Origin of the sequence: Microbispora sp. CSR-4, from assembly GCF_008033685.1 — a bacterium.
Classification (GTDB): domain Bacteria; phylum Actinomycetota; class Actinomycetes; order Streptosporangiales; family Streptosporangiaceae; genus Microbispora.
The window spans coordinates 1-56,989 of record NZ_VJVX01000049.1; the positions used below are offsets into that span (position 1 = coordinate 1).

The following is a 56,989-nucleotide window of genomic DNA, read 5'->3' on the forward strand; positions in this document are numbered from 1 at the left end:
TTGGGGATACTTCCTCGGGGCTGGCATCGTGACGTGATTCTCCCTTCCGCCAGCAGATGATGCTGGCTTCAGGGCCTCCACGAAAGTCGGAGTGGTTCAGGGGCATCCGGACCGCCGACAAGGCACGGTTGGCGCGGGGGGCCAAGGCCTGGCGCGCGGGCGACGCGACGGCCTTCGACGACATCGTTCCCGCCCTTCGCTACCGGCCTTGAGCATCACGATGAACGAGAGCCCGTGCGCCTGATCCCGCCGGATGGGTGACGACGAACGCCGATCTCCGGGACGGTGTCATCGGTTCCAGGCGGTCTCCCGCTGACCCGGTCGATCCCCGGAAACGCAAGGGCGGCCCAGCCATCCGGCTGGGCCGCCCTTCGCGTAGGCCGCGGGCCGCGTACGGGCTGATCACACTCGGCTTCCCGGGCGCAGCAGGCCGAGCGTGCGGATCCTCGGCGCGCGAAGGACGGGCCGGCTGGACGGGGTTCGGGACCGGGGTCCCGGCAAGACGGGAAGGAAGTCCCTTTGGGGGTGCTCGCCCGGTCGTGGACCTTTGAGACATGGTTCGAACCGCCGGCGAAGCGTGCGACGTCCTCCTGCGTGACGGCGGGGTGGCGCGCATCCGCCCGTTGCGGCCGGCCGACCGGGAGGCCCTGCACGAACTGATCGCCAGGTCTTCCCCGCGTTCGGCGTATATGAGGTTCTTCACCGGAGGCGCCGCCTCGGCCCATGCGTACATGGACCGGATCACCGGGCCCGGCTACCACGGGCACGCCCTGGTCGCTCTGGTCGGCGGCCGCGTGGTCGGCGTGGCGGAATACATCGCCGATCCGGACGGGTCGGAGGCCGAGGTGGGGATCCTGCTGGACGACGCGGTGCACGGCTGCGGGCTCGGCACGCTGCTGCTCGAACATCTCGCGCTGGACGCGGCGGACGAGGGAATCGAGGAACTCGTCGCCACCGTCCTGCCGCAGAACCGGGCGATGCTGCGGGTGCTGAACGATCTCGGCCTGCCGGTGGAGACGCGATACGACGACGGGCAGGTCGAGATCCGCATCGCCACCCGCCCCACCGAGCGGCTCGTGGCCGAGATCGAGGCGCGGGCGCACGAGGCGGAGCACAACTCCATCGCGCACATGTTCACCCCGGAGTCGGTGGCCGTGATCGGCGCCGGCCGTCACGAGGCCCGCGTCGGGCACCGCGTGCTGCGCAACCTGATCGACGGAGGCTTCCCCGGCCCGATCTATCCCGTCAATCCGCGGGCCACCGAAGTGTGCGGCCTGCCGGCCTACCCGGACGTGGCCTCGCTGCCCGGGCCGGCGGAGCTCGCGGTGATCGCCACCCCGGCCCCCACCGTGCTCGGCATCGCCCGCGAGTGTGCCCGCCATGAGGTACGTGCCCTGGTCGTGCTGACGTCCGGATTCGCCGAAGTGGGAAACCGCGAGGCCGAACGGGAGCTGCTGGAGATCTGCCGGCAGGCGGGCATGCGGCTGGTCGGGCCCAACTGCCTCGGTGTGGTGAACACGGCGGCGCGCCTGAACGCCGGATTCCTGCCCACACCTCCTTCCCCGGGTCCGCTGGGGGTGATGTCGCAGTCGGGCGCGGTGGCCGCGGCCATGATCGAACGCGCCGGGCAGCTCGGCCTCGGCATCTCCTCCTTCGCCTCCGTGGGGAACAAGGCGGACGTCAGCGGCAACGACCTGCTCGAATACTGGGAGGACGACCCGGCCACCCGCGTCATTGGCCTTTATCTGGAGTCGTTCGGCAATCCGCGAAGGTTCGCCCGGATCGCCCGCAGGATCAGCGCCCGCAAACCGATCATCGCGGTGAAGAGCGGGCGCAGCGCCGCGGGCAGCCGGGCGGTCCGCTCGCACACGGCCGCCGCGGCGACGCCCGATGTGGCCGTGGACGCGCTGTTGCGCGCCTGCGGCGTCATCAGGGAGGACAGCGTCCAGGATCTGCTCGACACCGCCCGGCTGCTGGCCTTCCAGCCGCTGCCGGACGGCCCTCGGGTGGCGATCGTGGGCAACTCCGGAGGCCCGCAGGCGATGACGGCGGACGCCTGTGAACGGCTCGGCCTGGTCGTGCCGGAGTTGTCCCCCGCCACCGCGGAGGCGCTTCGCCCCCGGCTCCGGCCGGCGGCGGCCGTCGGCAACCCCGTCGACCTCACGGCCGAAGCCGACGCCGGGGACATCGCCTTCGCGATCGCGACGGTCCTGGCCGACCCGGGCGTCGACGCCGTGCTGACCGTCTACACCCCGCCGTTCGGCTCGGGCCTCGACGCGACGCGCGAAGCGATCGCGGCCGTCACGAGGAACGCGGCGAAGCCCGTGCTCGCCTGCCTCGCCGGGCACGACGAACTCGTCGACGGCCGGGTGCCCGCGTACGCCTTCCCCGAACAGGCCGTGCACGCCCTCGCCCGGGCGGCCGCGCACGCCGCCTGGCGCGCCCGGCCGCCGGCATCCCGCGAGGACCTCCCCGGGATCGACTCGGCGGCCGCGCGGCGGATCATCACCGCGGACCTCGCCGCTCATCCCCATGGACGATGGCTGGACGAGGGCACGGCGGCCCGGCTCCTGTCGGCGTACGCGATCAACACGGCCGAGTCCGTCCCGGTCGACGGGCCGGAGAGGGCGGCGGAGGCCGCGTCGGTCGTCGGTCTGCCCGCCGTGCTCAAGGCCGTCGGCCCCGGGTTGGTCCACAAGTCCGACGTGGGTGGTGTGCGGATCGGCCTGCGGGCGCCCGACGAGGTCCGGCAGGCGTACCGGGAGATGGCCGACCGCCTCGGCCCCGCGATGACAGGCGCGATCGTCCAGGCCATGGCAGGCGAAGGGACCGAAATGATCATAGGCGGCGTCGCGCACGAGACCTTCGGGCCGCTGATCATGGTTGGGCTCGGCGGTGTCGCGACCGAGCTGCTGGCCGATCGCGCCTTCCGCGTGCCGCCGATCGACAGGGCCGAGGCCGCCCGCATGATCGCGGAGCTGCGGTGCGCGCCGCTCCTGTACGGCTACCGCGGACGGCCGGCGGCCGACGTGGCGGCCCTGGAGGAGCAGATCGTCCGCGTGGGCCGGTTCATGGACGATCTGCCCGACGTCGCGGAGCTCGATCTCAACCCGGTGATCGTGACACCGGATGGGGCCGTGGCGGTGGACTGCCGGGTGCGGCTCGCCGCCGCCCCGCCGCTCCCTTCACCCTTCCGGCGCCGCCTCCGCTGATCCCTTCCGGTGCCGTCGCCTGCTTCTGAGCACGCCCTGCCCTCAGAAGCGACGACCGCCGTGGGGACCGGGGACTTTCGCCCCTCCCCGCGCAGAGCGGGTAGGCGGGACGGTTGAGTCATGACGATCGCGAGAACAGAACTCCGTCCGATCCCCCGGCGACAGGACGGTGGAAGGGACCGTGACGAGGCCACGGGTCCGCTCGCACGGCGTGCCGTACGGGAAACCCTGCGCGAGGTGTTCACCGACGTGGTGGACGACGTGCGCCTGGTAGAGATCGACGGCATGGTGCACGTCTACGTGTTCATCCGCCCCATCGCCTCCGCCTGCCCGGAACACATCCGTGCGACCGCTCGTGAGGCGTACCGGGCCGTTCACTGCGAGCCGGTGGTCGCTCATGTGGCCGCGTCCTGCTCCGCCCATGGACGTTGAGCTCCCAGGTCTCGTCCGGATCGCGAGAGCCCACACCGCGGCACGGCCCGGTCGTGAGAGCCCGCTCCCGCGATGTCACCCGCGAGAGCGATGTCACCCGCGAGAGCGATGTCACCCGCGAGAGCGATGTCACCGGCGAGAGCGATGTCACCGGGAGAACGGCCTGGGCCACGCGGTCACCACCAGCAGGGCCACCACAATGGCGATGCCCCCGGTGACGACCGGGTCGTAGTGCGATCCGGGGAAGAGGGACCAGCCGACGTTGGAGGCGGCATGGCAGACGACCGCGGTGAGCACGCTCGTGCTGTGCAGATACAGCCAGACGATGACGACCCGCAACGCCACCGTGTACAGGCACTGGCCCGCTATCCACAGCGGGCCGTGGCCGGCCTGCGCGTAGGGGACGATGTGCCAGACCGCCCATGTCACCCCCAGGATGACGCCGGTGACCGGCGGGCCCCAGCGGGTGGACAGCGGATCGGTGGCATACGCCGTCCATCCCGCCTCCTCGCAGGCGGCGGCGACGAGGAACACGGCGAACAGCAGCGGGACCTCGACCAGAGAAACCCGCAGCCCGGGCAGTGACCGGCCCAGCAGGACCATCACGGCGTACGAGCCGGCCATGACGCCCAGCGGCAGCGCGATCGCGAGTGCGTGCCAGCGGCCGGGACGGGGAGCGGCACGCCAGTCCACGACGCGCTGCAGCAGCCGCTTCACGGCGCCGCGTGGCTCATGACGGCGGACCAGCAGCATCGCCGCCAGCAAGGGGCAGCACGCCATCAGCGCGCTCACGGGCAGGGTCTCCGACAGGCGGCCGGCCACGGCACCGGCCAGCCAGAAGGGCACGGACAGGGCGAAAGTCAGCGCGATCAGCCGCACGGGCGACCTGTGGTCCGGCTCCGTCCACCCGCTCACACGCCGCTCCTCGAACCATGGCCGACGCCTCCTGCCGCCGCCCCTGAGTGAGCCGCGGACGCAGCCGAAGACATGTAGATGAGCCGCGCGGACCACCCTAACCGTGATTCGCGCGGTGTTTCCGGCGGTTCTGCCACATCCGGGACCTCGCAGGCGTCTCTGCAGTTCCATGGTGGCAGGACGCATGACGGCGACGGGGCTGCGCGCGTGATGCAGGACGGGCCGGGCGCTTCACGCCGGCTTCTCACCCGCGGAGTCGACGATGCGCCGGGCGAACTCCAGACGAGGTCTGTCGATCATCTCTCCGTCGACCCGTACGGCGGCGCCCGCGGACCCGGCCGCCGCGTCGAGCACGCGCCGGGCCCAGTTCAGCTCCGCGTCCGAGGGCGAGAACGCGCCGCGGACGACGGCGACCTGGCGCGGGTGCAGACACAGCTTGCCGGTGAATCCCATGGCCGCCGCCCGGCGGGCGGCCTCCAGGGCCGCCGCATCGTCGTCGATCTCGGGCTCGACCCCGTCGACGGGCCCGGGCAGCCCGGCGGCCCTGGCCGCGAGCACGACCTTGCTGCGCGCGAACAGCAACGCCTGCTCGTCGCCGCCCCGTGAGGGGATGCCCATGTCGAGACAGAAGTCGAGGTTGCCGAACAGGAGCCGCGCCACGCCCGGCGCCTGTGCGATGAGATCCGCGTCCCGTACGCCCCGGGCGGATTCGAGCAGCGCGAAGACCGGCACCCGGGGGCCGAGCGCGGCGGCCACCGACGCGACGTGCTCGGCCGCCTCGGTCTTGGGGAGGACGACTCCGGCGAGCCCTTCGGCCCCGGCGAGCGCGGCCAGGTCGTCGGCGTGCCACGGCGTGCCGATCCCGTTGATCCTCACCAGAGCCGGGTGGACGGAGACGTGGCCGGCGGCGGCCGCCCGCGCCCGTGCCTTGTCCAGCGGGGCGACGGCGTCCTCGAGGTCGATGACGACCGCGTCCGCGCCGCTGGCGGCGGCCTTCGCGAAGCGGTCGGGCCGGGTGCCGGGCACGAAGAGCAGGGTCCGCGCCGTCGTCCCGTACGCCCCGGTCATGGTGTGCCGGGACGCGGGTCGAGCCCGGCGGCCTTCAGAGACCTCTCGTCCCACCGGGGTTCGACGGCGACGCGGCCGGGACCATGACCCCGCCGGTAGACCAGGAGGGTGCGCTCGAAGCTGATCACGATCACGCCGTCCTGGTTGAACCCGATGGTGCGCACCTCCACCACGCCCACGTCGGGACGGGACTTCGACTCGCGCACCGAGAGCACTTCCGACTGGGAGTAGATCGTGTCGCCCTCGAAGACGGGATTGGGCAGGCGCACCCGGTCCCAGCCCAGGTTCGCCATGACGTTCATGGACACGTCGTGCACGCTCTGCCCGGTGACCAGGGCCAGGGTGAAGGTCGAGTCGACCAGCGGCCTGCCCCACTGCGTCCGCTCCGCGTAGTGCCGGTCGAAGTGGATGGCCGCGGTGTTCTGGGTCAGCAGGGTGAGCCACGCGTTGTCCACTTCGGTCACCGTACGGCCGAGCGGGTGCCGGTAGACGTCGCCGACGACGAAGTCCTCCAGGTAGCGGCCCTCCCAGCTCACTGACGGCGTCCGGGGCTCCGGGGAGGCGGTTGAGGCGGTTCCGTTCTCGTCCACGTCGGGGTCTCCTTGTCGATGGTGTCGGTACGCCGGTGCCGCCCTCGCCATACCCGGAGCGGCCGAGCCGGTCTTCAGTCGCGGGCCAGGCCCATGAGCAGGCCGCCGGCCGAGACCGCCGGGCTGCTCGTCAGGAACAACGGTGTGCCCGCCTCGGGCGCCCGCACCTCGGCGAAGACCTCGCCCCAGACGTCGCTCATCGTTCCCAGCAGCCCGCCGGCCGGCACCTGCTCCCCGACCGCCGCGGCGGGCTCCCACCAGCCCTCCCGGTCGGTGCGCAGCCAGTGCCATCCCTCGTGCAGGCGGGCCTCGCGCACCGGCCACGGCTCACCGTCGAGCACGCCGACGGTTCTGGCGATGTTGGTCAGCCCGGCCAGGTGGCGGTCGATCGCCGCCCGGTCGAGCAGGCCGTTCTGGCCCGACTCCGCGACGATCGCCGGGATGCCGGCGTCCGCCGCGGCCGCGCACGTGCTGCCCGCCACGGTCCGCGCCCGCGCGGCCTGCCTGACGACGTGCCCGGCGCCGTACGCCAGGGCGAGCTCCAGCGAGGCCGCCTCGACCGGCGACTCCTCGAAGATCGTGAACGGCTCCAGCGACTCGGGCAGGTCGCCCGCGTGCATGTCGACGAGATAGTCGGAGCCGAGGACGAGCTCGGTGAAGACGTGGTGCGCGAGCACCCGCGTGAACGAGCCGCCCGGGTCGCCGGGGAAGCTCCGGTTCAGGTTCTCGCCGTCCACCGGGACGACGAACGGCGCCCTGGCCCAGAATCCCGGCACGTTCACCACGGGCACGACGACGATCCGCCCGGAGACGGCGGCGGCGTCGAGGTTCCGCACGAACTCGCGGACGGCCGCGATCGAGGCGTACTCGGCGCCGTGCACGCCGGACAGCACGGTGAGCCGCGGTCCGTCGCCGCGGCCCCGGATGTCGAAGTACGGGATGCCGAGCCCGTCCGGGCCGGGGCCGGGGACGTTGAGAGTGCGCCGCTCGATCATCGCGCCGCGGTCCCGAGGTCGGGCAGCGCCTCGGCGAGGAAGTCGCGCATCGCCTGCTGGAAGAGCTCCGCCTCCTCGATCTGCGGGGAGTGCCCGGACTTCTCGAAGACGACGAGCCTGGAGTTCGGGATGAGGGAGGCGATCGTCTCCGACGACGACACGGGAGTGACCCAGTCGTACCGGCCCACGGTGACGAGAGTGGGGCAGGTCACGGACGGCAGTTGCGGCTTGACGTCGTAGATCGGCGCGTTGTGCTGGAAGCACCAGTTGTGCGCCTCGTGGCGGTAGATGCCGGCCTCGACGCGCGCGGCCGCCTTGACCGGGTCGTACTCGTGGTCGTACAGCGGGATCAGCTCGGCCCAGCGGGCCTTCAGGTCGTCGTCGTCGCGGATGTCGCCGCTCCAGTAGCGGTCGTAGTTCTCCCAGTCGAGCTCCACCCGGGTCTGCTTGCGCGCGTTCTCGTGGGCGATCTCCAGGTTGGTCCGGTCCGGTGAGGTGTCTCGAAGGATCATCGCCCGCACCCGGTCCGGGTAGGCGATCGCGTACTCCATGGCGATGAATCCGCCGTAGGAGCCGCCCGCGATCACGACCGACTCGGCGCCGGCCCACTCGCGCAGCGCGTCGACGTCGGCGGCCCACTGGGCGTGCGAGTAGGGCGGGACGCCCTCGCTCAGGCCGCAGCCGCGGGCGTCGAACACCACGACGCGGAACAGGTCGGACAGCGGGCCGAAGGTCGCCTTCGGCTCGGCCAGCGAGCCGATGCCCCCGCCGCCGTGGTGGGCGATCAGCACGGGTGCGCCCTCCTCGCCGAGGACCTCGACGTTGAGCCGCGCGCCGTTGATGTTCACGAACATGTGCACTCCTTGCTGAGGAAACGCGGGCGCCTGGCTCAGGCCGCCGCGGAGTCGATCCAGGCGGCCACGATCTGGTCGAGCACACCGAGGGGGACGGCGCCGTTGCCGAGCACCGTCCCGTGGAAGGCGCGGATGTCGAAACGGGATCCGAGGCGGCCTTCGGCCACGGCCCGCAGGCGGCGGATCTCACGGCGGCCGATCATGTACGCCAGCGCCTGCCCTGGCCATGCGATGTAGCGGTCGATCTCGTTGCGGACGTTGGCCCGCGTCGTCGCGGTGTTGTCCCACATGAATTCCATGGCCTGCTGCCGCGACCAGCCGAGGTGGTGCATGCCCGTGTCCACGACCAGCCGGCAGGCGCGCAGCGCGTCGAACGAGAGCATCCCCAGCCGGGCGATGTCCGAGGTGTACAGGCCCATCTCGTCGGCGAGCCGTTCGCTGTACAGGCCCCAGCCCTCGACGTACCCGCACACCTCGGCGTCCAGGAACCGCCGGTAGGCCGGAAGGTCCGTCAGGGTCTGCGCGGAGGCGATCTGCAGGTGGTGCCCGGGCGTGCTCTCGTGGAAGGCCAGCGCCTCGTACTCGTACACGAACCGCTCGTGCGGGTCGGCCGTGAGGACGCAGTGGGCGCCGGGCCGGGACCCGTCGCCCGCCGGCGGCCGGTAGTGGGCGAGCGCGGCGTTGCCCGCCTCGATCGGGTTGATCTCCTCGATGACGCAGTCGGCGATGTCGTACGCCGGGAACCAGTCGTCGCGCGCCTCCTCGGCCCGGCGCAGGGCGTCGGTCACCACGTCGACGATCTCGGCGGCCGAGCCGAACCGCAACGAGGGGTCCTCCCGCAGCCGGGTCAGGACCTCGCCCACGTCGCTCGTGCCGAGCACCCGTCCGCCCAGCTCGGCCCATTCCTGCCGCAGCTCCGCGAGACAGTCGAGACCGATCTGGTGGATCTCCTCCGGGGACAGGTCCGTGGTGGTGTGACGCCGTACGGCGGCCCGGTAGCCCTCCTCGCCACCGGGGACGAAGCGGACGCCGACCCGCTCGTCGGGCCGGGCCACGGGCAGCAGCTCGTCCCGGAGGCCGGCGAGCAGGCGCCGGAGCGCGGGACGGACGGACTCCTCGACGATGCCGGCCGCGCGCGCCCTGACGCTCCCCTCGTCGACGTCGGCCGGCAGCCGATGGCCGAGCAGGGTGTCGTCGGCCAGGCTCAGCGAAAGGTGCCCGGTGAGCTGGTCGATGGCCTGGCCGACGCCGACCCGGGTGGGAATCCGCCCGTCCTGTTCGGCCGCCCGATAGCGGTCGAGGATCGCGTCGATGAACGCGGGCAGGGCGCTCAGCCGCCGCAGGTACTGGTCGACGGCCGCGGCGTCGGTGAGGGACGCGGCCGGGACCGACATGAACATCATCGCCTGCGGTGAGGAGTAGCCGTCCGCGGACGCCCCCGTCTCCCACAGGCCGTGCTCCAGGTCGGACCGTACGCCCCAGGCGAGGCGGCCGAGCACGGCGTGGTTGATCCGGTCGGCCGGGTTCAGGCCGTCCGGGTCGATCTCCGCGAGCCGCCGTTCGATGTCCGCGATCTTCGCGGCGTCGGCGGCGGCGCCGGAGCGGCTGGGGTCGGGCACCAGCCCGTCGAAGCCCGAGACGCCGAGCAGCGTGGCGCTGAAGGGGTCGGCCGTGTGCTTCACCTGGAAGAACTCGTCGCTGAGCCGGGCGAGCCGGTCGTTCGCCGGGGGCTGGACTTCAGGAGTCACTGATCCTCTTTCCATTCGGGAGGGTTAGGCCCAGATCCGCTCGAGCGCCCGGAGGATGTTGCCGCCGAGCACGGCCGTGATCTCGCTGTCGGAGAACCCTTCCTGGACGAGCAGGCCGCAGATGTTGTGGAAGTTCTCGGTCGGGTTCTCCAGCCCGTCGACGTACTCCACCTTCTCGAAGGAGGGGCCGCCGGGCGCGGCGGCGCCCACCTTGAGCAGGTGCCCGAAGACGGTGTGCAGGCCGACGTGGTCGCCATAGAGGGTGTCCGGCCCGAACGCGACGTGCTCGATGCCGACCAGGTCCAGGCAATACCGGAAGTGGTCCATCACCGACAGGATCGTGTGCCGGGGATGGGCCTCGGACAGCGTCGTGTGGGGCGCCGCCGACATGCCGATGACGCCGCCGGTCTCGGCGACCGCGCGCAGGACGTCGTCCGGCTTCATCCGCGGCGTGTCCCAGACCGCGCGCGCCCCCGCGTGGGTCATGAACACCGGGCGCTCGCTCACGGCGCAGACGTCGAGGCCGGTCCGGTCGGAGGAGTGCGAGATGTCGATGGCCAGGCCGAGCCTGTTCATCCTGGAGACCGCGCGCCTGCCGAAGTCGGTCAGCCCGCCGTCGGTGGTCTCGTTCAGGCCGCTGCCGAGGGCGTTGGCGTCGGAGTAGGCGATGCCGATCTGCCGGAGGCCGAGGCCGTACAGGACGTCGAGCCGGTCGAGCTCGTTCTCGATCGGCGTCGCCGCCTCCAGGCCGAACAGCAGCCCCACCTTGCCCGACCTGTGGGCGTGCTCGATGTCGTCCATCGTCCGGATCACGATCACGCCGGACTGGTGGGCGATGTCGGCCTGGCGCATGCCGAGGTCGGTGATGATGTCGAGCCAGCGCCACGGGGCGTTGCCGGTGACGCAGGCGGTGCCGTCCATCATGTTGTCGAACACGACGGTCATGCCCGACGCGAGGAGCCCGGCGAACGCGGTGTGCTGGCGTCCGGTCCTGTTGTATTCCGGCGTCTGCCGCATGTCGGCGGGGAACCGCACGGGATGGTCGTGCAGGCTGATCACGATGTTGTCCCGCAGCAGCCGCTCGGCCCGTTCCCGCTCCAGCTCGCTCAGGCCGCCGGCGTACGGCGGCACGCGGCCGAACTCGGGGGCCAGCTCGATGGCCGGGAAGTCGACGCCGGGCGTGAGATAGCCGTACGACTCGTAGGCGCCCGCCGTCACCGCGTGCCGTCCCTGTGCACCGGCGCCAGCCGGTGCGGCCCGTCGGCGAGCAGCCGCCACAGCCGCTCCCAGGCGCGCATCCCCTCGCGCAGCCGGGAGATCCGCATGAACTCGTTCGGCGCGTGCAGGTTCTCGTCGGCGGTGGAGAAGGAGAAGAACAGCGTCTTCGCGCCGAGGACCTCCTCGAACAGGGCCGTCGCGGGCAGGGTCCCCGCGATGACGGCCAGCAGGACGTCCTGGCCCGGGTAGACGTGCGCGAGCGCCTCGGTGGCGGCGCGGATCGCCGGGTGATCGGCGGGGATCGTGTACGCGGGCACCCCGCCCTCGTCGGGGCGGACGGCGACGCGTACGCCGGGGATCTTCTGGGCGAGCACATGGTCGGTGATCGCCTGGAGCACCCGCTCCGGGCGCTGGCCCGGCACGAGCCGGCAGGAGATGTGGGCGGTCGCGACGTGCGGGATCACCGTGTATTTGCCACCGGCCAGGACACCGTTGATCTCCAGGGTGGGCCGCTCCCACAGCCGCTCCAGCGTGCTGTAGCCGGCCTCGCCGAAGAGGGCGTCGAGACCCAGGTCGTCCCGGTAGCGGTCGTCGTCGAACGGCACCGCCGCGATGGCGGCGCGGCGCTCGTCGCTCAGCTCGGGGATGCCGTCGTAGAAGCCGTCGACCGCGACCCGGCCGTCGGCCGTGTGCAGGCCGGCCAGGATCTCGCTCAGGGCGTGCACCGGGTTGGCGACGGTGCCGCCGTAACGCCCGGAGTGCAGGTCGGTGGCGGCGCCGCCGACCTCGACGGTGAGCGTCACCAGGCCCTTGGACGCGATCGATAGCGAGGGCTCGCTCGGCCGCCACATCGCCCCGTCGGCCGAGATGACCAGGTCGGCCGCGAGCTCGTCCGCGTGCTCGCGCAGGTAGGCGGGAAGGTGGGGGCTGCCGATCTCCTCCTCTCCTTCGAAGAGGAACTTGACGTTGAGCGGCAGCGCGCCCTCCTGCTCGATGAACGCCTGTGCGACCTTGAGCACGATGAAGACCGGGCCCTTGTCGTCGGTGACCCCGCGCCCGCGGATCACGTCGCCGTCGACGCGCAGCTCGAACGGCGGGGTGCGCCACTCGGCGGGATCGCCGGTCGGCTGCACGTCGTAGTGGCCGTAGACCAGGATGGTGGGGGCGCCGGGCGCCCCGAGCCACTCGCCCCGGACGATGGGGTGACCTTCCGTGGCGACGACCCGTCCGCCGGCGAAGGACAACTGGGCCGCGAGCCATTCGGCCGCGGTCCGCATGGTCTCCGCGGAGGCGTCCCGGCTCACGCTGGGCACCGCGACGTACGCGGCGAGCTCGTCGAGGTAGGCGGCGGTCGAATCGAAGTCGGTCGAATCAAAAGAGAGCATGTCCACCATCAATCGAGAGGGTCTGACCGGTGATCCAGGATGAGGATTCGGAGACGAAGAACCGGACGCCGTGCGCGATGTCCTCCGGCCGGCCGAGCCGGCGTACGGCGATGCCTTCGACGAGCGCGGCCTGCCCCTGCTCGCCGTAGCTCTCCCACTGCTGGATCGTCGTGGGGTTGGACAGGACGAACCCCGGCGCGATGCAGTTGACCGTGATGCCGAACCGTCCTAGCTCGTGCGCCATCTGCCGGGTGAAGCCGATCTGCCCGGCCTTCGCGCTGGCGTAGGCCTGGATGCCGGTCAGGCTGACGCTGCGGCCCGCGCCCGACGAGATGTTCACGATGCGGCCGGAGCCGCGCCGCTTCATGCCCGGCACCGCCGCCCTGGTGCACAGGAACGTGCTGGTGAGGTTGGCCGCGACCACGGCGGACCAGTCCTCGTCGCCGATCTCCTCCAGCGGGTGGTGGACCTGGCCGACCACGCCGCCGGCGTTGTTGACCAGGATGTCGACGTCGCCGATCTCGGTGAAGAAGGCGTTGACCGCGGACGAGTCGGTGACGTCCACCGTGTCCTTGTCGACGCCGTGCACCCGGACCCCGTCCGCCTCGAGCGCGGCGGCGATGGCCGCCCCGATCCCGTGGGCCGTGCCGGTGACGACGGCGACCCTGTCCCTGGCTTCCGTCACTGGTCGAGCCATCCCTTCTCGAGCAGCTCGCGGACCTCGGCCACGCCGGCGTCCCACACGACCTGCATGTCCTCGTCGCTGCGCTGGTAGGCCCCGCCCAGGCTTCCGTCCGGGGAAAGCTCCCTCATCTCGCGCGCGGTCACGTTGTCGGCCAGCGACCTCGGGAGGACAGGCGCGCTGCCGCCGGGGATCTCGGCGCCGGCGACCCTGGTCCAGGCGAAGTTCTCCAGCCAGGAGCCGTGAAACTGGTCGTCGTCGAACCGGGACGCCGCCTCCGCCGTCTTCGGGGCGTTGTACCAGCTGTGGAACAGCACCTCCACGCGTTCGTCGCGCGGCGCGCACACCCATTCGCGGATGAGGCCGGCGACGGGGGCGTTGCCGCCATGGCCGTTGATCACCGCGATCCGCCGGAACCCCTGGGATGCCAGGCAGTCCAGCAGGTCGCGGATCACCTCGATGTACGTGCTCATCCGCAGGCTCATGCTGCCCGGATACTCCACGAAGTACGGCGCCATGCCGAACGGCAGGACCGGCAGGACCGGAACGCCGAGCGGCTCGGCCGCCTCCACCGACACACGCTCGGCAAGCAAGGCGTCCGTCCCGAGCGAGAGATACCCGTGCTGCTCGGTCGATCCGACCGGGAGCACGATGCGATCGTCGCGTTGGAGGTAGTCGGCTATCTGCATCCAGTTGCTGTCGAAGACCCGCACCGGTCCTCACACTCCGTTCGATGATGCGAAGTGAAACCTATGTCGACCTTGATGGTGGTCAACTGTAAGGGAAGTTTCGTCTCATACTAACCATTTGCCCGACGAATGCCAGGCTTTCACTGCAAACGCATTCGGTTCGCCTGTCCGCGGCGTCCGTCCCGCAGCGCGATGTGGCAACCGTCATACGGTGACTTCGGCGGCGGTGCGCTTTCCGTGCTCCATCCGTGTCCCCGGCCGGGTAGCCTTCCCGCCATGCCCCCTCGCCGTCGTTCCCCTGCTTCGCATTCCTCGGCCGCTCCCCTGCGTGCCGTCGCCGACGTGTCCGTCCCGGCGCCTCCGGTCCCGCTCGACGATGTAGACCGGCAGATACTCGTGCTGCTCAGCCAGGACTCCAGGCGCTCGCAGCGGGCGCTCGCCCGTGAGCTCGGCATGTCCGCCCCCGCGGTCGGAGAGCGCATCGCGCGGCTGGAGCGTCTCGGGGTGATCCAGGGGTACGGCGTGCGCGTGAACTGGAGCGCCGCGGGCTATCCGATGACCGTGTACCTGATCATCACGGCGGTCCAGGGCTACCAGCAGCAGGACCTCGTCCAGCAGCTCTCCGTGATCCCCGAGCTGGAAGCGCTCGACATCGTCACCGGCGCCATGGACATGCTCGCCCGGCTCCGCGTGCGTGACCACCTGCATCTGCGGCAGCTGCTCATGGACTGCATCTGGCAGATCGAGGGCGTGCAGCGCACCGAGACCGCGCTGAGCCTGGTGGAGATAGAGCCGAAGAACCTGGTGGCCGACCTGCTGTCGGCCCCGCCCGGTGAGCCGGCCTGAGCGGCCCGGCCGGCTCACCGGGATCGTGTGGAGGTCCGTGTGCCCGAAGGCGTTTCGGGGGCGGGTCACGGACCTCGCGGCGGCGTGGCCATCCTGGGCGGTCCTAGCCCCTGCTGCCGGCGGCGGCGCGCAGCCGCTCGATGCGTTCCGCGTCGTATCCGAGCACCTCGCCCAGGACGTACGCGGCGTCCTCGTCGCGCCGGGGAGCGCGCATGTGGGTGCGTTTCCCCGCACCCACCCGCAGCGGGCTCGCGACCTGCCGCACGGTGCCGAAATAGGGGTGCTCGGTCTCGACGACCATGCCCCTGGCGACGGTGTGCGGATCCCGCAGGGCCTGCGCCACGGTGTTCACCGGCCCGCACGGCACCCCGGCCGCCCGCAGCAGGCCCAGCCAGTGCTCGCTCGTGCCGGTGGCGAACACCGCCTCCAGCTCGGCGACCAGCGCCTCGGCGTTCTCCCGCCGGGCGGCGAAGTCCCGATATCGGGGGTCGTCCGGCCACTCCGGGTGCCCGAGGGCCTCGGCGAGCCGGCGGAAGAACTTCTCCTTCGGGCAGGCGACCACCAGCCAGCCGTCTCCCGTCGGGAAGGCCTGGAAGGGCACGAGCGACGGGTGGGCGGAGTGGTGGGTGCGCCGGGGCTCGAAGTCGCCGTTGAGCCGCCAGGCGGCCGGATAGGTCAGCATCGAGATCGCCGTGTCGAACAGGCTGACGTCGCAGTCGGCGCCGACGCCGTCGCGCCGCGCGGCGTGCAGCGCGGCCAGGATGGACGCCGCCGCGACCAGCCCGCCCGAGTAGTCCACGAGCGACAGCCCCGACTTGGTGGGCGGTCCGTCGGGCTCGCCGGTGAGGTCCATCCAGCCGGCCATGCCCTGCAGCACGTAGTCGTACCCGGGCTCGGTGCTGCGCGGCCCGGTCATGCCGAACCCGCTGAGCGAGCTGCACACGATCGCCGGGTTGAGATGCTTGAGGTCGTCGTAGCGGATCCGCAGCTTGGCCGGGACGTCCCCCCGCAGGTTCGAGTGCACCACGTCGCTGACCCTGACCAGGTCCTCGAACACGGCGCGGCCCTCCGGCGTGGAGATGTCGAGGCTGAGGCTGCGCTTGTTGCGGTTGAACGTCTCGAAGAACAGGCTGTCCTCGCCGTGCTGCTCGGGAACGACGTATCTCCCGATGTCACCGCCGGTCGACGGGTCCTCGATCTTGATGACCTCGGCTCCCAGGTCCGCCAGGTGCACGCTGCCGAACGGTCCCGCGCCGTACTGCTCGATGGCGATGATCCTGACGTCCTCCAGCGGCATCACGGCAGGACCGGCTTTCCGCGTGCCGCGGCGATCGCCGCCACCCGTGCCATCTCGTTTCCCACGATCATCAGTCCCTCGTCCACTCCCATGCCGGGCTTGGCCAGCACCTGTCCCGCGCCGCAGGCCATGGCGACGTTGGCGCTGACCTGCGCCGAGCGGTCCGTCTCGTTGCACGTGCCGCCGCAGTACGCGACGAGCCCGCGGTCGCGCACCAGCAGCAGCGCCTCGATCGTGTTGCCGATGCCGCCGAGGTCCGGTGTCTTGACGTGGATCACGTCGGCCGCGCCCCGGCCGACGAACATCTCGATGTCCTCCAGGGTGTTGCACCACTCGTCCACGGAGATCTTCACCCGTGCGTCCATCCGCCGCAGGGCGGACCGCAGCCGGACGTACGTCTCGATCTGCGCCTCCCGGTTCCCGGCGTCGATGGGGTGCTCGACCACCAGCTCGTACGGGACCGCGATCTCCCCGAGACGGGCGAGATAGGCGGCGACCGCGTCGACGTCGCCGTCGAAGGCGAGGCCCACGGTGCCGTAGGTGTCGATGTGCAGCCTGGGCGTGTACGCGCTGTCCGGGCGCAGCTCCCCGATCCTCTTCACCAGCCACCGCAGGTAGTCCTCGAGGATCTCGCCGCCCCGGCCCAGCTTGGTGTCGACGTTGTTGATCAGGCCGTGCGGAAGGACGTCCACCCGTTTGAGGATCATCTTCTCCGCGTTGGCGTACCGGTCGTCGCCGGTCTGCGCGAACATCGGCACCGGTCGCAGATCGACGCCGGTGGCGTACTCGTCCCGGACGACCTCGGCCATGGTGAGCCGCCGGCTCTGCGCGACGGCGTCGAGCACCGCCTGCGTCACGCCGTAGCGGATGGCCGTGTGCAGCGGGCCTGAGGCCGTACGGCACGCGTCCACCCGCCCGGCCAGCTCGCGGAACGAGCCGAGCTCCGCGCCGGTCAGCATCGGGACGAGGTGCTCCTCGACGTCCCGGCGGGCCGCCTCGGCGCTGAACAGCGGGTCGCGGCCACCGGCGCCGCTGTACTGCACCGCCGCGCAGTCGCCGTAGGCGACCGAGCCGTCTTCGAGGAACAGCATCACCGACAGCGCCTCGCCCGCCTGCCGTACGGCGGAGAACCCGGGCGTGACCGGGTCGCCCGCGTAGGTGAAGCCGTCGTGCTCCGCACCTGCCCTGATCGCCGCCTGGTCGTCGGCGAAGAAGCCGGCCCGCACCGGCTGCGCGAGCACCTTGACGATCTTCATTCGACCAGCCCCCGGCACAGCAGCACGACGGTGATGAACGTCTGGTAGATCCACAGCGGGTCGTCTCCGACGATGACCGCCGACAGGTCCCCGGTCCGCTCGACTCCGGCGATCCTGGCGGCCAGCTCGCAGTAGTCGCTGCTGCGGAAGGAGATGCCGAGCGTGACCGGCAGCTCGAAGGACGGCGGCGCCGCGCCCGCCAGGTGCTCGACGGCCTCGTGCGCCCGCTCGCGGATCAGGTCCCGCGCGGCCTCCGGGTGCAACGCCTCGGCGGAGAAGCGGGACACCGACCGCTTGACGACCGCGGCCTTGATCCCCGGGCAGAACCGCTCGGTCTCCTCGGCGGTCGTCGCGTCACCGGTGACCAGCACGATCGGCACCTGGTGCGCGGCCGCCACGAGCGCGTTGATGCCCGCCTCACCGGCGACGACGCCGTTGATCTTCACCTCGGCGAACGCCGACGGGAAGTAGGTGTGCGACAGGACCGAGCCCCTGCTGCCCATCGATCCGTGATAGGAGACCAGGAAGATCGCGTCGAAGGTGGAGTCGAGCCCCTGCATCATGTACATCGGCTTGTAGCGGCCGGACAGATAGCCGGCGCGTCCGGCGAGCGCGTCCGGTTTCAGGTTCGCCATCTTCGAGTGCGCGTCGTTCACCAGGAACTCCGTGGCGCCCGCCCGCATCGCGCCCTCGATGGCGGCGTTGATCTCCCCCGTCAGCAGCTCGGTGTAGTACGGATACTGCGAACCGCCGATGACGCACTGGTCCCAGTCGACCACGCCGGCGGTCCCCTCCATGTCGGAGGAGATGAAGATTTTCACGACAGCACGCTCCTCGGGCGGGACTCCGGACCGGTCGAGCTCTCGGTCATCACCACGTAGTACGAGCCGGCCTGTCCCGCCGCCGCACCGTGCCGGCCGTCCGGCGTGAGGGCGAGACAGCGCAGCTCGGCACGGAACTCGTCGGGCAGGGTGGCCGCGTCGGCGAGCATCGCCAGGCACGCCTCCGAGGGGTCGAGCCCGCGCGCGATGTCCGCGACGATGCCGCGGGCGCCGAGGACCCGCATGCTCAGCTCTCCCCGGCCGGTGCACGCGGCCCCTCCGTACCGCGCGTCGGCGTAGTTTCCCGCGCCGGGAACGGCGGAGTCCCCGATACGCCCCGGGTATTTCCAGGGGTAGCCGCTGGTGGACACGCCCACGACGAGCTCGCCCGAGGCGTCGAGGGCGATGATGTTGATGGTCCCCCAGGGCCCGTCGTGCGGGGCGAAGCGGTTGACGAGTTCGAGCGCGGTCCGGCGGTACAGCTCGTCACCGGCCTGCGCCGCGGTCCGCTCGCCTTCGACGGACTCGTCCGAGGGCTGGAGCGCCGACACGAACAGCTTCTTGGACTCCTCGGTCAGCAGCTCCGCGCGGGCGAATCCGTTCTCCTCGGCGAACAGCTCGGCGCCCTCGCCGACGAGGAGGCTGTGCTGCGGCAGCCGCTCCAGGACGGCCCGGGCGATGGAGACGGGGTTGGGAAACCCCTTCACCGCGCCGACGGCGCCGAAGGCCCTGGTCGAGCCGACCATCACCGACGCGTCGAGCTCCACCACGCCCCGGGCGTTCGGCAGCCCGCCGGTCCCGACGTAGTGGTCGTCCAGGTTGTCCTCGCACCTGCGCAGACCGGCCTCGACCGCGTCCAGCGCCGAGCCGCCGCGGGCGAGTATCTCCATGGCGGCGGGCAGACCTGCCTCGCTCCGCTCGCTGCCGATGACGATCGGACCGCTCACGCGATCACTCCTTCGGGGTGGTGGGACAGGTGCACGCAGGCGGCGTGCCTGGCCGGGTCACGGGGATCGGCGAGCAGCGGCGGCTCGTCGGCGCACGCGGCGACGACGGACGGGCACCGGTCCGCGAAGCGGCAGGGGCGGGTGCCGTCGCGCTCGGCCGACCGCGCGACCTCCTCCCGCATGGGACCGAGGTCGCCGGTCTTGTCCTCCTCCGCCTCCACCGGGCCGTGCGCGCCGACCAGGCGGGGCACCGAGCCGATGAGCAGCCGGGTGTACGGATGCGCCGGGTCGTCGAACAGGGTGTCGGTGACCCCGGTTTCGACGATGCGGCCCCGGTACATCACGGCGGTGCGTTCGCAGATCTGCCGTACGACAGCCATGTTGTGCGAGACGAAGATGACCGACAGGTGGAGCGTCTCCTTGAGGTCGGCCAGCAAATTGATGATGGTGGCCTGGACCGACACGTCGAGGGCGGAGACCGGTTCGTCCGCCACCAGCACGGACGGCTCCAGCGCCAGCGCCCGCGCGATGCCGACGCGCTGCCGCTGCCCGCCCGAGAACTGACGCGGGCGCTGGCCCAGAGCGCTTTCCGGCAGGCCGACCAGGTGCATCAGCTCGCGGTTGCGCTCGTCCACCTTGTTGCGCGGGACCAGCTTGTGATACCTGAGCAGCTCCGAGAGCATCTGCCCGACCGTCATCCGCGGGTTCAGCGAGCTGTAGGGGTCCTGGAAGACCATCTGGATCGCGCGCTGCTGCGCCCGGGTGCGTCTCTCCGGAAGGACCTCGCCCTGGTAGCTGATCGTGCCCGCCGTGGGGCGGTAGAGGCCGACGATGGTGCGCGCGAGGGTCGACTTGCCGCAGCCCGACTCGCCGACGAGGCCCAGCGTCTCCCCCTTGCGCAGCACCAGGTCCACGCCGTCGACGGCGCGGTTCACCACCGGCTTCTTCCGGAAGAGCCGGTCGGTCACCGACACGGGAGGAGTGAAGTGCCGGGCCAGGCCCTCGATCGAGAGAATCTCGTCAGCCTCCGTCACCGCGTGCTCCCCGCTTCCTGCTCGGCCATCGCATTCCACCGCTCCGCCGTGTCCACGCGCCGGCAGGCGCTCCGTCTCCCCGGTCCGGCGGGCACCGGCTCCGGCTCGCCCTCCCGGCAGGCGTCCTCGGCGAACGGGCATCGGGGGGCGAAGGAGCAGCCGGTCAGAGGCTGAGTAAGGTCCGGCGGCCGGCCGTGGATGGTCAGCAGCCGGGCCACCCGCCGGTCCGGGTCGGGCACCGACCGCAGCAGGGAGAAGGTGTACGGATGCCGGGGCTCGGTCACCAGGTCGACCAGGTCGCCCGACTCGACCACCTTGCCCGCGTACATGACGTACAGCCGCGAGCAGGTCTGGCTGACCACGGCCAGGTCGTGGCTGACCAGCAGCAGGCTGACGTTCTCCTCCTGCTTGAGCTGCCGCAGGACGCCGAGCACCTGGGCCTGGATCGTCACGTCCAGGGCCGTGGTCGGCTCGTCGGCGAGGATGAGCCGGGGCTTGGTCGACAGCGCGATCGCGATGCAGACACGCTGGCGCATCCCGCCGGACAGCTGGTGCGGATACAGCTCGTAGCGACGCTCGGGATCGGCTATCCCGACCTCTCTCATGAGGTCGACGGCGATCGCCCTGGCCTCGCCGCGCGACTTGCCGAGCCTGCGCAGGGGCGCCTCGGCGATCTGGTCGCCCACGCGCATGACCGGGTTCAGCGCCGTCAGCGAGTCCTGGAAGATCATGCTCATCGTGTCGGACAGCCGGCTCCGCAGTTGCTTGGCAGGCAGCCCGGTGACGTCCTCGCCGTCGATGAGGATGGTTCCCGAGACGATCCGCGCCGGGCGGGGCAGCAGCCCGAGCAGCGCGCGCAGGGTGAGGCTCTTGCCCGAGCCCGACTCGCCGACCAGCCCCACCGACTCGGCCGCGCCCACCGTGAGGGACACGCCGCGGACCGCGTGCAGCCGCGCGTGCGGCATGGGGATGTCGACGTGCAGGTCGTGCACTTCGAGCAGCGGAGGGGTCATTGGTTCGCCTTCTCCACGATGCCGTCCGCGATCAGCGCCAGTGCGAGTCCCGTGACGACGACGGCCAGGCCCGGGATCGTGGACATGTACCACTTGGTCAAGAGGAACTGCTGACCTTCCTGGATCATGGTTCCCCAGTCGGGGGTCGGCGGCGGCACGCCGAGGCCGAGGAAGCCGAGGGTCACGATCGCCAGCAGGGTGAGCACGATGTCGCTCATCGAGAAGATGATCGCCTGCAGGACGACGTTCGGCAGCAGGTGCCGGAGCAGGATCCGCCATGTCGGCAGGCCGCTGGCCCGCGCCGCCATGGCGTACTCCTGCTCCTTGGCGACGAGGACCTGACCGCGGACGATGCGGCAGTACGCCACCCATCCGACCAGGGTCACCGCGACGTAGATGCTGGTCGTCCCCGGCCCCATCGCGAACACCAGCGCGATGACCAGGACCAGGAACGGGAACGCGATCACCATGTCCACGATCCGGCCGATGACGGCGTCCACCCATCCGCCGAACCATCCCGCGATCAGCCCGATCAGGCTGCCGATGATCAGCGGCGAGATGACCGCCACCACGCCGACCCGCAGGTCGACCCGGGCTCCGTAGAGCAGCCGGGCCAGCACGTCGCGTCCGAGCGCGTCGGTGCCGAGCAGGTGGCCCGGCGCGCCGGGGTCGAGGAATGCGGCCTGGAGGTTCTGCTTGATCGGGTCCTGGCTCGTCAGCAGGGGCGCGCAGAGCGCGAGGGCGACGATCAGGCCGAACAGGATCAGCCCGGCGACGAGCGGCGCGTTCCCCCGCCCACGCCGCCGGCGGCGGCCGGAACCCGCCGGCGCGGCGGGGGCCGCGGAAGTGATCGCGCTCATGCGAGCTGAACCCGGGGATCGAGGGCGGAGTGGGCCACGTCGGTCAACAGGTTCACGACCACGACCATGATCGCGAAGACCAGAGTGATTCCCTGCACGGTGGGGAAGTCCCTTCCGAAGATGGAATTGATCATCTGCTGCCCGATGCCGGGGAGCGAGAAGACCCGTTCGACCACCAGCGTCGATCCCGTGAGATAGGCGATGTTGACGCCCAGGACGGTGACGGACGAGACGGCGGCGTTGCGCAGGGCGTGTCCGAGCACCACCCTCGCGGTGCTGATCCCCTTGCTGTGCGCCGTCACGATGTAGTCGCTGCTCAGCACCTCGATCATGCTGGCGCGCAGGCTGCGGATCACGATCGGCGCGAGCGTCAGGGCGACCGTGATGCCGGGCAGCACGATGCCGCGCACGTGTTCGGCCAGGCTCTGGCCGTATCCCCCGACCGGGAACCAGCCCAGCTTCAGCCCGAAGACCACGATGAGCGCGATGCCCAGCAGGAACGCCGGCAGCCCCAGGCCCACGACCGGCACCGCCCGGATGATGTTGTCGGCGATCCCGTTGCGCCGCGCCGCGGCCAGGACGGCCAGCGGCACGGCGATCAGCAGCGTGAAGAAGGTGCCCGAGACCAGCAGCCAGATCGTCACCGGCAGGCTGGTCGCGATCAGCCCCAGGACCGAGCTGTTGTAGACGTAGGAGAATCCGAGGTTGCCCTGCAGCAGGTGGCCCAGGAACGTCAGATACTGGCTCAGCAGTGGCTTCTCGAGCCCCATCTGGTCGCGCAGTTCCTTGACCGCCTGCGGCGTGGCGTGCACCCCGAGCAGGGTCGCCGCCGGGTCTCCCGGGATCAGCCGGATCAGGAAGAAGACGATGAACGAGATCCCGAGCAGCACCGGGATCAGCGACACCACCCGTTTCAGGATGTAGACGACATATCTCATCGTTGCTCTCGCTCCAGGTTCTCAGTCCGCATCGGCCCGGCTCAGAGCGAGACGTCTTCCATGTGGTACGACCCGGTCGGCAGCACCTTGAAGCCCTGCACGCTGCTCGCCGTCGCGTACGGGAAGGGCGTGTAGAACAGGAACGCGAGGAACGCGGATTCGGCGGCCTTCTGCTGGAGCTCGCTGTACAGGGCCTGGCGCTTGGTCTTGTCGAACTCCTTCTGCGCCTTGTGGACCAGATCGATGAGCTCCGGGTCGTCGAAGCCGGTGTCGAAGGAGTGCCCGCCGGACGTGGGATCGAGTGCGAACTGCGCCAGCTCGTCGGGGTCGGCCAGGTCCATCGTCCAGTAGGAGTGCGCGATCTCGTAGTCCAGCTTGCCGGTCATGTCGTGCTGCGCGCTCGGGTCCACGTTCTGGATGTTCATCGTGATGCCCAGCTCCTTCAGCGACTCCTGCAGGACCTGCGCGATCGCCGCGTCCACCGCGTCGCCCGACATGGCGAGCCACGTCGTGGTGAAGCCGTTCGGCACGCTCGACTGGGCCATCTCCTCCTTGGCCTTGTTCATGTCGTACTGGATGCCGGGGCAGTTCTTGTCGTAGAACGGCGTGGACGGCATCAGGAACGAGTTCGCCGGGGTGCCGTTGCCGAACAGGATGGTCTTGATCAGCGCCTCCCGGTCGATGGCATACGAGATGGCGCGGCGCACATGAACGTCGTCGTACGGCTTCTTGTGCTGGTTCATCATGATGTAGTCCGTCCGGGTGGACGGGAACAGGTCGACCTTCACGTTGGGCGTGTTCTTGAGCTGGTCGAGGCTGGAGAACGGCGGGCTCTCGTTGATGTGCGCCTGCCCGCCCTGCAGCTGGATCGCGCGGGCGTTGCTGTCCGCGACCACCTTCCAGGTGACCGAGTCGAGGTACGGCTTGCCCGCCTGCCAGTAGGAGGGGTTCTTCTTCAGCGTGAGGGCACTGCCCTTCTGCCAGGTGCCCCACACGAACGGGCCGGTCCCGATCGGGCTGGCGTAGAACTCGTCCTTGCTCTTGCCCGCGTAGTCCTTGGGGATGATCCCGTTGTTCGGGCAGCTCAGGTCGGCGAGCAGCGGCGCCCACGGATACTTGGTGGTCACCACGACGGTGTAGTCGTCCGGCGTGGTCACCTCCTTGATCGCGGAGTTGATGAACTCCCAGCCGCCCTTGGTCTTGCTCGACTCGTCGATGGAGAACTTCACGTCCGCCGAGGTCATCGGCTGGCCGTTGTGGAACTTGACGTCCTTCCTGAGCTTCAGGGTGCACGACTTGTTGTCGGGCGACATCTCGTAGCTCTCCGCGAGCCAGGGCCTCACCCCCTGGCCGTCGTCCGTCATGGCCACCAGCGGCTCGTAGATCTGCGCGTAGGTCCAGATCGAGGCGTTGCTGAACACCATCGTCTTGTCCATGTTGACCGCGTCGTGGTCGCGGACGATGACCAGGTCGCCGCCCTTCTTGGCCGCGCCGGACGCGGCGCCGGACGAGGCGCCGGTGGAGGTGTCCGACGACGATCCGCAGGCTGCCAGCAACGGCGCGGACGCGAACGCCCCGAGGCCGAGCGCGCCGAGGTAGAGCATCCGGCGCCGGCTGATATCAGGTCCCCTGAGGCCGGCGAATATCTGCGAGGCCGATGGGATCGATGCGTCAGTGCTGTGGTCAGACATGCCTATCCTTCACGAGATGTCGCGGCGCTGCGCGGGGGTCGCTGTCGACCGAGAAGAGGCCTCAGCAACGGCCTTGGAGGATCCGATGGAGGATCAGATCGGTCTGCGACGAAGTATTGGAGCATGACGACGTTTCGTAAAGGTTACGGCGTCGATCAACTGTCATACGTAAGGTCGCCGTCCCGACTTCACCAGCAGATGAAGACTAGAGCATTCAAATCGGTTCAGGTAGTGTCCAACGGCAAAGCCCCCCAATCACTCCCAAACCAGGCGGCTTCTCATGCAACTGACGATCATCGGCGCGGGCGCGATCGGCGGCACGATCGGTGCGCACATGGTCCGCGCCGGCCACGACGTGCTCCTGTGCGACGCCGATCCCGCGCACGTCGAGGCGATCAATCGCGACGGCCTGACCATCGAGGGGCCCGTCGAGAACTTCACGGTGAAGGCGCGGGCGGTCACCCCCGATGGCCTGCCGGAACGCCTGCACCACGTCGCGATCGCGGTCAAAAGCCATCACACCGACCAGGCCGCGCAGCTCGTGCGCGATCGGCTCGATCCCGGCGGATGGCTGGTCAGCTTCCAGAACGGCCTGACCGCCGACCGGCTCTCCGCCGTCGTCGGCGCCCACCGGCTCATCGTGAGCTTCGTGAACTTCGGCGCGGACGTCCTCGGCCCGGGCCGGATCATGCAGGGCAACATCGGCACCTTCCGGGTCGGCGAGCCGGCCGGCGGCGAGATCACCCCGCGGGTCCGCGAGCTCGTCGAGGCCCTGCCGTACGCCGAGGCCACCGGCAACATCATGGGCTTCCTCTGGGGCAAGGAGGCCTACGGCGCGATGCTCTACGCGGGCGCCGTCTCCGACCTGTCCATCGCCGACTCCCTGGAGGCGCCCGAGTGGCGGCCCCTCATGCTCGGCATCGCCAGGGAGGTGCTCGCGCAGGCGCCGGTGAAGCCCGAGGGATTCGACGGCTTCGACCCCGACGACCTCGAAGGCTCGCTCGACCGGCTCGTCACGTTCAACCGCAACAGCGCGAAATCCCACAGCGGCATCTACCGCGACCTGATGGTCCGCAAGCGCAAGACCGAGGTCGACGACCTGCTGCACGACCTCTCCGGGCCGCTGACGACCTTCACCGGCGAGCTGATCAAGGCGATCGAGCGGGGCGAGCGCACCTGCGAGGTCGCGAACCTCCGCCTGCTCGCGGCGTACGAACGGGCCGAACGGCTCGGCCGGCCGCTCGACGCCGTGGTCACCCTGTTCCCCGCGCCTTCGCGCGCGCCCGAGGGGCCCCTGCACGGCGTGCCCGTCGCCGTCAAGGACATGATCGACATCGCCGGGCACCCGCGCGGCAACGGCAATCCCCACTCGATGCGCGCCGAGCCCGCCGCCGCCGACGCCCCCGTCGTCCAGGCGCTGCGCGCCGCAGGCGCGGACGTCTTCGCGGCGACCTCGCTGCTGGAGTACGCGGCCGGCGCGGTCCACCCGGAGGTGCCGGAGGCCATGAACCCCTACAACCCCGGGCGTACGGCAGGCGGGTCCCGCGGAGGATCGGCCGCCCTCGCCGGCGCCGGCGTGTGCCCGGGGGCACTGGGCACCGACACGGGCGGCTCCATCCGGATCCCGGCCCACTACTGCGCCGCAGTCGGATTCAAGCCCAGCTACGGCGCGCTGCCGGTCGACGGCGTCGAGCCGCTCGCCCCCACGCTCGACCACGTGGGGCTGCTCGCCGGCGACGTCGCGACCACGACCACGGTCTTCTCGGCTCTCACCGGCGACCGCCCCCTGACCCGGCCCGGTGCCGGCATCCGGGTCGGCGTGCTCCCCGGCCTGCTGGAGCGCGCCGAGGTCGAGCCCGACGTGGCCGCCGCGGTCGGGGCGGCGCTCGGCACCCTCCGCGACGCCGGCTACTCCGTCGTCGAGGTGGACGGCTCGGTCTTCGAGGAGCTCGACGCGACGTTCGCGCACATCCTGCTGTACGAGGCGTGGCAGGTGCACGGGGCGCGGGCGAGCGCGGATCCCGGCCACTACGGGCCGGAGACCCTGCGGCTGCTGCGCGCCGGCTCCGAGGTGAGCCAGGCCGACTACCGCAAGGCCCTCGCCGTACGGGAGCGGCTGCTGCCCGCCGCGACCGAGGTCTACGCGGGCGCCGACGTCCTGCTGACGCCCGCCGCGCCCTTCGTCGCGCCCGTCACGACACCTCCCGTGGACACGCCGGAAGGCGCCGCGGAGGGTCTGTTCACCGGCATCCACAACCTCACCGGAGCCCCGGCGCTGGTGCTGCCCTGCGGCTGGAGCGCCGACGGCCTCCCGATCGGGCTCCAGCTGTCGTCCGCGCCGGGCACCGACATGGAACTGCTGGCCGTGGCCGCCCACGTCGAGTCGACGCTCGCCGTGGACGTCCGCAGGCCCGCCTTCAACTGATCGAACGACACCACGAAGGAAATCCCCTTGCGCGCCGCCCTCTACATGTCCGCTGGCCACGTCGTCGTCGAGGACGTGCCCGACCCCGCGTTGTCCGAGCCGACCGATGCCGTCGTGCGTGTCCTGCGCGCCGCCGTCTGCGGCTCCGACCTGTGGTCCTACCGGGGCGTCATCACCCGTGCCGAGCGGTCCCGGCTGGGCCACGAGTTCATCGGCGTCGTGGAGGAGGTCGGCGGCGAGGTCCGCACCGTCCGCCCCGGCGACCTGGTCGTCGCGCCCTTCACCTGGTCCGACAACACCTGCCCCACCTGCCTGGACGGGATCCAGTCCTCGTGCGAGAGGGGCGGCACCTTCGCCTCGGCGGGCGCCGACGGCGGCCAGGGCCAGGCGGTGCGGGTGCCGTGGGCCGACGGAACGCTGGTGAAGGTGCCCGGCGGCCTGGCCGGTGTGGACGAGTCCGTGTATCCCGCGCTGCTGGCCGCCTCCGACGTGATGGCCACCGGCCTGCACGGAGCCGTCATGGCGGGGGTCACCGAAGGGTCCACGGTGGCCGTCATCGGCGACGGAGCCGTCGGGCTGTGCGCGGTGCTGGGGGCGAAGGCCGTCCTCGGAGCCGAGCGGATCATCCTGATGAGCCGCCACCCGGACCGCGCGGCCGTCGGCAAGGCCTTCGGAGCGACCGACGTCATCGCCGAGCGGGGTGATGAAGGCATCGCGGCCGTACGCGAGCGGACCGGCGGCCTCGGAGTGCGGCACGTGGTCGAGGCCGTCGGCACGCCGGAGTCATGGGCCATGGCGGTCGGCATGGCCCGGGACGGCGGTGCCATCGGCGCGGTGGGCGTGCCGCACACCACGCCGGCGCTGCCGCTGTTCCAGCCGCTCGTCCACAATCTGAGCCTGAACCTCGGGATCGCCCCCGTGCGCCACTACCTGCCCGACCTGGTCTCACGCATCACGGCCGGGACCCTCGACCCCGGCCCGGTGTTCGACACCGTCCTGTCTTTGGAGAACGTGGCGCGGGGCTACGCCGCGATGGCCGCCCGGGAGGCGATCAAGATCATGCTCATCCCGGGCGACCCCGCGCCGGCGCTCTCATAACCGGCCTCCCGGCCGTAGCCGGCCGAGCGTGCGGCACGCGGCGGCCCACCCTCTCGACTTCTGCTTGCAGCCGCATCAAGTTCTGTTCATTCCTGGCGAAAGTCGTTAATCTCATGGCCATCGGTCCTACGGGTCCGAGCCGGATCTTCCCCGCCCAGGGGCCACACCTCGTGGAGAGCAGAAGTGACGATGGCGCGCTGGTTGGGCCGGTTGCTTCTGCTGATCGTCGCGAGCGTGCTGACGATGACCGCCCTGGCGGTGCCCGCTTCTGCCCACGGCCAGCTCGCGATGTCGACACCGGCCAAGGACGGCACGGTGCGCGAGCCGCTGGAGTCGCTCTCCCTCTACTTCACCGAGGCGCCCGCCCCGAACGCGTATTTCGCGGTCACCTCTCCCAGCGGTGCCCGGGTCGACCGGCCCTGGACGCACGGCCGGCCCAAACGCCTCGACAAGCCGGTCCAGGAGTACAACCTCGTCGACGGGTTCTGGGAACCGACCGTGTACAACACCGGATTCCCGGCCGAGGTCCCCGTCGCCTACTGGCCGGAGCGGGGCGAGTACGTCGTCCGGTATCTGTCGATCGCCTCCGACGGAGAGCCGGTGCGGGGTGAGCTGCGGTTCACCTACAAGGGCAAGACCTCGCAGCCGCCCAAGGGCTGGCAGGCCCCCGACAACGAGCCCGACCCCAGCCTGCTCGACTCGGACGGGCACGGGAGCGGCACCCAGGCCCCGGCGCCGTCGACAAACGGCAGCCCGGCGGCGTCCCAGACCGGCGGCAGCCCGGCGGCGATGGGCCCGGCGGCACCCCAGGCCGGCGGCAGCCCGGCCGCCGTTTCCGGAACCGGCGGCAGCCCGGCCGCGGTGCCCGCGACGGGCAGCGCTGCCGCGCGGGTGGCGCAGCCGGCCGACTCCGTGTTGTCGGTATGGCTGGTGCCCGCGGTCCTCGTCGCCGGAGCGGGCGCCCTGGTGGTGCAGGCGGCGCGGAGGCCCGCGCTCGCCACCCCGGCGCCAGGGCGGCCTTCCGGCCGCCCGCAGGCCAGGAAACCCGCACGCGCCCCGGCGTCACGTACTCCACAGCGCTCCAAGTCCACCAAGCGACGCTGACTCGTCCCACCCCCCTCAGGAGAAACCCCCCATGACGATCGCCCCTGCGCGCCTGCGCCCGCTGCTCGCCGTGCTCCCGCTCGGCGTGGCCCTGCTGATGGCCACCTCGGCCTGTGCCGGGTCGGATGCCGCCGCCCCCGCCCAGTCGGCCGCTTCGGTATCCGCCGAGTCCGCTGCCGCGGCTGCCGAGTCGGCTCCCGCCGCCCCCAGCGAGCCGGCCGCGGCCGCTCCCGCCGACCCGGCCGTGAAGGAGATCACCGTCACCATCGCCGGTCGGAAGGTCACCCCGCCGCCGGGCCGCATCGAGGTGGCCGAGGGCCAGACGGTGCGGATCACCGTCACCGGCGACGCCGCCGACGAGGCGCACCTGCACGGGTACGACAAGGAGGCCGAGCTGAAGCCCGGCGTTCCCGCGAGCATCGAGTTCGTCGCCGACCAGACCGGCCTGTTCGAGATGGAAACCCACGAGTCGGGGCTGCAGCTGTTCCAGCTCGTCGTGCGTTAGGCCGCCGGGATGCTGCTGGCTCACGGCGTCGGCGGCCGACAGGACCTGCCGATCCCGTTCTCGGCCGTGCTGACCGGTGCGGCCCTCGCGTTGCTCGTGTCGTTCGTGGCACTCGGCGCGCTGTGGAAACAACCGCGCCTGGACGCCGCCCTCACCGCCGCCCGCTCGGTGCCCGCCGCCCTGCAGACGGTCGTGACGGCGCCGGCCTGGCGGTGGATCTGGCGGGTCGCCGGGCTCGTCGCCGCGGCGTACTTCTGCATCGGGCTGGTCTTCGGTCCCGATCGGGCCGACAATCCCACGGCCGGGGCGTTCTACGTCCTGTTCTGGGTCGGCCTGGTGCCGCTGTCGCTGCTGTTCGGCCCGGTGTGGCGCGGCCTGAACCCGCTGCGGACGCTGCATCTGCTGGCCTGCAAGGGGCTCGGACGCGACCCCGAGCTCGGCCTGCGGCCGCTGCCGGCGGGCGTCGGATACTGGCCCGCCTGCGCCGGGCTGTTCGCCTTCGTCTGGCTCGAACTGGTCGCCCCCGAGCGGGCCACCCTGCCGGTCATCGGCGCCTGGCTCGCGGCCTACGCCGTGCTCATGCTCGCCGGGGCGGTGGTCTTCGGCTCCCGGTGGTTCGGCCACGCCGATCCGTTCGAGGTCTACAGCGACCTCGTGGGCAGGCTCGCCCCGGCGGCCAGACGCGGCGACGGCGTCGTGGTCTGGCGCAACTCCCTCGACGGCATGGCCGGGCTGCGACCGGCACCGGGACTGACGACGCTGGTGGTCGTGCTCCTGGGCTCCACCATGTACGACAGCCTGTCCAACGCCCCGGTGTGGGTGCGCTTCATGCAGGAGAGCGCGGTGCCCGCCCCGGTCACGGGCACCGCGGGCCTGCTCGCCGTCATCGCTGCGGTGCTCGCGGCGTACCGTGCCGCGACCGCGCTCGCCGGCCGATGGGGCGCGGCCCGGCCCGGCACGACGGCGGGACAGATCGCCCACTCGATCGTGCCGATCGCCGTCGGATACGTGGTGGCCCACTACTACACCTTGTTTCTCCTGGAAGGGCAGCGGACCATCGCCCTGCTGTCCGACCCGCTGGACACCGGCGCGAACTGGCTCGGCACCGCCGGGTGGACCATCCAGGCGCTCGGCACCACCCCGGCCGGAGTCGCCACCCTCCAGGTGACGGTCATCGTCATCGGCCACGTGCTGGGCACCGTCCTGGCTCATGACCGCGCACTGGCCCTGTTCCCCCGCCGGACCGCCGTGCTCGGGCAGATTCCCCTGCTCGTGCTGATGGTCGTCTACACCGTCGTGGGGCTGCTTCTCCTGTTCGCCGCCTGAGGCGCGAGGGGGGAAGCCCGTAACGAGCCGCGAGCCGGAGATTCCTCATGTCCGGCTCCGGCCGCGCCATCTCTGGCAGGGCCGGCAGCGCAGCACGCCGGAGCGGCCATGGCTCCGAAGTCGAAACGATTCGACACGTGTCGAAGCCAACGTCGGTTCGCACGCGTCAACGAGAAGGGACTCCGGGACCTGCGTGCCGCGGGGTCGCATGACGGCCGAATGGCGCGGGCGTGTCACGGACGTTTCCGGCTCTTGACCCTCCCGTCACACGCGCTTATGGTCTTGTCGAATCGATTCGCCGAATCGATTCGACCCGGCCGTATCCCGACGGGAAAGGCGCATGGTCACACCCTTGTCTCGGCGGGCACGCAGGATCGTGCCGCACGCCGTTCTCGCCTCCACACTCGCGCCGACCACGATCCCGTGGCCGCGATGCGGGTCGGCCCGTCCGCGAAAGAAGGAAGAATGTCAGCTCATCCGAAACGCTTGGTCGCACTCAGACATCCCGGCGGCACGGCGGCGGCGCCCGGCCAGGGCCGCGGCCTGAAGGGCAGAAAGGGACTCTCGGTCCTCGGGACACTGGCCGCCACCGCCGCCCTCCTGGTCAGCGTCCAGCAGCCCGCCGCGGCGGACCCGAACGCCGGCTCCGCCGGCGTGAAACAGCTGAGCGTCGACCTGTCCGCGAAGACGAAGCCGTCCACAGGGGTGGGTCTCGGCATTCTCTACGGCATCACGCAGGACGGGTTACAACCGGCCGACGAATACCTCGAACCGCTGACACTCAATGCCTTCCGCAGCGGCGGCTGGTACGCGGGCGGCTGGATCAAGGACAAGTACACCTTCGGACCGGGCACCCAGGCCAACATCGACGCGGTCATCGCCGAGGCGAAGCGTTTGCAGCGCCCGCCCCGGCACAAGTTCGAATACCAGGTCCTGCTCAGTGACGTGTTCGGTTCGACCGGCGGAGCTCCGGCGAACACGCTGTGGCCGTGCACCGACGGCGACTGCGGCAACTGGATCGAGTTCATCGACGCGACCGTGACCAGGCTCCAGGCTTCCGGCCAGAAGTTCACCTACGAGATCTGGAACGAGCCCGACCTCAGCATCTTCTGGAGGCCGGGCGTCAACACGGAGCAGTACTTCCAGATGTGGGACAGCGCCTACCGCGAGATCCGGCGCATCGCCCCGGCCGCGACGATCGCCGGCCCGTCCTTCGCCTACACCCCTGAGCGACGCCCCGACGAATGGCAGGCCTTCCTGGCCCACGTCAAGGCCGCCAACACCGTCCCGGACGAGATCACCAACCACGACGAGGGGACCGTCGACGACCCGGTCACCGTCGGCAGGTCCCTGTCGGACGCGCTCGACGCCAACGGGATCGCCCAACGGCCCCTGTCGGCCAACGAGTACCAGCCCGCGGACCGGCAGACCGCCGGAGACACCGCCTGGTACAACGCCCGGCTGGCGCAGTCGAACTACGCCAACGCCATGCGCGGAAACTGGAGCTGCTGCGTCATTCCGAACCTGACCGGGCTGCTCACCAAGCTCCCGAGCGGATGGGCGCCCAACGGTAACTGGTGGGTGATGCGCACGTACGCCGACATGACGGGAACACTGGTCTCCACCTCCGAACAGGTCGGATCGACCGCGATCTCCGCGTCGGCGGACCCGGCGAAGAAGCGCGCGGTGGCGCTGCTCGGTGACATCCAGGGCGCATACACCGGGCCGATGGCCGTGACGTTCACGGGGCTGTCCTCGACGCCGTGGCTGGTCCACGGCGGTCTCGCGCACGCCACCGTCTACAGGATCCCGGACCAGGCCCCCCTGTACACGCGCCAGGTCGTCTTCAGCCAGGACGTCAAGGTCGACAACGGCGCCATCACGGTGCCGTTCGACTTCGCGTCGCAGCACGACGCCTACGCCGTCTATCTGTCCTGGACCGAACCGCAGGAGATCTCTCTCGGCGCCCCGGCCGCCGTACGGCCCGGGAGCACCTACACGGTCCCGGTGACGTTCACCAACGGCGGCGGGCAGATGGATCGCGACGTCCGGACGAGTCTCGCCGCCTACACCCCGGACGGCAAGCCGGCCCCGGGGATCACCATCACCTGCGCCGACGGTCCCGCGCCGGCGTGCCCGGGCGTGCCCAAGCTGGACGCCGGTCAGAGCACCGTCGTGCGGTACACGATGAGAACCTCTGCCGATCTCCCCAAGGACAACTACCGGTTCACGGCGGTCGCCACGGCGAAGTCCGAAGGGCAGGACATCTCCGTGAAGAACTCGGCCGACGCGTTGTTGCAATGTGAGGTGGGGGACGTCTGCGAGGCCGAGGACGGAACTCTGGCCGGCGGAGCATGCCTGGCCACGGACCATCCCGGGTACACGGGATCGGGCTTCGTCGCGTGCTTCACCTCACGGGGGCCGAGCGTGACCCAGCGGATCGTCGCCCCTGACGCGGGCACATACTCGCTGGACCTCCGCTATGCGGCCGGCCCCGACGGTCCGGCCGGCACCCGGAGCGCATCGGTGTCGGTCAACGGCGGAGCTCCCCGGCAAATCCTGCTTCCGCTCACCGGGAGCTGGAACACCTGGGCCGACGCGACCATTCCGGTGCAGCTCGCGGCGGGCGTGAACACGATCAGCGTCAGCTACGGTTCCGGTGACGCCGGGTGGTTCAACCTCGACCACCTGGTAGCCGGCAAGTAGCACATCGCATACTCGGGCGGCCCCATCCGGCAACCGGCTACGCCGGTGGCGGATGGGGCCGCTGCCTGCCGCGCCGGAACGGACGGCCCCCGTCAAGGCGTGGCCGGCGATTCCGATACCCAGGGTGGTGCGGGGAGCTCGCCTGAAAGGCTCGTCACTGTCTTCCCTCCGGAGTCAGCACCTGCCGGGTCCGCTCCCCGCTCCAGGCCGCTTCGAGGATCGCGGTCAGGCTGGCGGTGTCGGCCGGGCCCGGATGGTTCTGGATCAGGCGGGTGACGCCGCCGGCCATCTCGGCGAAGCGCGGGAGGTCGGCGCGTGCCACGCCGATGTCCGCCAAGGTGGGAGGGATGCCGATGTCGGCGAGGAGCCCGTCGAGCCAGGTGAGGAACATGTCCGCGGCCTCGGCGTCCGAGGCGCCGGTCACGTCGAGCCCGCACACTCCGGCGAGGACGGCCAGCCGGTCGGCGATGGCGTCCTTGGCCGCGTCCAGCGCGTACGGCAGCAGCAGCCCGACGCCCAGGCCGTGCGGCGTGTGGGTGGCCGCGCCGATGGGGTACTGGAGTGCGTGCGGAGCCGCGGTGCCCGCGTGGGCGAACGCGAGCCCCGCCAGCATGGACCCATAGGACATGTCCGCGCGGGCGTCCTTGTCGCCTCCGTCCTTGACGACGCGCGGCAGGCTGCGGGCGATCCGCTTCGCGGCCAGAAGCGCGTAGTGATCGGTGACCGCGTTGCGGCCGAGGAAGACCTGCTCCACCGGGTCGCGCGGCCCGTGGGGCCGGGGTCGCGCGGTGTAGCTCTCCACCGCGTGACAGAACGCGTCGATGCCGGAGTGGGCGCTGACGGTTGCCGGGCAACTGTAGGTGAGCTCGGGGTCGACGATGGCGAAGTCGGGCACGATATGGACGCTGGAGACCCCCACCTTCAGCTCGCGGTCCGGGTCGGTCAGCACCGAGACGGGGGTGAGCTCGGAGCCGGTGCCGGACGTCGTCGGCACCGCGACGAGAGGGATCGTCGGACCCGGCACCTTCGACTCGCCGTAGTAGTCGCGCGGCGACCCGCCGTGACGCCGGATGACGCCGACGATCTTGGCGAGGTCGATCACCGTGCCACCCCCGATGGCGAGGATCACGTCGGCGTCCACCTCCGCGGCGGCCGAGACGGCCAGGGCGACGTCGGAGAGCGGCACGTCCGGAGTCGCGTCGGCGAACACCCCGGTGACCGCTGCCTTCTCCCGCACGGCGGCCACGATCCCGGCCACACCCGGCTGCTCCAGCAGAACCCGGTCGGTCACGATGAGGACGCGCGAGCCGCACTCGGCCACCACCCGTGGGATGTTCTCCGCGACCCCTTCGCCCACGATCAGCTGGCGTGGTCCGCGGACGGTCTCAAGCATGTAAAGGCCTCTCTGGAACGTCGGCGGTGATGTGCTGGGCGGACGTCCGGGTCTCCTGCGAGACCGGGACGGCGTCGCCGAGGGCGGTGGGAGTCAAGGTCGCGACCAGCGCCTCGGTCATGAGCCCGAGGGCGTGGCGTTCGGCAGGTCGATCGCCGCGTAGGTGACGTCGAGGTACTCGAGGATGCCCTCGTGCGACCCCTCCTTGCCGATCCCGGACTGCTTCACGCCGCCGAACGGAGCCGACGGGTCCGAGATCAGGCCGCGGTTGATGCCGATCATCCCCGTCTCCAGCCCCTCGGCGAACCTGAGCGCCCGCTGGAGGTCGCGGGTGAAGACGTATCCGACGAGGCCGTGCTCGGTGTCGTTGGCCTTCGCCATCACCTCGTCGTCGGACGTGAACGAGATGATCGGCGCCACCGGGCCGAAGATCTCCTCCCCCAGCATCCGCGCGTCCTCGGGCACGTCGGCGAGGACGGTCGGCGGGTAGAAGTGGCCAGGCCCGTCCGGACGCTCGCCGCCCACCAGGACACGGGCGCCGCGCTCGACCGCGTCGGCGACGAGCTCGTCGATCTTGGCGACCGAGGCCTCGTCGATCAGCGGCCCGACGTCCACGCCGTCGTCGAGACCATGGCCCACCGAGAGCGCGCCCATCCGCTTGGCGAAGCGCGCGGTGAACTCCTCGCGCACCGGCTCCTCGACATAGATGCGGTTGGCCGCGATGCAGGACTCCCCGATGTTGCGCATCTTGGCCACCATGGCGCCGTCGACCGCGACGTCCAGGTCGGCGTCGGCGCACACGATCAGGGCCGCGTTGCCACCCAATTCCATGGAGGTGCGCAGCACGTTGTCCGCCGCCTGCCGCAGCAGCACGCGCCCGACCTCGGTCGATCCGGTGAACGAGAGCTTGCGGGTGCGGCGGTCGGCCAGCAGCGCCGAGACCACCGTGCCGGCACGCTTGGTCGTCACGACGTTGACGACACCCGGGGGAACGCCGACCTCCTCCATGATGCGGGCCAGCAGCAGCATGGTGAGAGGCGTCTGGGCGGCCGGCTTGGTGATCGTCGTGCAGCCCGCCGCGAGCGCAGGAGCGATCTTGCGGGCGCCCATGGCCAGCGGGAAGTTCCAGGGCGTCACGAAGACGCACGGCCCGACCGGCTTCGGCACGGTGAGGATGCGATATCCACCACCGGGGGCGGTGTTGTAGCGCCCCTCGATGCGCACCGCCTCCTCCGCGAACCAGCGGAAGAACTCGGCGCCGTAGGCCACCTCCGCCCGGGCCTCGGCGAGCGGCTTGCCCATCTCGAGGGTGATCAGGCGGGCGACCTCCTCGGACCGCTCGGTCAGCGCCCGGTATGTCGCGGTCAGCAGCTCCGACCGTTTCCGCGGCGGGGTCGCCGCCCACTCCGCCAGCGCCTTGGTCGCCGCGTCAAGCGCGGCGAGCCCGTCGTCGACGCCGGCGTCCGCCACCTCGGCGATGGTCGTGCCGGTGGCCGGGTCCTCGACGGCGAAGGTGGCTCCGCCGGCGGCGTCGCGCCAGGCGTCGCCGATCCGGAGCCGCCGGTGCTCGGGGGCCAGGACGTTGATGGGGTCACTCACTGCGTACGCCTCCTGTGATGTTCTTGGTGATGTCCGGCGTGACCTCGCCGCCCTGTGTGTTCATCTCCCGGCATCGGACAACGACAGCCCGGTGTCCGCGTCGAACAGGTGCGCCCGGTCCAGGTCGACCGTGACCTGCAGCCGCTCGCCCGGCACACCCGTGACTGTCGGTCGTGCCTTGACCTTGAGGATCTCCGTCCCCACGCGGACGTCGACCACCGTCCGGTCGCCGAGCGGCTCAAGCCCGTAGAGCTCCCCCGGCAGCGACGCGTCCCCGCGCTGCTCGATGGACACGTTCTCCGCGCGCAGGCCCAGCAGCAGCGGACGGCCGTCCTCGGCCATGGCCCAGCGAGGCCGCGGCAGCGTCCAGCTCTCACCGACCAGGCGGTCTCCCTCGGCGCGGCAGGCGAGCAGGCTGATATGCGGGCTCCCGACGAATCCCGCGACCCACTGGTTGGCCGGACGCTCGTACACCTCGGCCGGCGTTCCGACCTGTTGCACCTTCCCCTCTTTGAGGACCGCGACCTGGTCGGCCATCGACAGGGCCTCGACCTGGTCGTTGGTCACGTAGATGAAGGTCGCTCCGAGGCTCCGGTGGATGCGGGTGAGCTCGGTGCGCATCTCGACGCGGAGCTTGAGGTCGAGGTTCGTCAGCGGCTCGTCCATGAGGAACGCGCGCGGGCTGCGGACCAGCGCCCGCGCCAGGGCGACACGCTGCATCTCACCGCCCGACATCTGCGCGGGACGACGCTGCAGCAGCCGTTCGATGTGCAGCAGGCTCGACATCCGCTCGACGGCGGCCGCGATCTCGCTCGAAGAACAGCGGCGTGCCCGCAGCGGCGAGGCGATGTTCTCGTACGCCGTGAGTTTCGGGTAGAGGGCGTAGCTCTGGAACACCATGGCCAGGTCGCGGTCGGCCGGGGCGTCGCCGGTCGCGTCCCTCCCGTCCAGGTGCACCGAGCCGGCATCGAGCTTCTCGAGGCCGGCGATCGCCCGCAGGGTCGTCGTCTTGCCCGCCCCGGAGGGGCCGAGCACGACGAAGAACGAGCCGTCCGGCACGTCCAGCGTCACCCCGTCCAGTGCCTGGACCTTGCCGAAGGACTTGCGCAGCCCGTGCGCTGCCACGGTTCCCATCAGGCCACCAGCTCTTCCGTGCTCACGTCGTAGACCGGCGGGGGCCCGCCGGTGTGCCGCAGACCGACCGGTGCGTCGGCGGCGAAACGGACAGTCGGCGGCATCCGGACCCGCACCTCGTGCTCACCGCCGTGGTCGACCACGTAGATGATCTCGTCGCCCAGCCACTCGGCCGAGATCACGCGGGCCGGGGCCGAACCCTCCGCCCCCGGTTCCGTGACTTCCAGCGCCTCCGGCCGTACGCCTGCGACCAGGCGGCGGTCGCGCGGCAGGCCCGGCGGCGGCGTGAGGACCAGCCCGCCCTTACTGCGCAGCTTCCCGTCGGCGATCTCCACCTCGATCAGGTTCATCGGCGGTGAGCCGATGAACGCGGCGCAGAACAGGCTCGCCGGGCGGTCGTAGACCTCCAGCGGTGTGCCGATCTGCTCGACGCGGCCCTTGTTGAGGATGGCGATCCTGTGGCCGAGCGACATCGCCTCGACCTGGTCGTGGGTGACGTAGACCATCGTCGTCCCCAGCTCCCCCTGGAGGTGCTTGATCTCCGTGCGCATGTCCGCCCTCAGCTCCGCGTCCAGGTTGGTGAGGGGTTCGTCCATGAGGAACGCGCGCGGTCGCCGCACCAGGGCGCGAGCGAGCGCGACGCGCTGCTGCTCACCGCCGGACAGCCGGTGCGGTCGCCGGTCCAGGAGCGGGCCGAGCCGCATCAGCCGGGCGGCCTCGTCGACCCGCTCGCGCACCTCCGCCTTGGGCAGTCCCTCGGCCCGCAGCGGGAACGCCAGGTTGTCGCGGGTCCTCAGGTGCGGATAGAGAGCGTAGAACTGGAACACCATGGCGATGTCGCGCTCGGCGGGCGGCAGGTCGTTGACCAGCGTGTCGCCGATGCGGATGTCGCCCGTCGTCTGCCTCTCCAGGCCGGCGATGGCCCGCAGCGTCGTCGTCTTGCCGCACCCCGAAGGGCCGAGCATCACGAACAGCTCGCCGTCGCCGATGGACAGGTCCACGTGCTCGACCGCGACGGTCCCGTCCGGATACCGCTTGTGCAGGGCGGTCACCTCGATGCCCGCCATCAGCGTCGCACCGCCCCGAGCGTCACACCGGCGACGAGGTGCTTGCGCACCAGGTAGGCGAAGATGAGCACCGGCAGGGCGAACACCACGGAGGAGGCGGCCACGAGACCCCAGTCCACGGTGGTCCCGCCGATGAGGCCGGCGATGGCGGGCGGGGCCGTACGCACACTGTCGCTGGAGGTGAGGAAGATGGCGAACACGAACTCGTTCCACGAGAAGATGAGTGCGAACACCGCCGTCGCGGCGATGCCGGGCAGCAGCAGCGGAAGGGTGAACCGCCGGAACGCCTGCAGGCGGGTGTAGCCGTCGAGCATGGCGGCGTCCTCGTACTCCGCGGGCACCTCGTCGACGAACCCCTTCATCATCCAGATCGTGAACGGGACGTTGAACGCGGCGTAGATGAGGATCAGGCCCAGTTTGGAGTCGATGAGCCCGACCTGGCGGTACATGAGGAAGATCGGGATCACGACCACCACGGGCGGCATGAAGCGGGTGGACAGGATGAAGAACAGCTGGTCCTTCTTGGCCTTCACGGCGAAGCGCGAGTAGGCCCAGGCCGCCGGGACCCCCAGCACGGTGGCCAGCGCCGTGGAGACCCCGGCGACCACGACGGAGTTGAGGAACGCGACGGACAAGGTCGAACGGCCGCCGCCGGAGGCGACGAACACGTCCTTGAAATGGTCGAGGGTGACCGTGAAACCGAAGAACTTCGCCGGGATGGCGTAGACGTCCCGGTTCTCCTTGATGGACGTCTCGACCATCCACAGCACCGGAAAGAGCATCACGACGGCCAGCACGGCCAGCAGCGCGACCTCCAGCACCGAGCGGCCGCGAAGGCCGAAGCGGCGCGCGGGGGGCGTCTCATCCCGGACAGGACTCGTGGACACGGCCTCGTCGACGGACACGGCCATCAGTCCTCCTTGAGCTTGTTCAAGTAGCGCAGATAGAGCTGCGTAAGGACGATGACGACGAGGACCATGAGGATCCCGTACGCCGATGCGGTTCCGGTGTTGAAGCCCAGGAACGCGACCTTGTAGACGTGGAACGACAACGTCTCGGTGGAGACCCCCGGCCCTCCGCTGGTGAGGATGTAGACGAGGTCGAACAGCCGGAACGCCTCGATGGCCCTGAACAGCACGGCGATGAGGAGCAGCGGCCACACCAGCGGAAGAGTGATGGTGCGGAACCGGAACCACTCGGACGCCCGGTCGATCGAGGCGGCCTCGTACAGGTACTTCGGGACCGCGGTGAGGCCCGCGAGCGCGATGAGCATGATGAACGGCGTCCACTGCCAGGTGTCGACCACGATCAGCGAGAACAACGCCGTCTGCTGCCGGGTGAGCCACTCCACCTGCCCCAGGCCGAGCGAGCCGAGCATGCTGTTGATCACGCCGAACTGCGCGTCGAGCATGAACCGCCAGAACAGCCCGACCACGACCGGCGACAGCATCATCGGAACCAGGAACAGCGTGGTCAGCAGCCCTCGCCCGTGCGTACGCCGCGAGATCAGATAGGCGATGGTGAAGCCCAGCACGGTCTGCAGGGCGACGGCGCCGATCACGTAGATCAGCGTCGTCAGGGCCCTCAGGTGGACCTGCGCCGAAGCCAGGATGGCGGTGTAGTTCTCGAGCCCGACGAAATTGGCCGGCCCCCCGCGGGTGGCCGAGTAGTCGGTGAACGACAGGTACAACGCCCACAGCAACGGAAACACCGACATCGCGAGCAACAGCAGCAGCGCCGGGGAGATGAAGACCACGGCGAGCCATCGGTCGCTCAGGCGGCGGGACCGGCCCCGGGCCGGCGGCGTCGCGGACGCCGCCTGCCCGGGGTGGTCGGTCGTCAGGGAGGCGGAGTCACTCACAGCCCGCCGCCGCCCTTACGGTTGCTGGAGTCGAGCACGCTCTGCTGCTGCTTCGCGATGTCGTCGAGCGCCTCCTTCGGGCTCTTCGCGCCGTTGAGAGCCGCGTTCACGTTGGTGTTCTCGATGTCGACGAGACGCGCGTACTCGGGCACGTTCCACATGTCCCGCATCCGCGGAACCGAGTCGGCGTACACCTTGTTGAACGGCCCGGCGTTGAGGAACTCGGGCGACTCGAGGGCGTCCGTACGCGCGGGCACGCCACCGGCGGCGGCCCACTTCTTCTGGATGTCGGCCTGCTCGAACCACTTCATGAAGTTCAGCGCCTCCGCCTGCTTCTCTTCCGAGGAGTAGGCCGACACGTGCATCCCCATGCCGCCGAGAGGCACCAGGTTCGTCTTCTGGGTCGGCAGGGTGGCGAAGCCCAGCTTCTCGAGGATCTCCTCCCGCGTGCTGCCGAGCGTCGACTCCTTCGGGTCGAGCAGGGCGCCGCTCGCGGCGATCCAGTTGAACGCGATGCACGCCTTGCCCTGGGCGACCGCCGCGTTCACCTCGTCGATGAACCAGTTGCCGGAGCCCTTGGCGGTCAGCGGCTTCATCTTGTTGACCAGGACGTCCATCGCCTCCTGGCCCGCGGCGTCGTTGAGGACGCCGTCGATCTTGCGCGTCTTGGCGTCCCAGAGGTTGCCGCCGTAGACGCCGTTGACCGTGTTGTAGGTGACGGCCGCGGCGTCGGAGCCGTTGGCCTGGTGGAAGGCCAGGCCGCTGACGCCGGGGTTGTCCGCCTGGCACTTCTCGGCGACAGAGATCATCTCGTCCCAGGTCTGCGGCGGTTTGTCGCCGATCAGGTCCTTGCGATAGATCATCGTCCAGGTGTCGCCGAGCAGCGGCAGTCCGTACAGGCTGGCGTTCTCGTCGCGCTTGCCGGTCTCCGCCTGGGGGAACTGGCCGTAGGCCGCCAGGAGATACGGGTTGTAGGCGTTGACGTCGATGTTCTTCTTGACGAAGTCGGTGATGTCGAGGATGTTGCCGTTCGTCACGGCCTCGCCGATGTGCTGCGAGTCCAGGATCGGGATATCGAAGTCGGTCTTGTGCGCCGCGAACTGGGTGAACATGGCGTCGTGCCAGTTCGCGTTCGGCACGGTGTTGACCTTGATGGTCACGTTCGGCCGCACCTTGGTGTACTCCGCGTTCGCGAAGTCCTCCAGCGCGTGAGCGGGGGGCCAGTCGAACCAGATGAAGCTGAGGGTCAGCGGGTCCTTGGTGAGCTCGGGGATGGTCGCCGGCGCCTTGGGGGCGCTGCTATCCGTGCCGCCGCCGCAGGCCACCGCGGTCGTGACCATCAACATGGCCGCCGCTGCCAGCCGTGCCCTTCGACCGGGAACCGACAGTCGTCCTATTCGATGTGGATACCGCATCCTTGCCTGCTTTCTGGGTGGGGGGCTTTGGAGCCTTGCTGCGTGCTTCGCCGAGCAGTTGGGGGGTGTTGAGGCGTGTTACCGGCTGTCGCAGGGGCTGACCCGCAGACAGGGGCGTCACGAGTACGCCACGACGCAGTGGAGCTCCAGGCAGGCGCGAAGTCCTTCGGGCCGTGCGGGGCCCGGCGGCGAATCGAATAGGACGTCGAACATGCTCATGAGGAGCTCCAACTGGTCGAAGCGGAGCGATGGCGGACGATTCCGCGATTTGTGGGGGATGGCCAGCATCCGCCCCCTTTCCTATACGATCCGATTGGGGGCGTCAACATCCCGCAGCGTTGCGACCGATGTCAACAGGTTCCCGAAGAGATAAGAAAGGACCTCGTGTCACGATGGACGACGAAGCGATGATCGCGCGGCGCGGTGGGACCCTGACGGCCGGAACGCCGCCGAGAAGATCCCGCGGCCGGCTCGCCGACGAGGTGTACGACACGCTGCTCGGACAGCTGATGTCACTACGGATCGAGCCCGGTTCCCGCGTCACCATCGATGCCCTGGCACGAGAGCTGGGCGTCTCGCAGACGCCGATCCGAGACGCTCTCAACCGCATGGAGTCCGAGGGCCTGGTCGTGCGCGTTCCCCATGCCGGCTATCGCATTCCCCCCCAGATCACCCGTCACCGATTCGAGGAGATGCTCGAGCTCCGCCTGCTTCTCGAACCGGCGGCGGCGCGCAGATCCGCGGAACGGGCGTCGTTGGAGCAGGTGGACGGCCTGCGGCGGATGCTTGAGGAGATGGCGGAGCTGGAGGGGGGCAGCGGGCGCATGGCGTACGGCGCCTTCGGGCTGCGCGACGCCGCCTTCCACGATCTCGTCGCCCTGAGCGGGGAGAACCAGGCCATCCGCGAAGCGCTCGCCCGCCTGCACACCCACGTGCACCTGTTCCGGCTTCTCCACGACACCCAGGTCACCCACCTGGCCATGGCCGAGCACGAGGAGGTCGTGGCCGCGATCGCCGCGCGCGACCCCGACGCCGCCGCCTACGCGATGCGCCGGCACATCCTGCGGTCGGGCGAGCGATTCCGGCGATTGTTCGATGAGGTCAAGGACGCGGACGAATCGCGGTAAAGGCTTGACGGGCGGGCCAGGCCGAGGAATGCTGGCGAAATCGGATCGGATCGGATTGGATCCGTCTCCCCCCGCCCCAGTTTCGAGGAGAAGCAGGTGCCCAGAGCGCTGCTCCTAGCCGGCGATGCCGCCGAGGAGCTCGACACCATGTATCCCTACTACCGCGTACAGGAGGGCGGCTGGGACGTCGACGTCTCGTCACGGACGAAGCGTGACATCCAGCTGGTCATCCACGAGTTCGACCCGAACTCCGACGCCTACGTGGAGAAGAACGGCCGGAAGCTGCCGGTCGACGTGACCTGGGCCGAGGTCGACGTCGAGCGCTATGACGCCCTCATCATCCCCGGAGGACGCGCCCCCGAGTGGATCCGGGTCGACCCCGACGTCAGGCGCATCACCGAGCACTTCTTCGCACGCAACCTCCCCATCGCGCTGGTGTGCCACGGCGCGCAGGTGCCGGCCGTGTACGGGCTGCTGAAGGGCCGGAAGACGGCGTGCTTCCCACCCATCACCGGTGACATGGAGAACGCCGGCGCGACGGTCATCGACGCTCCGGACGTCGTCGACGGCAACCTCGTCTCCTGCCGCGGCTGGCCCGACATGCCGCAGTTCGGCAAGGTGATGATGGAGGTCTTCTCGAAGTCCATCGACTCCGCGTCGGCATGAGCACACGTGAGGTGCCGACTGTGACGGAACTTCGGACCGTCACAGTCGGCGGCTCCCCCGTCCACGTCATGGACACCGGCACCGGTCCCGCGGTGCTGATGCTGCACGGCTCCGGACCCGGCACGACCGGATCCGGGGCCTGGGCGGCGACGGCACAGGCGCTGGGCGCGTCCTGGCGCCTCGTGGCCCCCGACCAGGCGGGGTTCGGCCGCACACCGATGCCGCCGGGCTCCCGGGGCGGGCTCCGGCTGTGGACGGAGCAGGCCGCGGGCCTGATGGACGCTCTCGGTGTCGAGCACTACGCCGTGGTGGGCCACTCCATGGGCGGTGCCGTGGCGCTGGCGTTGGCGGCCGCGCGTCCCCGGCAGGTCACCCATGTCGTGGCGGTCTCGACGATGGGCGCCCCCGGGGCGCCGCTGTCCCCCGACCTCGACGCGCTCTGGGCCGCCCCCGCCGGCCCTGCCGGGGCGCGAGACATGCTGAGCCGTCTCTTCTTCGACCAGGCGCTCGTGACCGAGTCGGCCGTCGCCGCCCGTGCGGAAGCGATGCTGGAGGGCGCGGCCGCGTACGCGTCGCTGTTCCCTCCACCCAGGGCACGCTGGGCCGACGACCTCACCCTCTCGGCGCCAACTCTTGCAGGGATCCGCGCGCCCGTGCTGCTCGTCCACGGCGCCGAGGACCGGGTCACCCCGCTCGGAACGGCGGCCCTGCCCCTGCTCGAACACCTGGCCGACGTCCGTCTGCACGTGTTCGGCCGATGCGGGCACGTGCCCGCGATCGAGCACCCGCACGAGTTCAGGCGGCTCCTGTCGTGCTTCCTCGGCCGGGAACGAGTGCACTGATCGCTGCGCCGGGCCCGCAGCCCGTGCTCAAGCGGACCGGCATGCAGCAGGCGTGTTCCGCGCGGAAGCGACGCCCTCCCCCAGGCCCGAGCCATGACGAGGCAGTGGCCGACGTCATCGGCCGACATGGTCCTATCGGCATCCGCGTGAACCACGCCGGGCGCAGTCACGCCGGTGCCGCGGAGGAAACCGGCGGCGCCGGCACCCCGCTCGGCCGCGTCGGCACCGCCGAGGAGGCCGCGCCGCCGCGGCGCTGTTCTGCATGGCCGACAACTACGTCACCGGCCAGATCATCACCGTCGACGGCGGCGAGAGCCTGGTCTGAGCCCGCCCGTCAGTGCAGCGTGGGGCGGTAGACGAGCTCCTGGATGCGGCCGTCGAGCGTCCGGCTCTCCAGCAGCTCCAGAGCGAAGTCCGCCGCGCCCGCGAAGACCGGGGCCTCCCCGTACGCCCCGTGATCATCAGCATGCGGGTCACCCACGCGTCGTGCACGTCGGCGTCCTCGCCGGCCTCGGCCAGGATCCGTACGAACTCGCGGAACGTCCCGAGCGCCGGCGCCGCTCCGGATGTCAGTTCCGCGATGTCAGCGCTGCGGGCTCAGGCCTGCCACGGCCAGCGTGAACAGGCGCTCGGCCGCCGCCCTGGGATCGGGGTGGTGCTCGGTGGCCAGCGCGATGCCGACCACCAGCGTGACCAGGTCGGCGACGGTGACCTCGCTGGACACCGCTCCGTCTCGGACCGCCCGGCGCAGCAGCGGCTCGCCTGCCTCCTCCATGCGGGCCGAGCAGGCGTTCTGGTGCGCCGCCTCGGCCTCGGCGTCGTAGGTGAGGACGTCGGCGAGCCCGCGGGCGCTCACGCAGTAGGCCAGCAGGTCGCCCAGCCACTCCAGCAGGGCGGCGCGGCCGTCGTCCGTGCCGGCCAGCTCGCCGGCGCGCTCGCACAGGGTGTCGACGCGCTGGTGGGAGACCGCCTCCAGCAGGGCGCGGCGGGTCGGGAAGTGGCGGCGCACGGTGGCCGAGCCGACCCCGGCGACGCGGGCGATCTGCTCCAGCGAGGCGTTCGCGCCATGGGCGGCGACCTCCTGCTCGGCCACGGCGAGGATGCGCGCGTAGTTGCGCCGGGCGTCCGCGCGCTGGCGCTCGGGCATGGCGTCATCACCCCATCGATAAGTGGCGGACCCCGCCGCTTCGGCTTGCTAAACGGCGGGGGCCGCCATATCGTACCGCGAAGATAAGCGGCGGACCCCGCCGTTTTCGTTCGGCAGAGGAGAGTCATGCCCACATCCACCGCACCCGTCCTGGTCACCGGCGTCACCGGCAGGCAGGGCGGCGCCACCGCCCGCGCCCTGCTCGCCGCCGGGGTCCCCGTCCGCGCCCTCGTCCGCAACCCTGACTCCGAACCCGCCAGAGCCATCCAGGCGGCCGGCGCCGAACTGGTCACCGGCGACCTGCTCGACCGCGGCTCCCTGGACCGCGCCGCCGAGGGCGCCCGCGCCGTCTTCTCCGTGCAGATGGCGCCCTTCACCGGGACCGGCTTCGACTTCGACGCCGAGGTGAGAATGGGCGTCAACCTCATCGAGGCCGCCAGGGCGGCCGGCGTCCCGCAGTTCGTGCACACCTCGGTCAGCGGCGCGGGCCGGCAGGAGGAGATCCCCGGCTGGAACGAAGGTCGCTGGAGCGCCCTGGAGCCTCCGCTCACCGCCAAGACCGCCATCCAGGACCGGCTCCGCACAGCCGGCTTCCCCCGCTGGACGCTGCTCAAGCCGTCCTTCTTCATGATCAACTTCCTGCCGTCCATGCGCTTTCTGTTCCCGCGCGGCATCGAGGGCGGCCTGGCCAGCCTGATCAAGCCGGACACCCGCGTCCCGCTCATCGACACCGAGGACGTCGGCGTCGCGGCCGCGGCCGCCATCACCGACCCCGACCGCTTCCACGAGGTCGAGCTGGAGCTGGCCGGCGACTTCCTGTCCATGAAGGAGATCGCCGCAGTCATGTCGCGCGCGCTGGGCGTCCCGCTGGAGGCGCCCGACATGACGCTCGAGCAGGCCAAGGCCGCAGGGATGCCGGACATGGGGATCGCACACGCGTACATGAACGTCCGGACCCAGCCCGCCCGGCCGGAATTCGCCCGCGATCTGGGCCTTCCCGTGACGAGCTTCCAGGAGTGGGCCGAACGCAACCTCAGCCCCACCGCCTGAACACAACCTCAGCCCCACCGCCCGGCACACCACGGCGCCGCGGCGTTCGCAACCGTTCTCATGGTCGCGCATGCCGGTTTCGTCGAAGGCGGCCGGGCCCGCTTCGGCGGACATCGCCCGCTCGGCACCGCACTTGCAGGATACCCCTAGGGGGTATTAGTTTCGGACGAGCAAACGAGGTCCACCTACATGTGTCGGAGCCGTCATGAGCGAGCACCACCACCACAACCAGATGGAGCATGAGCACGGGGAGCACCCGCCGACCATGGACCATGCGGCCCGTTCACATCACGGCGCCGGAACGAAGGCATCCTGGCGGACGGCCGCGTCCGCGACGCTGCACTGCCTGACCGGGTGCGCCATCGGCGAAGTGCTCGGCTTGGTGATTTCCACCGCGCTCGGCCGGACCACCGGCCCGTCCGTCGCCGTGGCCGTCGTGCTCGCCTTCTTCTTCGGCTATCTGCTGACCCTGCTGCCCCTCCGTAAGGCCGGAGTGGGCTGGGGCAGCGCGATCAAGCTGGCGCTGGCGGCCGATACCGTCTCCATCATCGTCATGGAGATCGTGGACAACGGCGTCATGATCGCCATCCCGGGCGCCATGGCCGCCACTTTGACGTCCGCGCTGTTCTGGGGCAGCCTGGCGCTCTCCCTGCTCGTCGCCTTCCTGGTCACCACGCCGATCAACAAGTGGATAATCGGCAGGGGCAAGGGACACGCCGTCGTCCACGCCTACCATCACTGAGCCGCGGCCGGCAGATCCTCTCGGCAAGCCGGCCGCTCGGCGACCGGGCGCGGGTCAGGGCCGCCGCTGGATTCTCGACTGTGACCACCGCGCCAGTGCCAGTGCGGCGGTGAGCAGGAAGGCCACCCCCGCGTAGACCGCCATCTCGGTGAACTGCTCCCGGCTCTCGGCCGCCGTCATCGACACGGTGAGCCGCACGACCACCGACATGATGTGCCGTACGACGGCGATGATGCCGACGATGATGAACGGCTCGAGCCGCAGCCGGCCGCCCTCCAGGTGGGTCAGGACGGTGGCGAAGATCTCCAGGACGATGAGCACGAGGAGGAGATCCTCGATGACGACGACGACCTTCTCCGTCCACCTCTCGCCGCCGCTCACCACCATGACGAACAACATGATCACTATGCCGCCCGCGATCGCCAGCAACGCCGCCGACACCACATAGAGGATCACGCGTTCGGCCGCGGCCAGCGCCTTCAGCAGCCGCACGTCCAGCTTCGTGCGCGCACCCCGGATGACCAGGGGGTGGTCCCCGTACCGCTGGTCCCGCGCGGGCGAGCCGTCGTTCACGGCTCGCCCGTGAACCGGTCGTGGTGGTCGGCGAGCGTGCCGTCCGATGGGCGGGGCTCGCAGCGCACCTCGATCTCGGGGGGCAGTCCGCTCACCTTGGTCTCGCCACTGCTCCACACCACGAGGTTGACCCGTCCACCGGCGAGCGGAAGCCCGGTGATCCTCAGCTCGCCGAACTTCTCCGGCAGCACCGGGGCCACCCACAGCCGGCCGTGCGGGATCCAGGGGTCGAAGCGCAGCAGCGCGCGCATGATCTGGACGGGGCTCGCCGCCGCCCACGCCTGGGGGGAGCACGACGTGGGATAGGGCACCGGGACGGGGAACTCCTTCCTGCCGAACCCGCAGAAGAGCTCGGGGAGCCGCCCGCCGAACGCCTCCGCAGCGTCCAGCAGGCCCATGGCCACCCGCTGCGCCTCGGCGACGAACCCGTAACGCATCAGGCCCGACACGATCAGGGCGTTGTCGTGCGGCCACACCGATCCGTTGTGGTAGCTCATCGGGTTGTAGGCGCCCATCGACGACGCGAGCGTGCGGACGCCGAACCCGGTGAACATCTCCTCCGACAGCAGGTGCCAGGCGACGTACTCCGCCTTGTCCTCGTCCACGATGCCGGTCCACAGGCAGTGGCCCATGTTGGAGGCCACGCTGTCGATGGGCCTGCCCTCGCGGTCCAGCCCGATCGCGTAACAGCCCCGCTCGGGAAGCCAGAAGAGCTCGTTGAACATGCGGCGGAGGGAGGACGCCTTGTCGAGGTAGCGGCGCTCGGTCTCGTGGTCGCCCGCCTCGTGCGCGAAGTGGCTGCGCGTGACGTAGGCGGCGTAGGCGTAGCCCTGTGCCTCCGCCAGGGCGATGGGCGCGCGGGCCAGGGTGCCGTCGGCGAAGTTCACCCCGTCGAAGGAGTCCTTCCAGCCCTGGTTGACCAGGCCCTTGTCGGTCTTGCGGCGATACCAGAGCAACCCCTCGATCGGGCCCGCGCGCTCGCCGTACTCCTCGATCCACGACAGCGCCGCGTCGGCGTGCGGCACGAGCTCCTCGACGGCCTCGCGATGGATGCCCCAGCGGTGCAGCTCGCCGAGGAGCACGACGTACAGCGGGGTGGCGTCGACCGAGCCGTAGTAGCAGGCGGCGCCGTGGGGGGAGACGCCCTGCCGCGCGCCGAACCGCAGCTCGTGCGGGATCTTCCCGGGCTCCTCCTCCGACAGCGGATCGATCTTCGTGCCCTGGAGCCGGGCCAGGCGGCGCAGCGTGCCGAGCGCCGGCGACTGGTCGAGCGGCAGCGCCATCCACGAGGTCAGCAGCGAGTCGCGGCCGAACAGCGTCATGAACCACGGCGCGCCGGCGGCTATCGTGGGCGGCTCGTCCGGGGACCCGGGCTCGTACAGCCGCAGCGACCCCAGGTCCTCCTTCGACCGCCGGAGCGTCATGGCCAGCACCGGATGGTCGGTGACCACGCACGGGCCGTGCCGCTGCCAGGCCGCCAGGCGCACGGCGGGCCTGGCGTGCTCGACGGGGTGACGCGTGGAGAACCACGCCTGCGACTCCTCGCCGTCGATGATCGGATTCACCTGGAGGGACGCCCTCCACTCCCCCCGGGCCGGTACGGCCACGCGGAAGCCGAGCAGCCCGGGAACGGCCAGCGCGTCGGCGGCCCTGATCACGGCGCCGCGTGCGCGGCTCGGCGAGTAGACCCGCAGGCTCGCCCCCTCGGGCACCAGCTCGACGTCGGGGACGTGCCGAACCCGGTTGATCTTCACCTCGAACAGGTCGGCGACGTCGGAGCCGATGTGGACGTCCACCACGCAGCCGGCCGGCTCGTCGGAGAGGTTGCGCAGCAGCAGGTCCTCCCGCAGGCCGCCCCCGACGTACCGGTCCCGCACCACCATCAGGGTGCTCTCCGCACGCCCCGGCCTCGGCTGCGTCCGGCCGAGGAACGTGGCGTGGTACGGCGCGCCCGCCAGCACCTGGAGCGGCTCGATCGGCGCGTCGTCCACCCGCAGCTCCCACCGGGACAGCAGCCGGGTGTCGGCGTGGTAGACGCCCTGCGGCCCGCCGGGCCGGATGTCGCCGTTCCAGGAGGAGACGCAGAACGAGCTCCCCTCGACAAGCGTCACGGTGCCGGCGCCCAGGGCGGCCGGCTGACCCTCGAACGTCCATGCGTCCGCCATACGATCCCTCCCCCGAACGGCGAACCTGCTGGAACCCTGCCGTCCCGGTCTCGGACCGCCACCGGGCAGGTCTCCCGGACCTCGGCGGGCGGGTGGCTCCGGCCCTCCCGCCTCGCCGGCTCGCGGGACTCGTGCTCGGCGACCTGCCGGATGGGTGCCGGGCCGGAGACAGAGCCCGCGGACGACGACATCGGGCAGCCGATACCCCCGTCCGAGTGGCGCAAACGCGCAGGCCAGTCGGCCTACCCGACGTGCACCCGGGGACGGCGTTCGGGATCGGGCTCGGCCTCCCGCAGGATCTCGCGGGTCATCGCCGGGACGTCGCCCACACCGAACACCAGATAACGGAGCATCGCGGCGACGGGGTTCTCCTCGGACCAGTGGAAGTAGATGTGCGGCAGCTTGAGGAAGCGGTTCCGGATGTAGAGCAGCAGGGCGGCCAGCGCGTTCGGGATCGAGGAGCTCTCCAGCCGGAGGATCCGGTGCCCGTGCCGCTCCTCGCCCCGGACGCTCAGCTCGGTCAGGAACTCCGACGCGTCCGGGACGGCGGCCTCCACGAACAGCACCGGCGTGGCCGGATCCAGCCGGTGGTTGCGCCACTGCTCGCGCAGCTTCTCCTCGTACTCCGCCCGGTCCCGCCGCTGCGGCTCGTTGGCGACCAGGTAGACCTCGTTGCCGGGCACCTCCCGGAGGAACCGCTCCGCCAGGGGGTCGAGGACCACGCGGGTGACCCGCAGCTCGGTGGACCGGGTCGCCCGGGAGATCAGCGAGGTGACCACGATGGCCGCGATGAAGAACGACGCGATCTTCACACCGTCCGGCCGCTCGATCACGTTCGCCACCAGCGTGTAGATCAGGACGAGGGTGATGGCCGCGTACGCCGCCGCCGCGCGCCTGCGGCGCCGGTGGGCCGAGACCGTGACCGCGACGGCCGCCGAGAGGATCAGCACGAGGACTCCGGTGGCGTACGCCCCGCCCTGCGCCGTCACGCTCGCCTGGAAGATCACGGTGATGGCGAACGCGACCGCCGTGAAGACCAGGACGAGCGGCCGGACCGCCCGCGTCCAGTCCGGGGCCATGCCATACCGGGGAAGGTAGCGGGGAACGAGGTTGAGCAGGCCCGCCATCGCGGAGGCGCCGGCGAACCACAGGATCGCGATCGTGCTCACGTCGTACAGCGTGCCGAACCCGTTCCCGAGGTAGGCGTGAGCCAGGTACGCCAGGGCCCGGCCGTCGGCCCTGCCGCCCTCCCGGAACTCCCGCGACGGGATCAGCACGCTCGTGACGAAGCTGCTGGCGATCAGGAAGACGCTCATGACCAGGGCCACCGTCGTCAGCAGCCTCTTGGCTCCCCTGATCCGTCCCGGCAGATCCCCCTTGATCAGCGGCATGACGGCCACCCCGGTCTCGAACCCGGACAGGCCGAGGGCGAGCTTGGGCATGACGAGCAGGGACAGCAGCACCATCGACGCCGGCCCGCCGTGCGAGGACAGCAGAGCCTGCTTCCAGCCGGCGAACAGGACGGGCCGGTCGGCGAGATGGAGCACGGCTGCCGTCACCACCACGACGTTGAGCGACAGGTAGACGCCCACGAGGACGACGGCGAGGCCGATCGCCTCGCTGAAGCCCATCAGGAACACGCCGCCGAGCAGCGCCAGCAGGCCGAGCGTCACGGCCATCTGGTGCCCTTGGAGGGCACGCGGCACGAAGGGGTTCTCCAGGATGTGCGCTGCCGCGTCGGCCGCCGACAGCGTCATCGTGATCACGAAATCGGTGGCCGCGAACCCGAGCAGCACCAGGACGAACAGCTTGCCCCACCACCTCGGAGCGAGCCGTTCGAGCATGGCGACCGAGCCCTGGCCGTACGGGCTCTCCACCGCCACCCGCCGGTAGACCGGCAGCGCGCCGAACAGCGTCAGCGCGACGAGGAACAACGTCGCGACGGGCGACAGCAGGCCCACCGCCAGCGCGGCGATCCCCGGCTGGTAGCCGAGGGTGGAGAAGTAGTCGAGACCGGTGAGGCACATGACCCGCCACCAGGCATGCCGCCTGTGCGGCGCCTCCATCACGTGGGGCCCGGCGGGCATCACGTCCTCGTGCTGAAGCCCCTCCAGGAGCCAGGAACGGACCCTGTCCCTGGTCCTGGTCGCCATGCCGCCCACGCTCGCCCTACCCCACTCCTAGATCTCCCTCCAACCGGCGCTGGAGTTCGCGCACACGAGCGCGTCGACGCGGTCGGCCAGGTACGCGTCGCGCTGGCCCGCGCTCATCTTGTCCCAGTCGGCCCGTGGAACCCGGATCTCCTCGCTGACGACGTCGTGCCTGCACTGGAAGAACAGCTCGACCGTCACCGTGTCGCCCATGTCGTCTGCCGGCATCGCTCACCCCTCCGCCCACCGCTCACGCGACGGCGGCCGCTCGTCGAAGACGAGGCGCCCGCCGAGCTGGCTGTAAAGCTCCAGCTGGTCGAAGTAGATGCGGTGACTGATGATCCTGTCGTTGCCCACCGAACAGGTGCTGGTGCCCCGGATGGCGACATGGCGGCCGGTTCGTTCCAGCACCTGGCCCCCGGGCAGCAGGAAGGGCCCGGCGTGGGTGCCGGTGAGCAGCCATTCGGTCACCGCCGGATCGGCGCACAGGACGGTGTGCCAGACCGTAATGCGCATGTCGGGGAAGCCCCTGAACAGATCTTCGTAGTAAGAGGCGATCTGCTCGTGTCCCTCCGCGACGCCCGCCGGGGTCACCAGGACCGCGTCCCGACTGTGACACTGGATCACCTCGTCCAGATCGTGCCTGTTGAAGGCGTCGTGCAGCCTTTGCTTGAGCCAGCGGGCGTCCGGCATGCGCATGGCGCGTCCCCCCTCACCGCCATGGCGGACCGCGAGGCCCGCGGCCGCGACGGGAGGGTCAGCCGATGCCGGCGGGATGCAGGACGACCTTGGTCCAGCCGGGATCCCTCCGGTCGAAGTGCTCGTAGCCGCCGGGCGCGTCGTCCAGATTCAGCTCGTGTGAGACGACCCACGACGGCCGGGCCTTCCCCTGGTGGATGAGGGTGCAGAGCTGCCGGTTGTAGTTCTTGACGTTGCACTGACCGTTGCCCATGGTCTGGCCCTTGAACCAGAACATCCCGTAGTCGAAGGCGATCTCGCCCTGCTTGTAGAGGTCGTCGGGGCTGCCGGGATCCGTGGGGATGTACACGCCCACGACCCCGATCGTCCCGGCGAACCTCACCGACTTGACGAGGTTGTTCAGCGTCATGTTGGGATGCTCGTGCCCCTGGGGGTCGTGCGCCTGGTAGCCCACGCACTCGCAGCCCCGGTCGGCGCCCCTGTCGTGCGTGAGCTCCATGACCTGGTCGACCGGCGATGCCTTGGAGTCGTCGATCGGGATCGCCCCGATCTCCTCGGCCTTGGCCAGCCGGTCCGGGTGGCGGTCCACGACCATCACCATGCCCGCGCTCTTGAACATCGCGGAGTAGGCGGCCATCAGGCCGACCGGCCCCGACCCGTAGATCACGACCGAGTCGCCGGCCTGCACACAGGCGAGCTGGGTCGCGTGCCAGCCGGTGGGCCAGATATCGGCCAGCATGACGTAGTCGGTCTGCCTCTCCCGCGCGTCGTCCGGCAGGACAAGGCAGTTGAAGTCGCCGAACGGCACGCGCAGCAGCTCGGCCTGGCCGCCGTTGTACGGGCCCATGTCCGCGAAGCCGTAAGCGGCCCCGTCAACCCCCGGCTCCGGGTTGGTGGTGAGGCAGAAGGCGGTCAGGCCGCTCTCGCAGTTGGCGCAGAAGCCGCACGCGACGTTGAACGGCACGCAGACCATGTCGCCGACGCGGACGCGTACCACTCCCGGCCCCACCTCGACCACCTCGCCGAGGTTCTCGTGGCCGAGGACACGGCCCGGCTCCAGGTCGGTCCGGCCTTCGTACATGTGCAGGTCCGACCCGCAGATGTTGCTCGTGGTGACGCGGACCAGAACATCGGTGGGCATCTCTATCCGCGCGTCCGGCACGTTCTTGACACCGACCTGCCGGGGTCCTTCGTATACGACTGCCTTCATGATGTCCTCGCTTCTAGAGAAGCAGCTCGAAAACGCGGATCACGCGTTCCCACTGCTCGGTCCTCGGATTCTTCAGGCCGGGATCGAGGATGGTGAACGTGCGCGCCAGCGCCAGCGACAGCCCGCCGGCGATCTCGGGCAGCCTTTTCGTCACCTCCTCGCCGATGGACAGGTCGAGCGGGGGCAACGCCGCGAGCTGCTCCAGGATCGGTTTCAGCTCGATGTCCTCGTCGAGGTCGCGGAACCGGTGGATGCTCTCCTGGAGGCCCTTGGTGATGGGCAGGTCCCAGGTCTCGATGATGTCCCGGACGTTCGCCTTCGCGTGGGCCTCGCCGATCACCAGCAGGTCGTACAGCTTCTGGTTCACGAAGTCGCTGTAGCGCCGGAGATCCTCCTTGTCGACGTCGAGGCCCGCCGCCTTCCTGAAGAACCGCTCGAACCTCGGCACCGCCATCACTTCTGCCATCGCCAGTCCCCTTCCTCCCCGCGTGGGCCTCAGCCCCTCAGCTGAAGGTGTTCGTGCACGAGGCGCACGGCCATCGCGCCCTCGCCGACGGCCGACGCGACCCGTTTGATCGACCCGTTCCGCACGTCGCCGGCCGCGAACACACCCGCTCTGCTGGTCTCCAGCGGGAACGGCCGGCCGGCGGAGTCGGGTACGCCCTTCCTGCCGGAGCGAGCGGCGTCCAGCCCGGTCAGGATGTATCCCCGGGAGTCGAGCGCGACCTCGTCGGCCAGCCACCGGCTGTACGGCTCCGCACCGATGAAGACGAACATCGCGCGGGCCTCGAGGGTGAACCGCTCCCCGGTCACGTTGTCCTCGGCGACGACCGCCTCGAGCGTCTGCTCCCCGACCAGCCGCCGGACCTGGGTGTTCAGCATCACCTGAATGCCGGGGTGTTGTTCGATCTCGACCGCCAGATAGCGGGACATGTTCCTGGTCAGCGCGTCGTCGCGTACGAGCAGGCGGACGGAGGCGACGTGCTGGGCGAGGAACAGTGCCGCCTGGCCGGCCGAGTTGCCCCCGCCCACGACGACGACCGGGTCCCGGCTGCACATCTGTGCCTCGAACGCGGTGGCCGCGTAGTAGACGCTGGTCGCCTCGAACCTCTCCAGGTCGGGCACGTCGAGTTTCCGGTACCGGACGCCCGTCGCTATGAGCAGCGCCCGCGTCTGGATCACCGCCCCTTCCTTCACGGTGACCACGTGATGGCCTTCCTGCTCTTGGAGCGTGCACGCCTCGGCCGGAATGGAGAACTGCGCGCCGAACTTGCGGGCCTGGATCTCCGCCCGCTCGGCCAGCTCGCCGCCGGAGAGCCCGGCGGGGAAGCCGAGGTAGTTCTCGATCCGCGACGAGGTGCCCGCCTGACCGCCCGTCGCCACGCTGTCGAGGACGATCGTCGTGAGGCCCTCCGAGGCGCCGTACACCGCCGCGGCCAGCCCCGCCGGACCGGCTCCGACGACGAGCAGGTCCCAGCCGCTCTCCCGCGGCGCGGGCGCCGGCAGGCCGATCAACTTGGCCAGCTCCGCGTTCGTCGGATTGCGCAGCACCTTCTCACCGCGCCAGATCACGAACGGGGTCTCCTGCGGAGTGAGACCCATCCGCTGCAGGAGGCTCTCGACGTCGGTGTCCTCTTCCAGGTCGATCCACCGGTGCGGCAGCCGGTTGCGGGCCGCGAACTCACGCAGCCGCCGGCAGTCCGGCGAGTAGCGGGAGCCGATGATGCGGAAGCCGGCCCCGAGCCCGATGAGCATCGAGCGGCGAATCAGGTAGGCGCGCAGGACGAGATCGCCCAGCGTCTCGTCCTCGGTGACCAACCGGCGGAGCTCCTCGGCGGGCACGGCGAGCGCCTCACCGTCCTCCGCCACCACGGCCGTGATGAAGCCGGCCTGGCCGGTGAGCACGTTGAGATCGCCCAGGAACCGGCCGGCCCCGTGGATGCCGATCAGCTGATCGTCGAATCCGTATCCCTTGACCTCCGCGACCTTGCCTGCCAGGACGACCAAGAAGGCGACGCACGGGTCGCCCTCCGCGAACAGAACGTCCTCCCGGCGGGCCGACCGCCGCTCGCCGCAGGCGGACAGCGCCTGGATCTGCGCCTCGCTCAGCCGAGGGTAGGCCCCCTGCAGGTCGGGGGTCTCGACCAGCTCATCCGGCCAGCGCATCGCCGACCCACTCCCGCAACACGGGTGCCGGCGCCGCCCCGGCCCGCCGGGCCACGACCTTCCCCTGCTTCATCACAACGAGCGTCGGGACGGCCTGCACGCCGAAGCGCCGCGAGGTTTCCGGTGCCTCGTCGATGTTCACCTTCACCAGCTTGATCCGCCCGGCCAGCTCGGTGGCGACCTGGTGGAGCGCCGGGCTCACCATGCGGCATGGTCCGCACCAGGACGCCCAGAAGTCGACGACGACCGGAATCGGCGCCGCCTCGGCGACCTCGGCGAAGTCCTCGTCCCCCGCGTCAACCACCCAGGGCAGCGATTCGCGGCACTC

The 56,989-nt window shown here is 70.6% G+C and carries 51 protein-coding genes (1 of these 51 cut by a window edge); 14 read left to right on the top strand and 37 right to left on the bottom strand.

Features of this window, described 5'->3' with window-relative positions; genetic code table 11:
• Positions 1 to 554 precede the first annotated feature (554 nt).
• A complete protein-coding gene (locus FLV34_RS29205; RefSeq protein WP_147944633.1) occupies positions 555 to 3,212 on the top strand; it encodes a GNAT family N-acetyltransferase in 2,658 nt (885 codons plus the stop codon).
• Positions 3,213 to 3,332: 120 nt separating this feature from the next.
• Positions 3,333 to 3,644: a hypothetical protein gene (locus FLV34_RS29210; protein ID WP_142621424.1), complete on the top strand. Its 312-nt coding sequence runs from the start codon at positions 3,333 to 3,335 to the stop codon at positions 3,642 to 3,644.
• Positions 3,645 to 3,791: 147 nt separating this feature from the next.
• On the opposite strand, the gene FLV34_RS29215 is transcribed toward FLV34_RS29210, so the two are convergent.
• The 10 genes from FLV34_RS29215 to FLV34_RS29260 form a co-directional block, all read right to left on the bottom strand.
• Complete coding sequence (locus FLV34_RS29215) at positions 3,792 to 4,559, bottom strand: CPBP family intramembrane glutamic endopeptidase (RefSeq protein WP_168065921.1); 768 nt, start codon at positions 4,557 to 4,559, stop codon at positions 3,792 to 3,794.
• 231 nt (positions 4,560 to 4,790) lie between these two features.
• On the bottom strand, positions 4,791 to 5,627 hold the full coding sequence (locus FLV34_RS29220) for a CoA ester lyase (RefSeq protein WP_142621428.1): 837 nt from the start codon (positions 5,625 to 5,627) through the stop codon (positions 4,791 to 4,793).
• Positions 5,624 to 6,217 carry a MaoC family dehydratase gene (locus FLV34_RS29225; RefSeq protein ID WP_244312846.1) on the bottom strand — a complete coding sequence of 198 codons (594 nt, stop codon included), beginning with the start codon at positions 6,215 to 6,217 and terminating at the stop codon, positions 5,624 to 5,626. The genes FLV34_RS29220 and FLV34_RS29225 overlap by 4 nt, the downstream gene beginning before the upstream one ends.
• Before the next feature lie 74 nt (positions 6,218 to 6,291).
• Positions 6,292 to 7,212 (bottom strand): succinylglutamate desuccinylase/aspartoacylase family protein, encoded by a 921-nt coding sequence (locus FLV34_RS29230; RefSeq protein ID WP_142647683.1) that lies wholly within the window; start codon positions 7,210 to 7,212, stop codon positions 6,292 to 6,294.
• Positions 7,209 to 8,066 (bottom strand): alpha/beta fold hydrolase, encoded by an 858-nt coding sequence (locus FLV34_RS29235; RefSeq protein ID WP_142647685.1) that lies wholly within the window; start codon positions 8,064 to 8,066, stop codon positions 7,209 to 7,211. Before FLV34_RS29235 ends, FLV34_RS29230 begins: the two co-directional genes overlap by 4 nt.
• A 35-nt stretch (positions 8,067 to 8,101) precedes the next feature.
• Positions 8,102 to 9,814 (bottom strand): DUF885 family protein, encoded by a 1,713-nt coding sequence (locus FLV34_RS29240; RefSeq protein WP_187280774.1) that lies wholly within the window; start codon positions 9,812 to 9,814, stop codon positions 8,102 to 8,104.
• A 24-nt stretch (positions 9,815 to 9,838) separates the two neighbouring features.
• Complete coding sequence (locus FLV34_RS29245; protein ID WP_147944635.1) at positions 9,839 to 11,032, bottom strand: dipeptidase; 1,194 nt, start codon at positions 11,030 to 11,032, stop codon at positions 9,839 to 9,841.
• Positions 11,029 to 12,417, bottom strand: coding sequence for a dipeptidase (locus FLV34_RS29250; RefSeq protein ID WP_147944636.1), 1,389 nt, complete (start codon positions 12,415 to 12,417; stop codon positions 11,029 to 11,031). The genes FLV34_RS29245 and FLV34_RS29250 overlap by 4 nt, the downstream gene beginning before the upstream one ends.
• Positions 12,404 to 13,102: an SDR family NAD(P)-dependent oxidoreductase gene (locus FLV34_RS29255; RefSeq protein ID WP_142647691.1), complete on the bottom strand. Its 699-nt coding sequence runs from the start codon at positions 13,100 to 13,102 to the stop codon at positions 12,404 to 12,406. The genes FLV34_RS29250 and FLV34_RS29255 overlap by 14 nt, the downstream gene beginning before the upstream one ends.
• On the bottom strand, positions 13,099 to 13,812 hold the full coding sequence (locus tag FLV34_RS29260; protein ID WP_142621443.1) for a creatininase family protein: 714 nt from the start codon (positions 13,810 to 13,812) through the stop codon (positions 13,099 to 13,101). The genes FLV34_RS29255 and FLV34_RS29260 overlap by 4 nt, the downstream gene beginning before the upstream one ends.
• 252 nt (positions 13,813 to 14,064) lie before the next feature.
• On the opposite strand from FLV34_RS29260, the gene FLV34_RS29265 reads away from it, so the two are divergent.
• Positions 14,065 to 14,634 (top strand): Lrp/AsnC family transcriptional regulator, encoded by a 570-nt coding sequence (locus tag FLV34_RS29265; protein ID WP_168065925.1) that lies wholly within the window; start codon positions 14,065 to 14,067, stop codon positions 14,632 to 14,634.
• A 103-nt stretch (positions 14,635 to 14,737) separates the two neighbouring features.
• Here the strand turns inward: FLV34_RS29265 and FLV34_RS29270 are convergent, their stop codons facing one another.
• From FLV34_RS29270 to FLV34_RS29310, 9 genes are read right to left on the bottom strand one after another with little or no spacing between them, the layout of a single operon-like run.
• Entirely contained in the window at positions 14,738 to 15,931 is a 1,194-nt protein-coding gene (locus FLV34_RS29270) for a CaiB/BaiF CoA-transferase family protein (protein WP_261985951.1), read from the bottom strand.
• A complete protein-coding gene (locus tag FLV34_RS29275) occupies positions 15,931 to 17,187 on the bottom strand; it encodes a methylaspartate ammonia-lyase (protein WP_142621449.1) in 1,257 nt (418 codons plus the stop codon). Before FLV34_RS29275 ends, FLV34_RS29270 begins: the two co-directional genes overlap by 1 nt.
• A complete protein-coding gene (locus tag FLV34_RS29280; protein WP_142621451.1) occupies positions 17,184 to 18,008 on the bottom strand; it encodes a M55 family metallopeptidase in 825 nt (274 codons plus the stop codon). The genes FLV34_RS29275 and FLV34_RS29280 overlap by 4 nt, the downstream gene beginning before the upstream one ends.
• A complete protein-coding gene (locus tag FLV34_RS29285; RefSeq protein WP_147944638.1) occupies positions 18,005 to 18,955 on the bottom strand; it encodes a N(4)-(beta-N-acetylglucosaminyl)-L-asparaginase in 951 nt (316 codons plus the stop codon). Before FLV34_RS29285 ends, FLV34_RS29280 begins: the two co-directional genes overlap by 4 nt.
• Complete coding sequence (locus FLV34_RS29290; RefSeq protein ID WP_167530543.1) at positions 18,952 to 19,989, bottom strand: oligopeptide/dipeptide ABC transporter ATP-binding protein; 1,038 nt, start codon at positions 19,987 to 19,989, stop codon at positions 18,952 to 18,954. The genes FLV34_RS29285 and FLV34_RS29290 overlap by 4 nt, the downstream gene beginning before the upstream one ends.
• A complete protein-coding gene (locus tag FLV34_RS29295; RefSeq protein ID WP_167530547.1) occupies positions 19,986 to 21,002 on the bottom strand; it encodes an ABC transporter ATP-binding protein in 1,017 nt (338 codons plus the stop codon). Before FLV34_RS29295 ends, FLV34_RS29290 begins: the two co-directional genes overlap by 4 nt.
• Positions 20,999 to 21,862: an ABC transporter permease gene (locus FLV34_RS29300; RefSeq protein ID WP_147944640.1), complete on the bottom strand. Its 864-nt coding sequence runs from the start codon at positions 21,860 to 21,862 to the stop codon at positions 20,999 to 21,001. The genes FLV34_RS29295 and FLV34_RS29300 overlap by 4 nt, the downstream gene beginning before the upstream one ends.
• Complete coding sequence (locus FLV34_RS29305; RefSeq protein ID WP_142621458.1) at positions 21,859 to 22,800, bottom strand: ABC transporter permease; 942 nt, start codon at positions 22,798 to 22,800, stop codon at positions 21,859 to 21,861. The genes FLV34_RS29300 and FLV34_RS29305 overlap by 4 nt, the downstream gene beginning before the upstream one ends.
• Before the next feature lie 41 nt (positions 22,801 to 22,841).
• The gene (locus FLV34_RS29310) at positions 22,842 to 24,404 is read right to left on the bottom strand and encodes an ABC transporter substrate-binding protein (RefSeq protein ID WP_167530548.1); all 1,563 of its coding nucleotides are present in this window, start codon (positions 24,402 to 24,404) and stop codon (positions 22,842 to 22,844) included.
• 367 nt (positions 24,405 to 24,771) lie between these two features.
• Between FLV34_RS29310 and FLV34_RS29315 the strand changes: the two genes are divergently transcribed.
• The 6 genes from FLV34_RS29315 (at position 24,772) to FLV34_RS29340 (ending at position 33,655) form a co-directional block, all read left to right on the top strand.
• Complete coding sequence (locus tag FLV34_RS29315) at positions 24,772 to 26,916, top strand: amidase family protein (protein WP_147944641.1); 2,145 nt, start codon at positions 24,772 to 24,774, stop codon at positions 26,914 to 26,916.
• Between the two features lie 27 nt (positions 26,917 to 26,943).
• Entirely contained in the window at positions 26,944 to 28,014 is a 1,071-nt protein-coding gene (locus FLV34_RS29320; RefSeq protein ID WP_205830221.1) for an alcohol dehydrogenase catalytic domain-containing protein, read from the top strand.
• Between the two features lie 189 nt (positions 28,015 to 28,203).
• Complete coding sequence (locus FLV34_RS29325; protein ID WP_147944642.1) at positions 28,204 to 29,118, top strand: copper resistance protein CopC; 915 nt, start codon at positions 28,204 to 28,206, stop codon at positions 29,116 to 29,118.
• 31 nt (positions 29,119 to 29,149) lie between these two features.
• Positions 29,150 to 29,623, top strand: coding sequence for a hypothetical protein (locus FLV34_RS29330; RefSeq protein ID WP_142647709.1), 474 nt, complete (start codon positions 29,150 to 29,152; stop codon positions 29,621 to 29,623).
• A 9-nt stretch (positions 29,624 to 29,632) separates the two neighbouring features.
• On the top strand, positions 29,633 to 30,949 hold the full coding sequence (locus FLV34_RS29335; RefSeq protein WP_142647711.1) for a hypothetical protein: 1,317 nt from the start codon (positions 29,633 to 29,635) through the stop codon (positions 30,947 to 30,949).
• A 486-nt stretch (positions 30,950 to 31,435) separates the two neighbouring features.
• The gene (locus FLV34_RS29340; RefSeq protein WP_222709664.1) at positions 31,436 to 33,655 is read left to right on the top strand and encodes a CBM35 domain-containing protein; all 2,220 of its coding nucleotides are present in this window, start codon (positions 31,436 to 31,438) and stop codon (positions 33,653 to 33,655) included.
• Between the two features lie 154 nt (positions 33,656 to 33,809).
• Here the strand turns inward: FLV34_RS29340 and FLV34_RS29345 are convergent, their stop codons facing one another.
• The 7 genes from FLV34_RS29345 to FLV34_RS29375 form a co-directional block, all read right to left on the bottom strand.
• The gene (locus tag FLV34_RS29345) at positions 33,810 to 35,048 is read right to left on the bottom strand and encodes an iron-containing alcohol dehydrogenase (protein WP_142647714.1); all 1,239 of its coding nucleotides are present in this window, start codon (positions 35,046 to 35,048) and stop codon (positions 33,810 to 33,812) included.
• Between the two features lie 117 nt (positions 35,049 to 35,165).
• Positions 35,166 to 36,647 carry an NAD-dependent succinate-semialdehyde dehydrogenase gene (locus FLV34_RS29350; RefSeq protein ID WP_142647716.1) on the bottom strand — a complete coding sequence of 494 codons (1,482 nt, stop codon included), beginning with the start codon at positions 36,645 to 36,647 and terminating at the stop codon, positions 35,166 to 35,168.
• 60 nt (positions 36,648 to 36,707) lie between these two features.
• The gene (locus FLV34_RS29355; RefSeq protein WP_147944644.1) at positions 36,708 to 37,781 is read right to left on the bottom strand and encodes an ABC transporter ATP-binding protein; all 1,074 of its coding nucleotides are present in this window, start codon (positions 37,779 to 37,781) and stop codon (positions 36,708 to 36,710) included.
• Positions 37,781 to 38,848, bottom strand: a complete 1,068-nt coding sequence (locus FLV34_RS29360) for an ABC transporter ATP-binding protein (protein ID WP_142647720.1) — start codon at positions 38,846 to 38,848, stop codon at positions 37,781 to 37,783. Before FLV34_RS29360 ends, FLV34_RS29355 begins: the two co-directional genes overlap by 1 nt.
• Entirely contained in the window at positions 38,848 to 39,759 is a 912-nt protein-coding gene (locus tag FLV34_RS29365) for a carbohydrate ABC transporter permease (protein ID WP_147944645.1), read from the bottom strand. The genes FLV34_RS29360 and FLV34_RS29365 overlap by 1 nt, the downstream gene beginning before the upstream one ends.
• On the bottom strand, positions 39,759 to 40,709 hold the full coding sequence (locus FLV34_RS29370; protein ID WP_142647724.1) for a carbohydrate ABC transporter permease: 951 nt from the start codon (positions 40,707 to 40,709) through the stop codon (positions 39,759 to 39,761). The genes FLV34_RS29365 and FLV34_RS29370 overlap by 1 nt, the downstream gene beginning before the upstream one ends.
• Entirely contained in the window at positions 40,706 to 42,055 is a 1,350-nt protein-coding gene (locus FLV34_RS29375; RefSeq protein WP_205830223.1) for an extracellular solute-binding protein, read from the bottom strand. Before FLV34_RS29375 ends, FLV34_RS29370 begins: the two co-directional genes overlap by 4 nt.
• A 461-nt stretch (positions 42,056 to 42,516) precedes the next feature.
• On the opposite strand from FLV34_RS29375, the gene FLV34_RS29380 reads away from it, so the two are divergent.
• The 3 genes from FLV34_RS29380 (at position 42,517) to FLV34_RS29390 (ending at position 44,759) form a co-directional block, all read left to right on the top strand.
• Positions 42,517 to 43,251 carry a GntR family transcriptional regulator gene (locus tag FLV34_RS29380; RefSeq protein ID WP_142647728.1) on the top strand — a complete coding sequence of 245 codons (735 nt, stop codon included), beginning with the start codon at positions 42,517 to 42,519 and terminating at the stop codon, positions 43,249 to 43,251.
• A gap of 96 nt (positions 43,252 to 43,347) precedes the next feature.
• Entirely contained in the window at positions 43,348 to 43,917 is a 570-nt protein-coding gene (locus FLV34_RS29385; RefSeq protein WP_142647730.1) for a DJ-1/PfpI family protein, read from the top strand.
• A gap of 20 nt (positions 43,918 to 43,937) precedes the next feature.
• Positions 43,938 to 44,759, top strand: a complete 822-nt coding sequence (locus FLV34_RS29390; protein ID WP_147944646.1) for an alpha/beta fold hydrolase — start codon at positions 43,938 to 43,940, stop codon at positions 44,757 to 44,759.
• A gap of 334 nt (positions 44,760 to 45,093) precedes the next feature.
• Here the strand turns inward: FLV34_RS29390 and FLV34_RS40805 are convergent, their stop codons facing one another.
• Positions 45,094 to 45,240: a hypothetical protein gene (locus FLV34_RS40805; protein ID WP_240971394.1), complete on the bottom strand. Its 147-nt coding sequence runs from the start codon at positions 45,238 to 45,240 to the stop codon at positions 45,094 to 45,096.
• Between the two features lie 102 nt (positions 45,241 to 45,342).
• The gene (locus FLV34_RS29405) at positions 45,343 to 45,906 is read right to left on the bottom strand and encodes a TetR/AcrR family transcriptional regulator (RefSeq protein ID WP_147944647.1); all 564 of its coding nucleotides are present in this window, start codon (positions 45,904 to 45,906) and stop codon (positions 45,343 to 45,345) included.
• A gap of 126 nt (positions 45,907 to 46,032) precedes the next feature.
• Here FLV34_RS29405 and FLV34_RS29410 point away from each other — a divergent pair, with 126 nt between their 5' ends.
• Positions 46,033 to 46,956 (top strand): NmrA/HSCARG family protein, encoded by a 924-nt coding sequence (locus tag FLV34_RS29410; protein WP_147944648.1) that lies wholly within the window; start codon positions 46,033 to 46,035, stop codon positions 46,954 to 46,956.
• Positions 46,957 to 47,161: 205 nt separating this feature from the next.
• A complete protein-coding gene (locus FLV34_RS29415; protein WP_142647738.1) occupies positions 47,162 to 47,698 on the top strand; it encodes a DUF4396 domain-containing protein in 537 nt (178 codons plus the stop codon).
• 54 nt (positions 47,699 to 47,752) lie between these two features.
• Here the strand turns inward: FLV34_RS29415 and FLV34_RS29420 are convergent, their stop codons facing one another.
• From FLV34_RS29420 to trxA, 9 genes are all read right to left on the bottom strand, one after another.
• On the bottom strand, positions 47,753 to 48,271 hold the full coding sequence (locus FLV34_RS29420) for a phosphate-starvation-inducible PsiE family protein (RefSeq protein ID WP_142647740.1): 519 nt from the start codon (positions 48,269 to 48,271) through the stop codon (positions 47,753 to 47,755).
• Positions 48,268 to 50,436, bottom strand: a complete 2,169-nt coding sequence (locus tag FLV34_RS29425) for a glycogen debranching N-terminal domain-containing protein (protein WP_142647741.1) — start codon at positions 50,434 to 50,436, stop codon at positions 48,268 to 48,270. The genes FLV34_RS29420 and FLV34_RS29425 overlap by 4 nt, the downstream gene beginning before the upstream one ends.
• Before the next feature lie 242 nt (positions 50,437 to 50,678).
• Positions 50,679 to 52,589 carry an amino acid transporter gene (locus tag FLV34_RS29430; protein ID WP_142647743.1) on the bottom strand — a complete coding sequence of 637 codons (1,911 nt, stop codon included), beginning with the start codon at positions 52,587 to 52,589 and terminating at the stop codon, positions 50,679 to 50,681.
• Between the two features lie 27 nt (positions 52,590 to 52,616).
• Complete coding sequence (locus tag FLV34_RS29435) at positions 52,617 to 52,814, bottom strand: hypothetical protein (protein ID WP_142621515.1); 198 nt, start codon at positions 52,812 to 52,814, stop codon at positions 52,617 to 52,619.
• 3 nt (positions 52,815 to 52,817) lie between these two features.
• Complete coding sequence (locus FLV34_RS29440; protein WP_205830224.1) at positions 52,818 to 53,285, bottom strand: ester cyclase; 468 nt, start codon at positions 53,283 to 53,285, stop codon at positions 52,818 to 52,820.
• A gap of 58 nt (positions 53,286 to 53,343) precedes the next feature.
• Positions 53,344 to 54,495, bottom strand: a complete 1,152-nt coding sequence (locus FLV34_RS29445) for a glutathione-independent formaldehyde dehydrogenase (RefSeq protein WP_142647745.1) — start codon at positions 54,493 to 54,495, stop codon at positions 53,344 to 53,346.
• A gap of 13 nt (positions 54,496 to 54,508) precedes the next feature.
• Positions 54,509 to 54,961: a DUF1931 family protein gene (locus FLV34_RS29450; RefSeq protein WP_142647747.1), complete on the bottom strand. Its 453-nt coding sequence runs from the start codon at positions 54,959 to 54,961 to the stop codon at positions 54,509 to 54,511.
• Positions 54,962 to 54,990: 29 nt separating this feature from the next.
• On the bottom strand, positions 54,991 to 56,661 hold the full coding sequence (locus FLV34_RS29455) for a cyclic nucleotide-binding domain-containing thioredoxin-disulfide reductase (RefSeq protein WP_147944649.1): 1,671 nt from the start codon (positions 56,659 to 56,661) through the stop codon (positions 54,991 to 54,993).
• On the bottom strand, positions 56,645 to 56,989 hold the 3' portion of the coding sequence (gene trxA / locus FLV34_RS29460; protein ID WP_142647750.1) for a thioredoxin. It continues 99 nt past the right edge of the window; 345 of the gene's 444 nt are visible here — the last part of the coding sequence; the start codon falls outside the window, past its right edge; the stop codon is at positions 56,645 to 56,647. The genes FLV34_RS29455 and trxA overlap by 17 nt, the downstream gene beginning before the upstream one ends.

Coding starts and splice junctions, on each gene's coding strand:
- FLV34_RS29205 (WP_147944633.1), top strand. CDS start 555: ATGGTTCGAACCGCCGGCGAAGCGTGCGACGTCCTCCTGCGTGACGGC.
- FLV34_RS29210 (WP_142621424.1), top strand. CDS start 3,333: ATGACGATCGCGAGAACAGAACTCCGTCCGATCCCCCGGCGACAGGAC.
- FLV34_RS29220 (WP_142621428.1), bottom strand. CDS start 5,627: ATGACCGGGGCGTACGGGACGACGGCGCGGACCCTGCTCTTCGTGCCC.
- FLV34_RS29230 (WP_142647683.1), bottom strand. CDS start 7,212: ATGATCGAGCGGCGCACTCTCAACGTCCCCGGCCCCGGCCCGGACGGG.
- FLV34_RS29235 (WP_142647685.1), bottom strand. CDS start 8,066: ATGTTCGTGAACATCAACGGCGCGCGGCTCAACGTCGAGGTCCTCGGC.
- FLV34_RS29250 (WP_147944636.1), bottom strand. CDS start 12,417: ATGCTCTCTTTTGATTCGACCGACTTCGATTCGACCGCCGCCTACCTC.
- FLV34_RS29265 (WP_168065925.1), top strand. CDS start 14,065: ATGCCCCCTCGCCGTCGTTCCCCTGCTTCGCATTCCTCGGCCGCTCCC.
- FLV34_RS29270 (WP_261985951.1), bottom strand. CDS start 15,931: ATGCCGCTGGAGGACGTCAGGATCATCGCCATCGAGCAGTACGGCGCG.
- FLV34_RS29275 (WP_142621449.1), bottom strand. CDS start 17,187: ATGAAGATCGTCAAGGTGCTCGCGCAGCCGGTGCGGGCCGGCTTCTTC.
- FLV34_RS29295 (WP_167530547.1), bottom strand. CDS start 21,002: ATGACCCCTCCGCTGCTCGAAGTGCACGACCTGCACGTCGACATCCCC.
- FLV34_RS29300 (WP_147944640.1), bottom strand. CDS start 21,862: ATGAGCGCGATCACTTCCGCGGCCCCCGCCGCGCCGGCGGGTTCCGGC.
- FLV34_RS29305 (WP_142621458.1), bottom strand. CDS start 22,800: ATGAGATATGTCGTCTACATCCTGAAACGGGTGGTGTCGCTGATCCCG.
- FLV34_RS29310 (WP_167530548.1), bottom strand. CDS start 24,404: ATGCTCTACCTCGGCGCGCTCGGCCTCGGGGCGTTCGCGTCCGCGCCG.
- FLV34_RS29315 (WP_147944641.1), top strand. CDS start 24,772: ATGCAACTGACGATCATCGGCGCGGGCGCGATCGGCGGCACGATCGGT.
- FLV34_RS29325 (WP_147944642.1), top strand. CDS start 28,204: ATGGCGCGCTGGTTGGGCCGGTTGCTTCTGCTGATCGTCGCGAGCGTG.
- FLV34_RS29330 (WP_142647709.1), top strand. CDS start 29,150: ATGACGATCGCCCCTGCGCGCCTGCGCCCGCTGCTCGCCGTGCTCCCG.
- FLV34_RS29335 (WP_142647711.1), top strand. CDS start 29,633: ATGCTGCTGGCTCACGGCGTCGGCGGCCGACAGGACCTGCCGATCCCG.
- FLV34_RS29345 (WP_142647714.1), bottom strand. CDS start 35,048: ATGCTTGAGACCGTCCGCGGACCACGCCAGCTGATCGTGGGCGAAGGG.
- FLV34_RS29355 (WP_147944644.1), bottom strand. CDS start 37,781: ATGGGAACCGTGGCAGCGCACGGGCTGCGCAAGTCCTTCGGCAAGGTC.
- FLV34_RS29360 (WP_142647720.1), bottom strand. CDS start 38,848: ATGGCGGGCATCGAGGTGACCGCCCTGCACAAGCGGTATCCGGACGGG.
- FLV34_RS29365 (WP_147944645.1), bottom strand. CDS start 39,759: ATGGCCGTGTCCGTCGACGAGGCCGTGTCCACGAGTCCTGTCCGGGAT.
- FLV34_RS29375 (WP_205830223.1), bottom strand. CDS start 42,055: ATGTTGATGGTCACGACCGCGGTGGCCTGCGGCGGCGGCACGGATAGC.
- FLV34_RS29380 (WP_142647728.1), top strand. CDS start 42,517: ATGGACGACGAAGCGATGATCGCGCGGCGCGGTGGGACCCTGACGGCC.
- FLV34_RS29405 (WP_147944647.1), bottom strand. CDS start 45,906: ATGCCCGAGCGCCAGCGCGCGGACGCCCGGCGCAACTACGCGCGCATC.
- FLV34_RS29410 (WP_147944648.1), top strand. CDS start 46,033: ATGCCCACATCCACCGCACCCGTCCTGGTCACCGGCGTCACCGGCAGG.
- FLV34_RS29415 (WP_142647738.1), top strand. CDS start 47,162: ATGAGCGAGCACCACCACCACAACCAGATGGAGCATGAGCACGGGGAG.
- FLV34_RS29425 (WP_142647741.1), bottom strand. CDS start 50,436: ATGGCGGACGCATGGACGTTCGAGGGTCAGCCGGCCGCCCTGGGCGCC.
- FLV34_RS29430 (WP_142647743.1), bottom strand. CDS start 52,589: ATGGCGACCAGGACCAGGGACAGGGTCCGTTCCTGGCTCCTGGAGGGG.
- FLV34_RS29435 (WP_142621515.1), bottom strand. CDS start 52,814: ATGCCGGCAGACGACATGGGCGACACGGTGACGGTCGAGCTGTTCTTC.
- FLV34_RS29440 (WP_205830224.1), bottom strand. CDS start 53,285: ATGCGCATGCCGGACGCCCGCTGGCTCAAGCAAAGGCTGCACGACGCC.
- FLV34_RS29445 (WP_142647745.1), bottom strand. CDS start 54,495: ATGAAGGCAGTCGTATACGAAGGACCCCGGCAGGTCGGTGTCAAGAAC.
- FLV34_RS29450 (WP_142647747.1), bottom strand. CDS start 54,961: ATGGCAGAAGTGATGGCGGTGCCGAGGTTCGAGCGGTTCTTCAGGAAG.
- FLV34_RS29455 (WP_147944649.1), bottom strand. CDS start 56,661: ATGCGCTGGCCGGATGAGCTGGTCGAGACCCCCGACCTGCAGGGGGCC.